General features: G+C 62.0%; 48 protein-coding genes, 1 tRNA gene and 4 pseudogenes (2 of these 53 running past the window's edge). 26 read left to right on the top strand and 27 right to left on the bottom strand.

Features of this window, described 5'->3' with window-relative positions; all coding sequences use genetic code 11:
• The 12 genes and pseudogenes from OKW27_RS29675 to OKW27_RS29730 form a co-directional block, all read right to left on the bottom strand.
• Window positions 1-1255, bottom strand: partial view of a DUF3857 domain-containing transglutaminase family protein gene (locus OKW27_RS29675; protein WP_429335589.1) — the 5' portion only. The gene continues 644 nt to the left of window position 1, outside the view; 1255 of the gene's 1899 nt are visible here — the first part of the coding sequence; it begins with the start codon at window positions 1253-1255; the stop codon falls past the left edge of the window.
• Window positions 1256-1264: 9 nt separating this feature from the next.
• Complete coding sequence (locus tag OKW27_RS29680) at window positions 1265-2287, bottom strand: XdhC family protein (RefSeq protein ID WP_429335590.1); 1023 nt, start codon at window positions 2285-2287, stop codon at window positions 1265-1267.
• Window positions 2260-2874, bottom strand: coding sequence for a CoxG family protein (locus OKW27_RS29685; protein WP_429335591.1), 615 nt, complete (start codon window positions 2872-2874; stop codon window positions 2260-2262). Before OKW27_RS29685 ends, OKW27_RS29680 begins: the two co-directional genes overlap by 28 nt.
• A complete protein-coding gene (locus tag OKW27_RS29690; RefSeq protein WP_429335592.1) occupies window positions 2865-4130 on the bottom strand; it encodes a vWA domain-containing protein in 1266 nt (421 codons plus the stop codon). The genes OKW27_RS29685 and OKW27_RS29690 overlap by 10 nt, the downstream gene beginning before the upstream one ends.
• 11 nt (window positions 4131-4141) lie before the next feature.
• Window positions 4142-5023 (bottom strand): AAA family ATPase, encoded by an 882-nt coding sequence (locus OKW27_RS29695; protein ID WP_429335593.1) that lies wholly within the window; start codon window positions 5021-5023, stop codon window positions 4142-4144.
• 168 nt (window positions 5024-5191) lie between these two features.
• A complete protein-coding gene (locus OKW27_RS29700) occupies window positions 5192-5989 on the bottom strand; it encodes an FAD binding domain-containing protein (RefSeq protein WP_429335594.1) in 798 nt (265 codons plus the stop codon).
• 28 nt (window positions 5990-6017) lie between these two features.
• The gene (locus tag OKW27_RS29705) at window positions 6018-8399 is read right to left on the bottom strand and encodes a xanthine dehydrogenase family protein molybdopterin-binding subunit (RefSeq protein ID WP_429335595.1); all 2382 of its coding nucleotides are present in this window, start codon (window positions 8397-8399) and stop codon (window positions 6018-6020) included.
• A gap of 10 nt (window positions 8400-8409) precedes the next feature.
• Window positions 8410-8931, bottom strand: a complete 522-nt coding sequence (locus tag OKW27_RS29710) for a (2Fe-2S)-binding protein (protein ID WP_184025999.1) — start codon at window positions 8929-8931, stop codon at window positions 8410-8412.
• 468 nt (window positions 8932-9399) lie between these two features.
• Window positions 9400-10804, bottom strand: a pseudogene (locus OKW27_RS29715) (amino acid permease).
• Between the two features lie 300 nt (window positions 10805-11104).
• On the bottom strand, window positions 11105-11761 hold the full coding sequence (gene rqpR / locus OKW27_RS29720; RefSeq protein ID WP_090802643.1) for a response regulator transcription factor RqpR: 657 nt from the start codon (window positions 11759-11761) through the stop codon (window positions 11105-11107).
• A gap of 10 nt (window positions 11762-11771) precedes the next feature.
• A complete protein-coding gene (locus OKW27_RS29725) occupies window positions 11772-12659 on the bottom strand; it encodes a sensor histidine kinase (RefSeq protein WP_429335596.1) in 888 nt (295 codons plus the stop codon).
• A 404-nt stretch (window positions 12660-13063) separates the two neighbouring features.
• A complete protein-coding gene (locus tag OKW27_RS29730; protein ID WP_018419136.1) occupies window positions 13064-13834 on the bottom strand; it encodes a ferredoxin--NADP reductase in 771 nt (256 codons plus the stop codon).
• A 685-nt stretch (window positions 13835-14519) separates the two neighbouring features.
• Here OKW27_RS29730 and OKW27_RS29735 point away from each other — a divergent pair.
• A pseudogene (locus tag OKW27_RS29735) lies at window positions 14520-14732 on the top strand (hypothetical protein); the annotation flags it as partial.
• 187 nt (window positions 14733-14919) lie between these two features.
• Here OKW27_RS29735 and OKW27_RS29740 read toward each other — a convergent pair.
• The 3 genes and pseudogenes from OKW27_RS29740 to OKW27_RS29750 all read right to left on the bottom strand — a co-directional run.
• Window positions 14920-15128: pseudogene (locus OKW27_RS29740) on the bottom strand (ABC transporter permease); the annotation flags it as partial.
• A 96-nt stretch (window positions 15129-15224) separates the two neighbouring features.
• Window positions 15225-15500, bottom strand: a pseudogene (locus OKW27_RS29745) (sugar ABC transporter ATP-binding protein); the annotation flags it as partial.
• A gap of 177 nt (window positions 15501-15677) precedes the next feature.
• A complete protein-coding gene (locus OKW27_RS29750; RefSeq protein WP_429335597.1) occupies window positions 15678-16730 on the bottom strand; it encodes a LacI family DNA-binding transcriptional regulator in 1053 nt (350 codons plus the stop codon).
• A gap of 340 nt (window positions 16731-17070) precedes the next feature.
• Here OKW27_RS29750 and OKW27_RS29755 point away from each other — a divergent pair, with 340 nt between their 5' ends.
• Window positions 17071-18075: an aldose 1-epimerase gene (locus tag OKW27_RS29755; protein WP_429335598.1), complete on the top strand. Its 1005-nt coding sequence runs from the start codon at window positions 17071-17073 to the stop codon at window positions 18073-18075.
• 46 nt (window positions 18076-18121) lie between these two features.
• Here OKW27_RS29755 and OKW27_RS29760 read toward each other — a convergent pair whose 3' ends face one another.
• Both OKW27_RS29760 and OKW27_RS29765 read right to left on the bottom strand, forming a co-directional pair.
• A complete protein-coding gene (locus tag OKW27_RS29760; protein ID WP_090802649.1) occupies window positions 18122-18919 on the bottom strand; it encodes an endonuclease/exonuclease/phosphatase family protein in 798 nt (265 codons plus the stop codon).
• A 54-nt stretch (window positions 18920-18973) separates the two neighbouring features.
• A complete protein-coding gene (locus tag OKW27_RS29765; protein WP_090802651.1) occupies window positions 18974-19534 on the bottom strand; it encodes a hypothetical protein in 561 nt (186 codons plus the stop codon).
• Window positions 19535-19804: 270 nt separating this feature from the next.
• Between OKW27_RS29765 and OKW27_RS29770 the strand changes: the two genes are divergently transcribed.
• The 3 genes from OKW27_RS29770 to OKW27_RS29780 all read left to right on the top strand — a co-directional run bounded on the left by OKW27_RS29770 (window position 19805) and on the right by OKW27_RS29780 (window position 22688).
• Window positions 19805-20782 (top strand): AAA family ATPase, encoded by a 978-nt coding sequence (locus tag OKW27_RS29770; protein WP_187612068.1) that lies wholly within the window; start codon window positions 19805-19807, stop codon window positions 20780-20782.
• Between the two features lie 355 nt (window positions 20783-21137).
• Window positions 21138-22244, top strand: coding sequence for an NAD(P)/FAD-dependent oxidoreductase (locus OKW27_RS29775; RefSeq protein WP_090802654.1), 1107 nt, complete (start codon window positions 21138-21140; stop codon window positions 22242-22244).
• Window positions 22245-22376: 132 nt separating this feature from the next.
• Window positions 22377-22688 carry a high-potential iron-sulfur protein gene (locus OKW27_RS29780; protein WP_090802655.1) on the top strand — a complete coding sequence of 104 codons (312 nt, stop codon included), beginning with the start codon at window positions 22377-22379 and terminating at the stop codon, window positions 22686-22688.
• 65 nt (window positions 22689-22753) lie between these two features.
• Here OKW27_RS29780 and OKW27_RS29785 read toward each other — a convergent pair whose 3' ends face one another.
• Window positions 22754-24310, bottom strand: coding sequence for an amidase (locus OKW27_RS29785; RefSeq protein WP_429335599.1), 1557 nt, complete (start codon window positions 24308-24310; stop codon window positions 22754-22756).
• 242 nt (window positions 24311-24552) lie between these two features.
• The gene (locus OKW27_RS29790; protein ID WP_090805544.1) at window positions 24553-25251 is read right to left on the bottom strand and encodes a dienelactone hydrolase family protein; all 699 of its coding nucleotides are present in this window, start codon (window positions 25249-25251) and stop codon (window positions 24553-24555) included.
• A 321-nt stretch (window positions 25252-25572) separates the two neighbouring features.
• Here OKW27_RS29790 and OKW27_RS29795 point away from each other — a divergent pair, with 321 nt between their 5' ends.
• Together OKW27_RS29795 and OKW27_RS29800 are read left to right on the top strand one after the other, a co-directional pair.
• Window positions 25573-26445: an NAD(P)H-dependent flavin oxidoreductase gene (locus tag OKW27_RS29795; RefSeq protein ID WP_429335600.1), complete on the top strand. Its 873-nt coding sequence runs from the start codon at window positions 25573-25575 to the stop codon at window positions 26443-26445.
• Between the two features lie 451 nt (window positions 26446-26896).
• Window positions 26897-28042 (top strand): branched-chain amino acid ABC transporter substrate-binding protein, encoded by a 1146-nt coding sequence (locus OKW27_RS29800; protein ID WP_090802659.1) that lies wholly within the window; start codon window positions 26897-26899, stop codon window positions 28040-28042.
• Between the two features lie 106 nt (window positions 28043-28148).
• Here the strand turns inward: OKW27_RS29800 and OKW27_RS29805 are convergent, their stop codons facing one another.
• On the bottom strand, window positions 28149-29363 hold the full coding sequence (locus tag OKW27_RS29805; RefSeq protein WP_429335601.1) for an MFS transporter: 1215 nt from the start codon (window positions 29361-29363) through the stop codon (window positions 28149-28151).
• A 250-nt stretch (window positions 29364-29613) separates the two neighbouring features.
• Between OKW27_RS29805 and OKW27_RS29810 the strand changes: the two genes are divergently transcribed.
• The 3 genes from OKW27_RS29810 to OKW27_RS29820 all read left to right on the top strand — a co-directional run bounded on the left by OKW27_RS29810 (window position 29614) and on the right by OKW27_RS29820 (window position 32546).
• Entirely contained in the window at window positions 29614-30276 is a 663-nt protein-coding gene (locus tag OKW27_RS29810) for a HugZ family protein (protein ID WP_429335602.1), read from the top strand.
• Window positions 30277-30673: 397 nt separating this feature from the next.
• Complete coding sequence (locus tag OKW27_RS29815; RefSeq protein ID WP_008921239.1) at window positions 30674-30976, top strand: H-NS family nucleoid-associated regulatory protein; 303 nt, start codon at window positions 30674-30676, stop codon at window positions 30974-30976.
• A gap of 286 nt (window positions 30977-31262) precedes the next feature.
• Window positions 31263-32546, top strand: a complete 1284-nt coding sequence (locus tag OKW27_RS29820) for a cation diffusion facilitator family transporter (protein ID WP_429335603.1) — start codon at window positions 31263-31265, stop codon at window positions 32544-32546.
• 63 nt (window positions 32547-32609) lie between these two features.
• Here OKW27_RS29820 and OKW27_RS29825 read toward each other — a convergent pair whose 3' ends face one another.
• The 3 genes from OKW27_RS29825 to OKW27_RS29835 all read right to left on the bottom strand — a co-directional run bounded on the left by OKW27_RS29825 (window position 32610) and on the right by OKW27_RS29835 (window position 34432).
• Window positions 32610-33068: an Lrp/AsnC family transcriptional regulator gene (locus OKW27_RS29825; RefSeq protein WP_012431468.1), complete on the bottom strand. Its 459-nt coding sequence runs from the start codon at window positions 33066-33068 to the stop codon at window positions 32610-32612.
• 90 nt (window positions 33069-33158) lie between these two features.
• Entirely contained in the window at window positions 33159-33791 is a 633-nt protein-coding gene (locus OKW27_RS29830; protein WP_090802665.1) for an exonuclease, read from the bottom strand.
• Window positions 33788-34432, bottom strand: a complete 645-nt coding sequence (locus tag OKW27_RS29835; protein ID WP_429335604.1) for an MBL fold metallo-hydrolase — start codon at window positions 34430-34432, stop codon at window positions 33788-33790. The genes OKW27_RS29830 and OKW27_RS29835 overlap by 4 nt, the downstream gene beginning before the upstream one ends.
• Before the next feature lie 646 nt (window positions 34433-35078).
• On the opposite strand from OKW27_RS29835, the gene OKW27_RS29840 reads away from it, so the two are divergent.
• Window positions 35079-35684, top strand: coding sequence for a septal ring lytic transglycosylase RlpA family protein (locus OKW27_RS29840; protein ID WP_184060825.1), 606 nt, complete (start codon window positions 35079-35081; stop codon window positions 35682-35684).
• Window positions 35685-35803: 119 nt separating this feature from the next.
• Here the strand turns inward: OKW27_RS29840 and rsmI are convergent, their stop codons facing one another.
• Entirely contained in the window at window positions 35804-36688 is an 885-nt protein-coding gene (rsmI, locus tag OKW27_RS29845) for a 16S rRNA (cytidine(1402)-2'-O)-methyltransferase (protein WP_429335605.1), read from the bottom strand.
• 88 nt (window positions 36689-36776) lie between these two features.
• Here rsmI and OKW27_RS29850 point away from each other — a divergent pair, with 88 nt between their 5' ends.
• From OKW27_RS29850 to OKW27_RS29875, 6 genes are all read left to right on the top strand, one after another.
• Complete coding sequence (locus OKW27_RS29850) at window positions 36777-37199, top strand: YraN family protein (RefSeq protein ID WP_429335606.1); 423 nt, start codon at window positions 36777-36779, stop codon at window positions 37197-37199.
• 142 nt (window positions 37200-37341) lie between these two features.
• Entirely contained in the window at window positions 37342-37929 is a 588-nt protein-coding gene (locus OKW27_RS29855) for a phosphoheptose isomerase (protein WP_429335607.1), read from the top strand.
• Window positions 37930-37955: 26 nt separating this feature from the next.
• Window positions 37956-38747 carry a BON domain-containing protein gene (locus OKW27_RS29860; protein WP_090802672.1) on the top strand — a complete coding sequence of 264 codons (792 nt, stop codon included), beginning with the start codon at window positions 37956-37958 and terminating at the stop codon, window positions 38745-38747.
• Entirely contained in the window at window positions 38747-39100 is a 354-nt protein-coding gene (locus tag OKW27_RS29865) for a c-type cytochrome (protein ID WP_429335608.1), read from the top strand. Before OKW27_RS29860 ends, OKW27_RS29865 begins: the two co-directional genes overlap by 1 nt.
• A gap of 62 nt (window positions 39101-39162) precedes the next feature.
• Window positions 39163-39238: transfer RNA gene (locus tag OKW27_RS29870), tRNA-Ala, on the top strand.
• Between the two features lie 190 nt (window positions 39239-39428).
• Window positions 39429-40643, top strand: coding sequence for a tyrosine-type recombinase/integrase (locus OKW27_RS29875; RefSeq protein ID WP_429335609.1), 1215 nt, complete (start codon window positions 39429-39431; stop codon window positions 40641-40643).
• Window positions 40644-40861: 218 nt separating this feature from the next.
• Here the strand turns inward: OKW27_RS29875 and OKW27_RS29880 are convergent, their stop codons facing one another.
• Window positions 40862-41320, bottom strand: a complete 459-nt coding sequence (locus tag OKW27_RS29880; RefSeq protein ID WP_429335610.1) for a hypothetical protein — start codon at window positions 41318-41320, stop codon at window positions 40862-40864.
• 39 nt (window positions 41321-41359) lie between these two features.
• Between OKW27_RS29880 and OKW27_RS29885 the strand changes: the two genes are divergently transcribed.
• Window positions 41360-41605 (top strand): hypothetical protein, encoded by a 246-nt coding sequence (locus OKW27_RS29885; RefSeq protein WP_429335611.1) that lies wholly within the window; start codon window positions 41360-41362, stop codon window positions 41603-41605.
• A 659-nt stretch (window positions 41606-42264) separates the two neighbouring features.
• Window positions 42265-42489, top strand: a complete 225-nt coding sequence (locus OKW27_RS29890) for a YgjP-like metallopeptidase domain-containing protein (RefSeq protein ID WP_429335612.1) — start codon at window positions 42265-42267, stop codon at window positions 42487-42489.
• 255 nt (window positions 42490-42744) lie between these two features.
• Here the strand turns inward: OKW27_RS29890 and OKW27_RS29895 are convergent, their stop codons facing one another.
• Window positions 42745-43836, bottom strand: a complete 1092-nt coding sequence (locus OKW27_RS29895) for a HigA family addiction module antitoxin (protein ID WP_429335613.1) — start codon at window positions 43834-43836, stop codon at window positions 42745-42747.
• Window positions 43829-44173 (bottom strand): type II toxin-antitoxin system RelE/ParE family toxin, encoded by a 345-nt coding sequence (locus OKW27_RS29900; protein WP_429335614.1) that lies wholly within the window; start codon window positions 44171-44173, stop codon window positions 43829-43831. The genes OKW27_RS29895 and OKW27_RS29900 overlap by 8 nt, the downstream gene beginning before the upstream one ends.
• A 1109-nt stretch (window positions 44174-45282) precedes the next feature.
• Between OKW27_RS29900 and OKW27_RS29905 the strand changes: the two genes are divergently transcribed.
• The 7 genes from OKW27_RS29905 to OKW27_RS29935 all read left to right on the top strand — a co-directional run.
• The gene (locus tag OKW27_RS29905) at window positions 45283-47520 is read left to right on the top strand and encodes a type I restriction-modification system subunit M (RefSeq protein WP_429335615.1); all 2238 of its coding nucleotides are present in this window, start codon (window positions 45283-45285) and stop codon (window positions 47518-47520) included.
• The gene (locus tag OKW27_RS29910) at window positions 47520-48851 is read left to right on the top strand and encodes a hypothetical protein (RefSeq protein WP_429335616.1); all 1332 of its coding nucleotides are present in this window, start codon (window positions 47520-47522) and stop codon (window positions 48849-48851) included. Before OKW27_RS29905 ends, OKW27_RS29910 begins: the two co-directional genes overlap by 1 nt.
• Window positions 48852-48867: 16 nt before the next feature.
• Window positions 48868-49461, top strand: a complete 594-nt coding sequence (locus tag OKW27_RS29915; RefSeq protein ID WP_429335617.1) for a hypothetical protein — start codon at window positions 48868-48870, stop codon at window positions 49459-49461.
• Window positions 49462-49496: 35 nt separating this feature from the next.
• The gene (locus OKW27_RS29920) at window positions 49497-52529 is read left to right on the top strand and encodes a type I restriction endonuclease subunit R (protein ID WP_429335618.1); all 3033 of its coding nucleotides are present in this window, start codon (window positions 49497-49499) and stop codon (window positions 52527-52529) included.
• A 1-nt stretch (window position 52530) separates the two neighbouring features.
• Entirely contained in the window at window positions 52531-53478 is a 948-nt protein-coding gene (locus tag OKW27_RS29925; RefSeq protein WP_429335619.1) for a COG2958 family protein, read from the top strand.
• Window positions 53479-53923: 445 nt separating this feature from the next.
• On the top strand, window positions 53924-56674 hold the full coding sequence (locus OKW27_RS29930) for an McrB family protein (protein WP_429335620.1): 2751 nt from the start codon (window positions 53924-53926) through the stop codon (window positions 56672-56674).
• Between the two features lie 135 nt (window positions 56675-56809).
• A protein-coding gene (locus OKW27_RS29935) for a DUF2357 domain-containing protein (protein WP_429335621.1) crosses the window boundary here: on the top strand, window positions 56810-57671 show its 5' end (the start). It continues 1289 nt past the right edge of the window; 862 of the gene's 2151 nt are visible here — the first part of the coding sequence; the start codon lies at window positions 56810-56812; its stop codon lies beyond the right edge, outside the window.

A 57671-nucleotide genomic window follows, 5' to 3' on the forward strand; every position in this document is an offset into this window, starting at 1 on the left:
CATCCGGTTCGATCTTGATCGCGAGATCGGTGCTGCGCGACATCTGCGCGGTGGCCGGCGTTTGCGCGAGCACGCCGTCGCCGATCAGCACGGTAGGACGGTCCATGTCGGACGAAGGCAGAAAACCGAATTCGACGTTCGACGCGGTCGAATCCGCGTACATCTGCAAATCGGGCAGCCACGTGATCGCATGATTGATGACGCCGTAGCCCGGGACGCTCGGCAGCGTGTAGATCGTGCCGCTGCTGATCAACGCCGGCTCGTTGCGCACGCCGAGCGCGTCGAGCAGCGCGCCGTAGAGCGCGACGTGGTCCTTGCAGTCGCCATAGCGGTTCGCGAGAATCGCGCTCGCGCTGTGCGGCACGACGGCGCCACGTCCGACGTAGATCGCGACATAGCGGATATTGCGGCGAACCCAGTCGTACAGCGTTTTGGCTTTGTCGTGTGGGGTGTGATCGTGTGCGGTCAGCTGCTGCGCGAGCTGGGTGATCGCGACGTCGTGCGCGCCCGGGTCGGCCGCGGAACTGCGATAGGAGGCGGCGAACGCGGCATAGCTTGGGAAGGTCGACACCATCAGCCGATCACCGTACGACACGTACGCGACCGAGCCGCGTTCGAGCCGGTCGAAGTGTGCCTTGTCATAGCGGAATTCGTAACGCGTGCGGCCGTCGCGCGTGACCGGTGTCACTGCGCTGAAGCCGCGCGCGTCCGCATACAGCGGCTTGTCGGCGGGCAGGTCGTAGATCAGGCGGAAGTTGCGGGTCGGCGCGAGATCGGGTGGCGTGAAGTCGCTGAATTCGCCCGGCACTATCGGCTGACGCTGCGTCTTGCGGTACGTCAGATGCACGCGCGCGCCGGGTTCGACCGCGGGGAACACGATCACCTTTTCCTGGATGTCCTGGAACATCGGCGCGTCGAACGAGCGGACTTCCTGCACGTCGCGGATCTGCTCGGGCGCAACGTCGTGACGCTTGCCGTCGGCGGTGACCGTGTAGGCCTCGAGGATCTGCACGTCGGCCATGTTGCGGTTGAACCAGACGTATTGCTGAGCGACCCGCTCGACGCCGGCTTCGTTGTTCACGCGCAGCGTCATCGAATCGAGCTTCGCATACGAGCCGTCAGCGTTGACGGTGAAGGTCTGCGTCTCGCCTTCGTTGGTGTAGGGATCGTCCAGGTTGAGCGGCGCGCTCGCGCTCGCGGCGTGAACGCCGGCCAGCCAGCCGGCGGAGGCAAGGACCACGAGGCAGAGTCGCATGACGGCGGGCTACACGCTGTAAGCGGCGCCACCCGACGCCGCAATCTCCCGCGCGGCCTTCGCGCCTTCGACCTGCAACAGCGTCGGCAGCGACACGCCATTTTTCGCCGCCGTCACCTCCGCCAGAATCGACACCGCGATCTCGGGCGGCGTCCTGCTGCCGATATAAATGCCGACAGGTCCATGCAAGCGGGCCAGTTCGGCTTCGTTCAGATCGAACTCCTTCAGGCGCTCGCGTCGCGCGTGATTGTTCCTGCGCGAGCCGAGCGCGCCGACATAAAACGCCGGCGTCTTCAATGCTTCCATCAGCGCGAGATCGTCGAGCTTCGGATCGTGCGTGAGCGCGATTACCGCGCAGCGCTCGTCGAGCTTCATGTCGATCACGGTATCGTCCGGCATCGTGCGTACGATCTTCGTGCCCGGCACGTCCCATTCCTCGGTGTATTCCTCGCGCGGATCGCAGACCGTCACCTGATAATCGAGCCCCACCGCGATATGGCACAGGTAGCGAGACAACTGCCCGGCGCCGATCACTAGCATCCGGTAGCGCGGGCCGTGGATCGTCGACAGACGCTCACCGTCGAAATGCACGCCGTCGGTCGCCTGTGCGTCGTCGAGCCGCACCGCGCCCGTCGTCATGTCGAGTTCGCGCGCGACGAGCCGGCCATTTTCGACCGCGTGACACAGCTCGGCGATGCCGCTTTGCCGCGTCAACGGTTCGAGCACGAGCTGGATCGTGCCGCCGCACGGCAGGCCGAAGCGATGCGCTTCCTCGGCCGTGATGCCGTACTTCACCGCCTCCGGATGTGTCTGCTCGATGCCCCGTTGCCGCACGCGATCGATCAGATCGTCTTCGATGCAGCCGCCCGACACCGAGCCCACCACGAGGCCGTCGTCGCGCACCGCGAGCATCGCGCCCTCGGGACGCGGCGACGAGCCCCACGTCTTCACGACCGTCACGAGGAGCGCGCGATGTCCGTCCGCCAGCCAGCGGGCGCAGGTTTTCAGAACTTCGAGATCCACGCTGTCCATGATTTCTTCCCTTTCTTTGCTTCGCCGCCGGACTCGCCGTCCGCGGCCTCGTTCGATTCCGTTTGCTCGGAGGCGGATGCGGCTTCGGCTTCGGCTTCGGTATCCACCGAGGCGTCGCCTTCCGCTGTTTCATGAGCGCTATTGTCTCCCGAGAGCTGGGCGCCGAGGCGCTTGAAAAACTCCCCCGCAATCTTGCGCGCCGCACCGTCGACGAGCCGCGAGCCGATCTGCGCGAGCTTGCCGCCGACCTGCGCATTGGCGGTGTAGGAGAGCTTTGTCGCGGCATCGCCGTCGGCTTCGAGCGTGACGTGCGTGTTGCCCTTGGCAAAACCCGCGGCGCCGCCCTGGCCTTCGAACACAATGGTGTAGGTGTTCGGCGCGTCGATATCGGTCAGTTGCATGCGCCCCTTGAAGCGCGCCTTGACCGGGCCGACCGCCGCGCTCAGCGTGACCAGGTACGCGTTTTCGCCGTCCGGGTCGATGCTTTCGCAGCCGGGAATGCAAGCGCGCAGAATCTCGGTGTCGTTCAACGCGTCCCAGGTTTGCTGCTGCGCGACCGGCAGCGTATGAATTTCGCTCAATTCCATGACGTTGCTCCTGCGAATGTCGTCGCGACGACGGCGCGGCGAGGCGCGCGTGTCAGTTGCGCGAGATCGTGGCCGAACGCTGCGAGACTGTCTAGATTATGAACCGGACGATGCGCGTCGACATACGGCAGGATCGCCTGCACGCCGCGCGCCTTCGGAGTAAAGCCGCTGAACCGCAGCAGCGGATTGAGCCACACGATGCGATGCGCGAAGCGTGCGAGGCGCGCCATTTCGGTATCGAGCACGTCGATCGCTTCGTGATCGAGACCGTCGGTGACGAGCAGCACCGTCGCACGACCTGTGAGCACGCGGCGCGCCCAGCGTCGGTTGAATTCGGCGAGCGCCGCGCCGATGCGCGTGCCGCCCGACCAGTCGACCACCTGATCGCTGAGCGTCGCGATCGCGACGTCCGGATCGCGTTCGCGCAATGCGCGCGTCGCGTTCGTGAGCCGCGTGCCGAACAGAAACACCTGCAGACGTTCGCGCGACTGCAACAACGCGTGGCAAAAGTAGAGCACCGCGCGCGAGTAGTTGCTCATCGAGCCGGAAATGTCGAGCAGCAGCACGAGCGGCGGCTTGCGCTCGACCCTCGCGCGATACTTCCACACGGTCCAGTCGCCACCGGCGCGCACCGCATGCCGCGCGCTCGCGCGCAAGTCCGCATGCGTGCCGTGCGATGCCGCCTTCAGGCGCCGCGTCGATTCGGTTGCGAGCGGCAGCCGCTGGCCGCGAATCAGATGACGCAGCGTGCGCCATTCGTCGGCGTTCAGCGTGTCGAAATCGCGATGACGCAGCCGCTCTTCTGCGCTGAACGTCAACTGCGCATGCAACTCGCGCTGTTCGGTTTCCTGCGGCGCATTCAGATGCGGCGACGGTGGCATGCGCACCGCGAGCGCGTCGGCGAGACGGTTGTTGCGCTTCGGCGGTGGCAGCCCGTCGCGCACTTTCGGCAGCAGCAGCGCGCGCAGCTTGCCTTCCCAATCGGGGTCGCGCCAGAACAGATCGAACGCGGCATTGAAGAGTTCGCGTTCGTCGGGCGCGGTGACGAGCAGCGCGGCAAGCGCGGCGTGCACGTCGTCGCGGCGGCCGAGGTCGATCCACTGCAACGCGGCGAGTGCGTCGACTGCCTGTGCGGGCGACATCGGCAAGCCGGCGCCGCGCAGCACGCGCACGAAATGGACGACGTTGCGCGCGAGCGTGGGCGCAGTGTGCTGGTTCGTGTCGTCGAGCCTGCCCGAGCCGGTTCCGTTCGTCATGCCAACGACCCTCACCCGGACAGACACTGCGCGATCTGCGCGGCATCCACACGCGCGAGATCGTCCTGATACTTGAGCAGCACGCCGAGCGTGTTCTGCACCGATTGCGGATCGAGCTCCGTGACCGACAGCGCTTCGAGCGCGCGGCACCAGTCGATCGTCTCGGCGATGCCGGGCGCCTTGAACAGATCCATGCCGCGCAGCCGATGCACGAAGTCGACCGCGCGCCGCTGCAACTGCGCCGACGTTTGCGGCGCGCGCGCGGCGACGATCTCCAGTTCGCGATCGCGGTCCGGATAGCCGATCCATTGATACAGACAGCGGCGCTTCAACGCGTCGTGAACTTCGCGCGTGCGGTTCGACGTCGTGATGACGAGCGGCGGCTGCGTCGCGCGCACGGTGCCGTATTCGGGAATCGATACCTGGAAATCCGAAAGGAGTTCGAGCAGGAATGCCTCGAACGGTTCGTCGGCGCGGTCGATTTCGTCGATCAGCAGCACGCGCCGCGCGCCGGGATGGTTTTCGTCGGGCATCAACGCCTGCAGAAGCGGACGCTTCAGCAGGAATTCGCCACGATATAGCGTGTCGTTGTCGGGGCGCTCGCCGCTCGCTTCGGCAAGCCGCAGCGCCATGATCTGGCGCGGGTAGTCCCATTCGTAAAGCGCGCTCGCGGTGTCGAGGCCTTCATAGCATTGCAGGCGCAGCAGCGTGGTGCCGAGCATGCCCGCCGCCGCTTTCGCGAGCTCGGTTTTGCCGACACCCGGCTCGCCTTCGACGAACAACGGCCGCTCCATGCGCAGCGCGAGATACAGTGCGGTCGCGAGCTCGCGGCTCGCGAAATAGCGTTGGGCGGCGAGTTGGGCGAGGGTGTCGTCGATCGAAGCCGGCTGCATGGTGATCCTGAATCTGCGCGACAGGCCATGGCAAAGCGTGGCGCGAGTGAAGAACGCAATGGCCGCGAGCCCGGCGTCGAACTGTCGCGCCGGCTCGCGAAGTGAACGAAGCCGGCTTGCGCGCACCGTGGTGAAGGCGCGGCAAGCCGGGGCGCCTAGCGAGGATCGCTAGGCATTGGCCTTCGTGACCGCGCGCGCGGCGAGCACCGGAATCAGATGAGCGCGATACGCGGCGCTCGCGTGCATGTCGTCGCTCAGCTCGTCGGGCGACACGCTCACTGCACGTGCCGCCTCGGGCGTGAAGTTCGTCGACAGCGCGCTTTCGAGCTCGGCCACGCGAAACACCGATGACGCCGCCCCCGTTACCGCGACGCGCACGCCGCTCGCGACCTTCGCGACGAACACGCCGACCAGCGCAAAGTGCGAGGCCGGATTGCGGAATTTCTCGTATGCGGCACGCTCGGGCACCGGAAACTCGACGGCGACGATCAGCTCGTCGGGCGCGAGCGCGGTCTCGTACATGCCGACGAAGAAATCGCCCGAAGCGATGCGCCGCCGGTCCGTGACGATCGTCGCATCGAGGCCCATCGCCGCCGCCGGGTAGCACGCGGCCGGGTCGTTGTTCGCGAGCGAGCCGCCGATCGTGCCGAGCGCGCGCACCTGGCGATCGCCGATATTCGCGGCCAGCTCCGCGAGCGCCGGCAACACGCGCCGCACGTCCGCGTGTTCGGCGACGTCCGCGTGACAGACGGCTGCGCCGATCGTCACCGTGCTGGCGTCGACGGTGATCGTCCTGAGCGCGGGAATGCGCGTCACGTCGATCAGTTGCGACGGCTGCGCGAGACGCAGGCGCATCGTCGGCAGAAGGCTCTGGCCGCCGGCGAGGAACTTCGCGTCGCTGTCGGCGGTGAGGGCTGCGGCGGCCGCCTGCGGATCCGTCGCGCGTTGATACTCGAATGAATACATGTCGAATGCTCCGCTCAGGATCGTTGGGTCAGGCTTGCTTCGCCGCTTGAATCGCGGACCAGACGCGATGCGGCGTGGCCGGCATCTGCAGATTGGTCACGCCAAGCGGCGCGAGCGCGTCGATGATCGCGTTGATCACGGCCGGGGGTGAGCCGATCGCGCCCGCTTCGCCGCAGCCTTTGACGCCGAGCGGATTGTGCGTGCACGGCGTGCCCTTCGACGTTTCGACCGTGAAGTCGGGCAGGTCGGACGCATGCGGCATCGCGTAGTCCATGTAAGAGCCGGACAGCAACTGGCCGCTGTCGTTGTCGTACACGCAGCGCTCGAGCATCGCCTGACCGATGCCTTGCCCGAGCCCGCCATGCACCTGACCTTCGACGATCATCGGATTGATCACGTTGCCAAAATCGTCGACCGCGGTGAACTGCTGGATGCGGGAGACGCCGGTGTCCGGATCGACTTCGATCTCGCAGATATACGCACCCGACGGATACGTGAAGTTGGTCGGATCGTAGAACGCGCTTTCTTCGAGCCCCGGTTCGAGCACGTCGAGCGGATAGTTGTGCGGCACGTACGCGGCGAGCGAGATCTCCGCGAACGCCTTGGTGCGGTCGGTGCCGGCGACGCGGAACACACCGTTCCTGAACTCGATGTCTTCAGCCGACGCTTCGAGCAGATGCGCGGCGATCTTCTTCGCCTTTGCTTCGATCTTGTCGAGCGCCTTCGAGATGGCCGAGCCGCCGACCGCGATCGAACGCGAACCATACGTGCCCATGCCGAACGCGATGCGGCCGGTGTCGCCGTGCACGATCTCGACGCTTTCGAGGGCAATGCCGAGGCGGTCCGCGACGACTTGCGCGAAGGTCGTCTCATGCCCCTGGCCGTGACTGTGCGAGCCCGTGAACACGGTGACCGAGCCGGTCGGATGTACGCGAATCTGGCCGACTTCGAACAGGCCCGCGCGCGCGCCGAGCGCGCCCGCGATGTTCGACGGCGCGAGACCGCATGCCTCGATGTAGCACGAGTAGCCGAGGCCGCGGCGCTTGCCGTTCTTTTCGGATTCCTGCCGGCGTGCCGCGAAGCCCTCGACGTCCGCGAGTGTGAGCGCGCGCGCGAGGATCGCGTTGTAGTCGCCGGTGTCGTAGGTGAGGCCGACCGGCGTCGCGTACGGGAATTGCGTGATGAAATTGCGGCGGCGGATTTCCGCGGGGTCGATTTTCATCTCGCGCGCCGCGGCTTCCACCAGGCGCTCGACCACGAACGTCGCTTCCGGCCGGCCCGCGCCGCGATACGCATCGACGGGAACGGTGTTGGTGAAGACCGCCTTCACTTCGGCGTAGATCGCGGGCGTTGCGTATTGCCCGGCGAGCAGCGTCGCGTACAGGATCGTCGGCACGCTCGACGCGAACGTCGACAGATACGCGCCCATGTTCGCGATCGTATGCACGCGCATCGCGAGGAACTTGCCGTCGGCGTCCAGCGCAAGCTCGGCTTTGGTCACGTGATCGCGGCCGTGCGCATCGGAAAGGAACGCCTCGGAGCGCTCGGCGGTCCATTTGACCGGCCGGCCGATCTTCTTCGACGCCCAGGTGAGCGCGACGTCTTCGGCGTATAGAAAGATCTTCGAGCCGAAGCCGCCGCCGACGTCCGGCGCGATCACGCGCAGCTTCGATTCCGGCAGCGACAGCACGAACGCGGCCATCAGCAGCCGCTCGACGTGCGGGTTCTGATTCGCGACGTACAGCGTGTAGCTCTCGTCCTGCGCCGAATAGTTCGCGTTGACCGCGCGCGGTTCGATCGCGTTCGGCACGAGGCGGTTGTTGACGATGTCGAGGGTGGTCACGTGTGCGGCTTTCGCGAACGCGGCGTCGGTCGCGGCCTTGTCGCCGTGGCCCCAGTTGTAGCAGACGTTGTCGGGCACTTCGTCGTGCACGGCCGCTTGACCAGGGTCGGCCGCATGCGCGGTATCGACGACGGCCGGCAGTTCTTCGTAATCGACGTCGATCAGTTCGGCCGCATCTTTCGCCGCCTTGATCGATTCAGCGATCACGAGCGCGACCTGATCGCCCACGTGCCGCGCTTTCGTATGCGCGATCACCGGATGCGGCGGCTCGTTCATCGGCTTGCCGTCGGTGCTATGGATCAGCCAGCCGCACGGCAGTCCGCCGACGTTGTCGGCGGCGAGATCCGCGCCGGTGAAGATCGCGATCACGCCCGGCGACTGTTTGGCCGCGCTCGTGTCGATGCTTCTGATCTTCGCGTGCGCGTGCGGTGAGCGCAGGAACACCGCGTAGGTTTGCTGCGGCAGCACGATGTCGTCGGTGTACTGGCCTTTGCCGGTCAGGAAGCGATAGTCTTCCTTGCGTTCGACGGCGGCGCCAATCAGGCTCTGTGTATCGGGTGCGTTCATCGTCGGCTCCTCAGGCGGCGGTGGCGCCGGCGGCATTCGCGCCGGCAGATGCGCTCGATGCGGCGGACTTCATACCCGCGGCGCCCTCGAGCACGGCCTTGACGATGTTGTGATAGCCCGTACAGCGGCATAGGTTGCCGTCGAGCTGCTCGCGCACCTCGTCGCCGGTCAGATCGGGTTGACGCTGCACCAGCGACACCGCGTTCATCACCATGCCCGGCGTGCAGAAGCCGCATTGCAGACCGTGGCAGTGTTTGAACGCGGCCTGCATCGGATGCAGCGCGCCGTTGTGCGCGAGCCCTTCGATGGTCGTGACTTCGGCGCCATCGGCTTGCACGGCGAGGATGTTGCAGGACTTGATCGCGCGGCCGTTCAGATGCACGGTGCAGGCGCCGCATTGCGCCGTATCGCAGCCGACATGGGTGCCGGTCAGACGGAGTTGATCGCGCAGGAACTGGACAAGCAGGGTGCCAGGGTCGACTGAGGCGCTCACGGGCGCGCCATTGACCGTCAGACTGATGCTGATCGCCATGAAGCTGTCTCCTTTGTCGACCGCAGTTAGCGCTTCAGCGCTTACTGCGATCCCATGCGTTTATCGCGGTCGATCGGAGCGAGCGCGTTGGCGTATCGATCCCTGCCTCGGCGCAGACCACGATCCCATGCAAGATAGTTGCTGTGGGTGAGACCGGACCTGTGATTGTTATTGCTCCCTGCTTTGCTTCGACTGCGTGCTGACTTCGATTCGCCAGGTCCGATGAGGTACTACGGGTTTTACAAATCTGCCGAAAAGTAAAGCACAAATCGCGCGGGCGCGCTATGAGGGGAAGTGTGTTCGGCGCGCGCGAGCGCACGACGAGAACACGGCGGCCACGCAATGGGACGCCGCAAAGACAAGCGCCCCGTCTGCGGAGCATGACGGGGCGCATCGATAGATCAGCGGAAAGCGAGGCCGCGCTCGCGAGCATTCAGCTCATTGGCGTGGCTTCATCGAAACGGCGCTTTACTTTGCCAGTTTCGAATGACGGCGCGAGTAGCCGAAATAGATAACCATGCCGATCAGCAGCCAGATCACGAACGCGCCCCACGTGATGCCTTGCAGATTCAGCATCAGGAACAGGCACGATGCGACCGCGAGCACCGGCACGACCGGCACGCCAGGGCAACGGAACGCGCGCGGCAGCTGTGGGTGCGTCTTGCGCAGCACGAGCACCGCGATCGACACCATCGAGAACGCCGCGAGCGTGCCGATATTGATCAGCTCAGCCAACACATTGAGCGGCACCAGCGCGCCGATCAGGCCGAAGAAGATGCCGACGAGCCACGTCGTGAAGAACGGCGTTGCGAAACGCGGATGCACTTTCGACAGCTTCGCGGGCAGCAGGCCGTCGCGCGACATCGCGAAGATCACCCGCGTCTGACCGTAGGCCATCACGAGAATCACGGTCAGCATGCCCAGCACGGCGCCGAGGTCGATGAAGCCGGCGACCCAGTTCTGCCCCGCGAGTTGCAGCGCGTACGACACCGGGTGCGAAATGCCCATGAACTTCCCGGACGGCACGATGCCGGTGACAACCGCGGCCACGGCCACATACAGCACCGCGCACACGCCGAGCGACGCGATGATGCCGATCGGGAGGTCGCGCTTCGGATTCTTCACTTCTTCGGCCGCCGACGACACCGAGTCGAAGCCGATGAACGCGAAGAACATCACCGCGGCCGCGCCGAACACGCCGCTCCAGCCGTGAGGCATGAACGGGTGCCAGTTGGCCGGCGTGACGTGAAACACGCCGACGCCGATCACGAGCAGCACGACGACGACCTTGATCGCAACCATGATGTTGTTGATTCGCGCGGATTCGCGCACGCCGAGCGACAGCAGCGTGGTGATCGCCATCATCACGAGGAAGGCGGGCAGGTTGAACAGCGTTTCGTGTCCGGGCACGGCGCCCGGGGCTGCGCTCAGCGCCATCGGCAGCGATACGCCGAAGCCCGACAGCAACGACTGCAGATAGCCGGACCAGCCGACCGACACCGCCGAGGTCGCGAGCCCGTACTCGAGCATCAGGTCCCAGCCGATGATCCACGCGGCCAGCTCGCCGAGCGTCGCATACGAGTACGTGTAGATCGAACCGGCGACCGGAATCGTCGATGCGAATTCAGCGTAGGCGAGCGCGGCGAAGCCGCAGGCGATCGCCGCAGGCGATCGCCGCGATCAGGAACGAGATCATCAGCGCGGGACCGGCCTGTAAGGCGCCCGTGCCGGTCAGCACGAAGATGCCGGTGCCGATGATGGCGCCGACGCCGAGGAAAGTCAGGTCGAGCGCGCCCAGCGCCTTTTTCAGGCCGGCGGTCTGGGCGTTCGCCGCAAGCATGTGCTCGACGCTCTTTTTGCGAAACAGGGACATTGGCGTGGGTCTCCAGTGGTGCACGCGTGTTGCGCGCCGAATGTCGGGAAAACCCGCGATTCTAGCGGATGCGTGTCGCCGGGCTGGTTCGCGCGCGGCGCTTTCTGGGCCAAGGCGATGGGCGGAAACTCCCGCCAGGAGGTGATTTCGAGGAGGTCTTGCGGTGCCGGAAGCGGGGCGGCGGTGAAGCCATTTACTGAATAGTCAATTGATGAGGATGGAATCTCTCCGATTGCGCCGGCGCCACGATCGGACGACAGCGGCGCAACGCCGCGGGCACGGCTGGCGGCGCCTGCTGGGCTAGCCCGCCATCGCGGGATTCAGATCGACGAGGCGGTTGCTCATTACATAGAAGGTCAGCTCGGCGTTGTTGCGCAGCTTCATTTTGTCGAGCAGCCGCGTGCGGTACACGCTGACCGTCTTCACCGACAGCGACAGCGCGGCCGCGATATCGGTGAGACGTTTGCCGGACGCGAGCATGCACAGCGTCTGGTACTCCCGATCGGACAGCTTTTCGTGCGGCAACTGCTCGCCGTCGAACGACACGTAGTCGGCGAGCGCCTCGGCCATCTCAGGGCTCACGTACTTGCGGCCCGCCGCGACCTGCTGGATCGCGCCGATCATCTGCGCGGCATCGACCGTCTTCGACAGATAGCCGGACGCGCCGGCTTTGAGCGCGCGCACCGCGTACTGGTCCTCGCGGTACATCGAGAACATCAGCACCGCGACGCGCGGCGCCTTGCGCTTCAGACGCTTGAGCACCTCGACGCCATTCATGTCGGGCAGCGAAATGTCGAGCAGCACGACGTCGAAGCTCTGATGGACGACCAGGTCGAGCGCTTCGGAGCCACTTTGCGCCTCGGCGACCTCGCGCGCGACGCCGCGATCGAGCAGCAGATGGCGAACGCCCTGGCGGACCACCGCGTGATCTTCGACGATCAGGATGCGCAGGCTCATGGTCGCGGGCTCACGATTGCAGCGCGCGCCGGGCGGAGCGCGGCGTTGGGGCGGCCGCGAGCAGCGCGTGCCACGCGAAGCGGGCCTGGATCAGGGTGCCGCGCGGGGTGATGGCGCCGTTGCTGCCAGTGCCGCTGTCCTCGCCACGACCGACGCTCGTGCGCCTCGCGCTGATTCGCAGCGTGCCGTCGAATGCGGCGCAGCGCGCCTGCATGCCGGCGAGGCCGAAATGACCGCCGGTTTTTTTCTGGGCACCGCGTTCGCGCGCGCCGCGCGGCAGGCCGATGCCATCGTCGCTGACGAGGAGCCTCAGATGACGCGCACCGGTTTCGACGCGCAGGTCGGCGCAGGTCGCGCGCGCGTGCTTCGCGACGTTGTTCAGCGCTTCCTGCGCGACGCGGAACACGGCGAGCGCGGCATCGGCGGGCAGGCGCGCGAGCCGCGCGTCGCCGCTGCAGGTGAAGGTGGTGCGCAAGCCGGTGCGCATGGAGAAGTCGCGGGCCCAGCACTGCAGCGCGCCGGCGAGGCCTGTCTCGAACGACGGCGCGTGCAGTTGAGCGATGGCGTCGCGATTTGCCGCCTGCACGGCGTCGAGCGAACGATTCGCGACCGCGAGCGCGGCCGCGCATTGCGGCGGCGCGTCTGCGGGCAGCCAGGTTTCGATGCCGGCGAGCGCGAAGCGCGTCGCAGTCAGCTCGGCGCCGACGTCGTCGTGCAGCTCGCGCGCGACGTGACGGCGCACGCTTTCCTGCGCGTCGACCAATTCGGCCGACAGCTCGCGTACCCGCGCGCGCAGCCGCTCGATCTCGCGCGCGGCGAGCGATGGCATGTCGAAGCCATCACGCTGCGCGGACGAAGCCAGCGCAGCGTTGAACGGGACGGCAGTCGACGTATCCATGAATTTCCCTCTCAGGAGGCGGAGTGGACGGCGAAGCGGGCACGCGCAGACGGAATCAAAGCCCGCGAATCACGAGGTTTCGCGTCGGACGAAACACGATGGCCCAACGTAACGAAATTTACATTCAGTAACAACTCTGGTGGACGACGATCGGTGCATGAATTCGTCTGATCTCGCGGCGCGATGATATCTCAAAAACATTAAAAAAGCAGTCGCACCAAGGCTTAGCGCAGAGTCTTCAGAGATTACATGATGTTTACTGCGGACTCCCGCTGTCAGAGGAATTCTGACAGCGAAGGTGACGCCACGCGCTCCAATTTGTAACGGAGCAACAAAAAAAGAGCCCGGAGGCTCCTTTTTGGGAATTCGCGGCGCGCGGGCCGCGAAGAAGAATGCCGGCCGGCTTAGCCGACGAAGGCCTTTTCGACCACGTAATGGCCCGGCTCGTTGTTGCTGCCTTCCTTGAAGCCCGCGTCTTCGAGCAGCTTGCGCGTGTCGCGCAGCATGTGCGGGCTTCCGCACAGCATGACGCGGTCGTCCTCGAGCGAGAAACCCGGCACGCCGAGGTCGGCGAACAGCTTTTCGGTTTCGATCAGCTCGGTGATGCGGCCGCGGTTCTGGAACGCTTCGCGCGTGACGGTCGGGTAGTACAGCAGCTTTTCCTGTACGAACTCGCCGAGGTGTTCATGCGCCGGCAGGTGCTCGGTGATGTATTCCTTGTACGCGAGTTCGTCGACGAAACGGCAGGTATGCGTGAGGACCACGCGCTCGTAGCGGTCGTAAATGTCCGGATCCTTGATGATCGACATGAACGGCGCGAGGCCCGTGCCGGTGGACAACAGCCACAGCGTCTTGCCCGGCAGCAGGTTGTCGGCCACCAGCGTGCCGACCGGCTTCTTGCCGATCAGCACTTCGTCGCCGACCTTCAGGTGCTGCAGACGCGATGTGAGCGGGCCGTCCTGCACCTTGATGCTGAGGAATTCGAGATGTTCTTCGTAGTTCGCACTGGCGAGGCTGTATGCGCGCAGCAGCGGCTTGCCCTCGACCTGCAGGCCCACCATCGTGAACTGGCCGTTTTCGAAACGGAACGACGGATCGCGCGTGCAGGTGAAGCTGAAAAGCGTATCGGTCCAGTGATGGACGCTCAGGACGGTTTGTGAATTCAGGTTGCTCATGGCTTCTTGGATAGTGCGAAAACAAAGGCGGCCAGTCGTCTGAGCCGGCCGGCACGGCAAGGGCGATGCTGCGCTGACCCGTGGTCGGGACTCCCGCGCAATCCGTCATTTTACCGTGCCCGCCGGGGCGGGGCCGCGGCGCGGCGCTCGAGCGTGGTAAAGCGGGTTGCCAAACCGGGAAGCGGCGGCGCCGGCTTGCTGGCGCCGCGAAGTACGTTGGCGTGAGTGCGGCCGTGCTTCAGCGGGGTACGGCGATTCGGCGAACGCCGCGAAGGGCGGCTGCCATTGGTTGCCCGGCAGGCGCGAAAGCGACGCGCCGCAAGGGCAACATTTTCAGGATGATACCGAAAGGCGGCGTGCGCTGCAGCATTGACCCTGCTGATAAAACTGGCTAATGGGGAGGAACCCTGCCGGCGCCATCGAGATCGCCTCGCTTTCGACTATCGTTTGCGCGCCGCGATTTTTTGGGGAGTACGCCCGAGGTTGCCTCGTTTACGCAGGACGCGAGTCGCGCGAAGCCAGGCAGTGCGGTGGGTGCGCGACACTCGTCCTGGCGGCTGCGGCCGCCCATGCGAGTAGGAGGTGTCAAATGGAGGCTTCTCGTGCGATATCTGCATCCGGTTCATACACTGGCTTCGACGGGTTGGTGATACGCGCACGCGCATCGCGCCGCGTGTGTCGCGCGCCCGACCCGAAACGTCCCAGCGAAATCGTCGAGTTCACCGTCGACGGACAATTCGTCGCTCAAATGTCGGTCGACCCTGCGCCAGGCTCCGCGTTCGGCCTTGCATTCGGCCTCGCGTTCGGCCTCGATAGCAAGCGCCACTTGCAGTTCACCGCGGCAGACGACGCCACGAATACGGCGACCGTCTGGACGTTGCGCACCGACAGTCAATAAGGAAACCGGGGACGACGAGCGGGGACGTCGTGACGCGTCGGGGACGCGTCACGGTCACACGGTTTCGCGGCGAGTCTATCGGTACACAGAGATGGGTCGGGGGCGGCGATTGTGGCGGCAAGCCTCGGCCAAGTAAGGAAATTCTGTCCGATGGAATTGATGACGCCAATTCGCGGGTGCCGCTTGCTCACGCCGCCGCCACCCGCTTTTTTCCGCGCTGTTTCCACACGCGCGCCTGCAGCACGATCACGAGTAGCAGGAACACGCCGCGAAGCACGGATTGCCAGTACGCGGACAGACTGATGAACCCGAGCCCGTTCTCGAAGTTCAGCAGTTGAACACGAGCCCGAGCAGCAGCACGCCGGCAATCGTCATCGCGACGGAACCCTCGCGCCCGCGGCGACGCTCAGATTCGCGGAACGGCGCCAGGTTGATCTCCTGGTAGATCGTGCTGATGCCCGCTTCGCGCGCCTGCTTGGGCGTGCGGAAATCGAGCATCGTCGTGACGAGCTGCAGCTTGTCCATCTCGGCCATCGTGCTTTGCACGACCGTCTGGCCGTCGCGCATCACGGTCACGCGATCGCACAGCGCGTACAGCTCGTCGAGCCGGTGCGAGACGAAAATCACCGCGCGGCCGTCGTCGCGCAGCTTGCGCACGACGGTGAACAGCAGTTCGACTTCGCGCTCGTCGAGCGACGACGTCGATTCGTCCATGATCACCATCTTCGCGTCCGACGACACCGCGCGCGCAAGCGCCACCATTTGCCGCCATGTCTTCCTCCAGTAACCGGTGACGGTTTATTTGCTTTTCGTGCTGCTCGGGATTGCCTCTGTCCAGCCGGGGGGCCGACGTTGGTTCGCCGGCGAGCGCGCGATTGGCTATGACCCACCGGCGCTGTCTTCCCGACCCGACGTGCCGATTATTCCACTTGAAATTATTATCGATCAGTCACTAATAAGATTAGTTGTCGCCGCTTTTGCCTCGGTAATTACCCGGACCGAGGTGCGTTCCACCAGCGGTCCGTCGAGCTTGACCGTGCGATGGCGCACCGGCGCGCCGGCTGCGCGGTTGTGCTCCTCCTGCAGCAGCGTTTCGACGGCCCAGCGGCCGAGTTCGTAGTTGGGCAGCACCACCGTCGACAGCGGCGGATGCGTGTGGCGCGCGATTTCCTGGTCGTCGTAGCCGAGCACCGACACGTCCTCGGGCACGCGCAGGCCGAGTTGCTTGAGCGCCTCGATCGCGCCGATCGCGGTCAGGTCGTTGGCGCAGAAGATCGCAGTGGGCGGATTGGCCTCGCGCATCAGCGACAGCGTCAGCTCGAAGCCGAGGCCGGGGCTCCAGTCGCCGTCGCGCACGAGTTCGGCCGCGAAAGGCAGATCGGCGGTCGCGAGCGCGGTGCGGTAGCCCTTCAGGCGGTCTTTCGCGGCGTCCTGCCACGGCTCGCCGTTGATGTAGCCGATGCGCCGGTGGCCGGCCTGCAGCAGGTACTCGGTCGCCAGATGGCCGCCCGCGACCTCGGCCGGCACCACGGACGAGAACGTGCTGTCGCCGGTGTAGCAGTTCAGCAGCACGGTCGGCACCTGCGACAGCGCGCTCGGCGGCGCGACCTTGCGCGTGTAGACGGTCGCATAGATCACACCGAACACGTGCGGATTGGTGAGGACCGTGTCGAGTACCTGTTTTTCGATGTCGGCGTTGCCGTGCGTCGAGTAGACCGCGAGCATCTTGCCGCTCGCGTACGCGGCGTCGCGCGCGCCGTCGATGTTGACGACCGGGTGCGGGCTCGTCGAGATTTCGTCAGCCAGATAGACGATCAGGTTGCGCTCGTCGCTCGATGCCGCTACGGGCGCGCGCAGCGACTGCCGGTAGCCGAGGTCGTGCGCGGCCTTCAGCACCTTGTTGCGGGTCGCATCGGAGAATTTCGCGCCGGCCGCGTTGTTGAGCACGAGCGAAACGGTGGATTGCGACACGCCGGTGAGCTTGGCGATGTCGGTCATGGTGGGACGGCGTTGAGTCGATTTTTTCATTGTGCGGGCCGCGCCGAGGCGGCGCTGAAGCGGGGCAATGCCAGCGGCATCATGCTGCTGACGGTACCACTAATAATATGCGCGCGGCAACGCGCGCTAACCCGCCATTTGGGAATGGAGCGTACGGTCCGTTACCGGCCCTTTTTGAACGAATTTATTACTAATAATATTGATCAATGGCGCGGTGTCGTGCGATTCTCGCTCGGGGCGGACTGAGGTGGTCCGCCGGCCGCGGGGTGCGCGGCACGTCAAAGGAGATATGAATGCACGTTGATGCCGCTTTCCGCTCGCGGTTTCGCCTCGTCTGACCATGCGCGACGTTTCCCTGAATCCTGCCCGGCCGCGCGAGGCACATGACGTGACTCGATCGGCGACTCAACGCTCATGGCTCGACGATCCCGTGATCGCCGCGCGCCTCGTCACGTTGTCGGCCGGTGCGTTGCGAGCGGTGCTCGCGCCGGACGTTGGCGGCGCGCTCGCGGCGTTCTACGAAGTCACGCCGGAAGGTCCGTTGCACTGGCTGCGGCCGGCGCTGCCGGAAGCGTTCGAGGCGCGCGATCCGCTGCGCATGGCGAGCTTTCCGTTGTTCCCATACTGCAACCGGATTCGCGATGCGCGCTTCGCGTTCGACGGCGCGACGATCGATCTCGCCGGCAACGATCCGCGTTTCGCCCACGCGCTGCATGGCAACGCGTGGCGGCATCCGTGGCGCGTCGGCGCGCGCAGCGAAAGCGCGGTGGACTTGCACTTCGAGCACGAACCGGATGCGAGCGGGACTGGCGACTGGCCGTTTCGCTATCGCGCGCGGCAGCGTATCGAGTTGCGCGCTGGCGCGCTCCACATCACGATGTCCGGGCGGAATCTCGCCGGCCGGCCGATGCCGTTCGGCATGGGCCATCATCCGTACTATCCGCGCACCGCGTCGACGCGCATCCATGCCGACGTGCAGGCGATGTGGCACGCGGACACCGACGTGCTGCCGACGCATCTCGGCCCGCATCCCGCCGTCGACGCCTTGCGCGCGGGCATGTCGCCCGATGCGTTCGATCTCGACAACAACTTTTCAAAGTGGTCGCGCGTGGCGACGATCGCGTGGCCCGACGAGCGCCGCAATCTGACGATGCGTGCCGACGCGCCGTTCGATCACCTGGTCGTGTTCGCGCCGGCCAACGATCCGCAGCTATGCGTGGAACCGGTCACGAATACGACCGATTGCTTCAACGCGGTTGGTACACAAGAACACGTCGGTGGCTGCGTATTGCAGCCGGGGGAGGAGATCGAAGCGGCGTTCAGCTGGACGCCGCTTCGCGAGTGAGGGTGGACGCGCTTTCCGTTGGCGAAAGCTCAACCAGCAGAAGCGCTCACTCCAGCCGCAACTTCGCCATATACGGCAAATGATCGGACAGCCACGCGGTCTCCTGCGTCGGCTGGATCCATTCGACCGGCTGCATGTCGCGCACGAACATCTTGTCGAGCGACAGCGCCGGCGAGAACGCCGGGAACGTGCGCGCCGGTTCGCCGAGCAGCGTCGCGACTTCCTGCAAGCCATGCTCGCGAAAGAGCGGCACCGAGTCGTTGCGCCAATCGTTGAAATCGCCGGCCAGCACGAGCGGACCGTCGGGGGCTTCCTTCGCGATCCAGTGCGCGATCCAGTCCATCTGCCGCAACCGCGCCGGACGCGTCAGCGCGAGATGCGCACAGAGCAACGTGACGAGTCGTCCGCCGAACGTCGCACGCGCGACCAGCAGGCCGCGCTTTTCGAAGCGGTGCGCGGAGATGTCCCAGCGGCCGCCGAGATCGAGCGGATGCGGCGACAGGATCGCATTGCCGTGCCGCCACGACGGCTTGAACACGTTCGGGCCGAGCGCGACTTCGAGTTCGAGCGCGCGCGCGATTTCGGTTGCCTGACAGTGCCATACGTCGGTCAGTGGATCGCCCATCGGCGTGCCGAAACTGCTCGCCAATACCGGCGACGGCATACGCCGCGCCATCGCTTCCTGCAGGAAGTATGCGTCCGCGTGGGTCGATTGAACCCAGCGCTGCATCGCCTGCCAGGCCTGAAAACCGAGCGGTGTGCGGCCCTTGTGCAGGTTCCAGCTCACCGCGACGAAATCGTTCGGCGCGAGGTTCTCGCGGATCAGTTCTTCTGGGTTTCGCATGCCGCGTTGTCCACGTGTTCTGTTTGAGCGCGTCGGTAAGGCGCGCGGTTCCTGTCAGTTCGGATTGCTGCTGCCGGTCGCGGCGCCATTGCCGCTCATGCCGCCGTTCGTGCCGTTGCCGTTCGCACCGTTGCTCACGACGTTCGCATGCACGCGGTACACGAGGTTCGGATTGTGATCGACGATCGTCCAGCTCGCCCATTGATCCGGCGGCACCACGAGACCCGGGTGGCTCGCGCTCACCTGGCGCGGCTGCGGCGGCAGCTTGCAGCCGATGTCGGTGCGCCGCGCATTGTCGTCCTCGAGCGTTTCCTGCGTGTCGATCGAAAACATCACGCCCTCGGGATCGACGCGCAGCGGCGACACCGTGATCGTGCGTGACAGATCGATGCTGCCGGCCGGCTGGTCCTTGCAGCCGACCTCGTGTTGCACGACCTGGTGATGTGTATCCGTGCGCGCCTGGCCGACGGTCGTGGTGCCGTCGAACGAATCGATCTGCTGGCCATCTTTCACCACCTGCAACTGCCATTGCACGACCTGCTGCGCTGGCTGTTGTTGCGCGTGGGCGAGCAACGAAGCGCCAAGCAGCATGGCCACGATACTGGTTTTCCACATAAAAAGGATCTCCGCTTACGCGTCGCTTGCGTGGGTGCCTCGTAGCAATTAGAGAGCCATCTTACCCCCGATGGCCGCAACGATTTCTGACACGGTCGACGAGGGCCGGTTCAGCAACACTCCATTCCAGATGAGGATGGGATGCCAGCGATCGTTAGCAGCAGAGCCACATGACTGCTGGCTTGCACGCGTTTGTGTCCTCGCTACACTGGACTCGAACCGGCGCTCACAAGGCGCCGCCGCTGCAGAATCAGCCAGACGGGGTGAGCGATGACGACAGCAATGGTCAAACAGGAAATCGCCGTGGCCTCGTTCAGCCGGGTGTATGACCTCGACGAGGTCGAAAGCGCGCTGAACGGTCTCGGCGAGGGCGCGAACGAGGCGCTGCGCGCGACCTACGAAAAGATGCTGAAAACCGGCAATCTGCGATTCTGCGTGAAGCCGAACCGGATGCCGTCGATCGACGATCTGATCGGCGCGCTGCCCAATTTTTCCGCCCCGCTCGACGACATCCGCAAGCAGGTCGCGCTGTGCCTCGAAACCGAGGACCGGCTCGAACTGATGCCGATCCTGTTGCTCGGCGAGCCAGGCATCGGCAAGACGCATTTCGCGAAGCACCTCGCGCGCCTGCTCGGCACCGCGTACCAATACGTCGCGATGAGTTCGCTGACGGCGGGCTGGATTCTGTCGGGCGCCTCGTCGCAATGGAAGAACGCGAAGCCGGGCAAGGTGTTCGATGCACTCGTGAACGGCAGCTACGCGAACCCGGTGATCGCCGTCGACGAAATCGACAAGGCGAGCGGCGATTCGCAATACGATCCGCTTGGCGCGTTGTACGCGCTACTCGAACACGACACCGCCCAGAGCTTCATCGACGAGTTCGCCGAGATACCGATCAACGCGGGCAACGTGATCTGGATCGCGACCGCCAACGACGAACGCGCGATCCCCGAGCCGATCCTGAACCGCATGAACGTCTACGAGATCTCGCCGCCGGACCACGCCGGCGCGCGACGCATCGCGCAGTCGATCTACGACGAGATCCGCGGCGCGCACAACTGGGGCCTGCGCTTTCCGGGGACGCTTGGCGAAGCGACGCTCGATGTGCTCAAGCGGGCGTCGCCGCGCGAGATGCGCCGCGCGATCCTGAACGGCTTCGGCGCGGCGCGCATCGCGGGACGCGACCAGATCGAGCCCGCCGATATCCGCCTCGATTACGGAAACCGGCGAAAACCGATCGGTTTTTGAGGTTTTCGGTCGGTTTTTTGCACCCAAACCCCGCTTCTCCGGAATTTGGGGAGCCGTCTCGGTAAATTCATACAGCCTGCGTGGTGAATGCTGCGGCAATTATTGCTATTTTCGATGTGGAGCGCGGAATCGAGCCAGCTTGCGCCGCCATCGCCTGGTCGGCGCGCACGAACGTTTGTCGCTTCTGTCTGTACCGAGTCGTACAATTTTCCTTGGCGGTGATAAAAAGACATAAGCAGACCAGCGGACAGATGCGTTCGACAACAAACGGAACGCGGCGGCGAGGTGCCGTACTTGTCTTCCTTCCATCGGCTGAACGAGGCAGCGCGCGGCCCAATGCGCCGCGTCAACGGATATGGATCAGATCGAATGTGTAGTGATCGGCGCCGGCGTGATCGGCCTCGCGACGGCGCGCGCGCTGGCGGCGCGCGGGCGCGAGGTGATCGTGCTGGAGGCCGCCGACGCCATCGGCGTGGGCACGAGTTCACGCAACAGCGAAGTGATTCACGCGGGCATCTACTATCCGCGCGGATCGCTGAAGGCCACGCTGTGCGTGCGCGGCCGCGAAATGCTGTATGACTATTGCGCCGAGCGCAACGTGCCGCATTCGCGCTGCGGCAAGCTGCTCGTCGCCACGTCGCGCAACCAGATTCCGCAGCTCGAAAGCATCATGGCCAAAGGGCGCGACAACGGCGTGCTCGACCTGATGCGCGTCACCGGCGATCAGGCGCAGGCGCTCGAACCGGCGCTCGAATGCGTGGAGGCGGTGTTTTCGCCGCAGACGGGGATCGTCGATAGTCATCAGTACATGCTCGCGCTGCAAGGCGATGCCGAGCGCGACGGCGCCGTGTACGCGTTCCATGCGCCGGTCGAGGCGATCGAGGCTCACAACGGCCGTTTCACCATCGCGGTCGGCGGTGCGGCGCCCGCCACGATCAGCGCTGCCTGCGTGATCAACAGCGCGGGTCTGCATGCGAACGCACTCGCGCGCAAGATTCGCGGACTCGACTCGCGCCACGTGCCGCCGCTCTACTTCGCGCGCGGCAATTACTTCAGCATCTCGGGGCGCGCGCCGTTCAGCCGCCTGATCTATCCGATGCCGAACGAAGCCGGCCTCGGCGTGCATCTGACGCTCGACCTGGGCGGCCAGGTGCGCTTCGGCCCCGACGTCGAATGGGTCGATGCGATCAATTACGACGTCGATCCGCGTCGCGCGGAGTCGTTTTATGCGGCGATTCGCGCGTACTGGCCGGCCTTGCCCGATGGCGCGTTGCAGCCGGCGTACGCCGGTATTCGTCCGAAGTTGTCCGGCCCGGGCGAGCCCGCCGCGGACTTCATGATCCAGGGGCCGGCCGCGCATGGCGTGCGCGGGCTCGTCAATCTGTTCGGCATCGAGTCACCGGGGTTGACGGCATCGCTTGCGATTGCGCAGCGGGTCTGCGAGCTGAGCGGGCGTCCTTGAGGCCGCGTTTGCACCGTACCGATCCGCTTATCTTTAGCATTTGGAATATCACGGGCGACGGCTACGTTGCTATGCTTGGCGAACGCTGTCATCAGAACGGCGTTGATTCCCATATAAATGGAGTGAGTCCCCATGAGTTCTTCCCGTCGTACGTTTTTGATCGCCAGCATCGGTGTGGCATCGACGCTCGCGCTGTCGCGCCAGGCGTTCGCCGACGCGCCGAAAGTCTCCGAAACCGATCCGACCGCGCAGGCGCTTGGCTACAAGGCGGACGCGAGCAAGGTCGACAAGGCGAAATTCGCCAAATACACGCCTGGCGAGCAATGCAGCAACTGCAGCTTCTTCCAGGGCAAGGCGGGCGACGCCTACGGCGGCTGCCCGATGTTCGCGGGCAAGCAGGTCGCGGCCACGGGATGGTGCAGCGCCTATAACAAGAAGGCCTGATCAAGCCTGCGCGGCGCAAGCCGGGCCGGTTTTTCAAAGCTTCATTGCAGCGGGCCGCTGGACTATTAGCGGCGCGCATTCATCAATGGCGGCCGCCTGTCGAACCACGGCCGTGCCGCCTCGAGTTGCGCGGCGAGTCTGAACAGAGTCGCCTCGCCGCCGGTACGCGCCGCGAACTGCACGCCGATCGGCAGCCCGCGCGCATTCCAGTACAAAGGCACCGACATCGCCGGCTGGCCGCTCAGGTTGAACAACTCCGTGCATCCGGCCCACGCGAACGCCTTGTTCGACGCTTCGAACAGCAGTTTCTTCATCAATCGTTCTAGCGGTATCGTGGTGACCGCGCGCATCTGCATGCGCTCGACCGAGCTTGGTCGCATCTCGCCGATCTTGATCGGCGCGGACGCGAGCGTTGCGCACAACAGCACGTCGTAGCGGTTCAGCAGGTCGGTCAGACGCGCGGTGATGCGGCGCTGTTCGTCGAGCGCGGCCGGCAAGCCCTGCTCGCCGAGCTTGCGGCCGACGTGCGCCATCGCCCATGTCGAAATTTCGAACTCGCCGCGCGTTGGCTTGTGGCCGGTGATGCGCTCCGCGTTCAGCACGAGGTCCTCGGCGGTCACCGACCACAGCGTCAGGAACGCATGACGGACCGCCGCGAAATCGACGCCGAGCGACACCGGCTCCAGACGATGGCCGAGTGAGCTCGCGAGTTGCGCGGCGTCGTCGAGCGCGGCGCGCGCATCGGCCGATAACGACGGCGCGAGCATCGGCTCGGTCACGTAGGCGATCGTCAGCGGTTTGCACGGCTCGCGCGTCGCGCCGAGAAAGGTGCCGGGCGCGCCGCTCGGCCGCTCGGCGTTGCCGGCCAGCAGATCGAGCAGCAACGCGCTGTCGCGCACGCTGCGCGACACGGCGTGATCGATGCCGAGTTCGCCGGCGCTGGCCTGCGCCGCGCGCGGCACGCGACCGCGCGAGGGTTTCAGGCCGAACAGTCCGCAGCACGACGCCGGAATCCGGATCGAGCCGCCGCCGTCCGACGCATGCGCGAGCGGTACGATGCCGGCAGCGACCGCCGCCGCCGCGCCGCCGCTCGAACCGCCCGGCGTGTGATCGATATTCCACGGATTACGGCACGCGCCAAATAGTTCGGGCTCCGTATAAGGCATCTGGCCCAGCTCGGACGTGCTGGTCTTCGCGAAGATATTCAAGCCCGCCGCTTTCGCGAGCGCGACGACCGGCGCATCCTGAGTCGGAATGAAGTGCCGGTAGTGTCGGCTGCCCATTGCCATGGGCAGTCCCGCAACGGGCGCGCCGAGATCCTTGATCAGGAACGGCACGCCGGCGAGCGCGGCGTGGGCGGCGCAGTTGTCCGTTCCGTTCGCGCCGTCGACGGTATTCGCGCGATTCTCGTCTTCGCGCGACGCACGTTGGCGGGCCGCATCGTAGTCCTTCAGAACGACCGCGTTGATCGCGGGATTGACGGCCTCGGTGCGCGAGATCGCGACGTCGATCAATTCGCGCGCGCTGACCTGGCGCGTGCGCACGAGTTCGGCGAGGCCGATGGCGTCATGAGCGAGATAGTCTGATTGCACGTCGGTTGAGCCCTCGCGGTCGGTTGGCATGCTGCGTCGAATTCGTGGCCGGCCATGCACGCGCGACTGGGGCGTTTCGCTCGGCATCGCGTTGCCCCGCCCGGGCGTCGCACATGTGAAAAGACGGCGTGTCGGCCGACACGCCGTCTTGCACAGAGTACCCGAGTTGAGCGCCGACGTGACTCGTGTGAATTCGAGTGCGCACTTCAAATGCGCGAGCGTGCGATCACATGCGCAAGGCGGCGGGGCCGGCTGAATACCGGAACCACGGATTACATCCGCTCGCCGAGGAACGTCAGCGTGCGGCCATGCGCCAATGCCGACGCGTGCTGGTTGTACGACGCACGCTCCGAGCAGTTGAAACCGTGGTCGGCGTTCGGGTAGATGTTGAATTGCACGTCGCCGCGACCCGCGAAGCGCTCCTGAATCTGGCCGATGTCCGACGGCAGAATATGCGCGTCGAGCTCGCCGTAGTGGAACTGCATCGGCACCTTGATGTTCGCGGCTTTGTCGAGATGGTTATGGATGCCGCCGCCGTAGTAGGCGACAGCGGCGTCGACCGAACCGGCCGCCGCGGCCAGATAGGCGAGACGGCCGCCGAAGCAGTAGCCGATCGCCGCGATCTTGCCGGTCACTTCCGGCAGCGCGCGCAAGGCGGCCGCAGCGGCGCCGAGATCGGCGACCGCGTCGTCGACCTTGGTTTTCTGCATCAGCTCGATGCCCTTTTCGCGATCCTTGCCGTCATACGTCAATTCGACGCGCGGCTGCACGCGCCAGAACACGTCCGGGGCGAGCGCGACATAGCCGTCCTGCGCGTACTGATCCGCGACCGAGCGGATATGGCCGTTCACGCCGAAGATTTCCTGAATGATGATGACGGCCGGTCCCTTGCCGCCCTTCGGCAGCGCGAGGTAGCCGCCGAAACTGTCGTTGCCGGCGGGGATGTCGATCCATCGGGAAGTCGTGCTCATGCTGTTCTCCATTGACTCGCGCGACCGCCGCGCGAGGTCGGTGTGTACGAAACGCTCAAGGCCATGAGGCCCTGCAACGGGCGGTTAGTTTGCCATCAAAAGAATCGCCTTGCAGGGGGGCGGGACGGGGCCTCGCGGGTGATGCGGCGTGCTTCGATTCTCGTCAGGCGATTGAAACGATCTCGATAATTCATTTCTCCGCGATGGCGCGTGTCGGTAAAGTCAGCGCGTGATGGCTCGCGCGTGTCAGCGCATCTCGCGAACATGTTGGCGAGCGCATGAATCAGCACGTCGACGGCTTTGCCCCGCAAGGAAACGAACATGAATGAAGGCAGTTTCGTGACGCGGTTCGCCGAGCACTTCCAGATGCGGGTACCCGTCGTGCAGGCGCCGATGGCCGGCGGCGCGACGACGCCGGCGCTCGCACGCTATGCGCCTGACTTTCGCGCGCAACTGGAAACGCTGATCGAATTGCGGGTGCCGGTCGCCGGCTTTACGTTCGGACTGCTAGCAGCGGACGACGTCGAGCGTTTGCACGCGAGCGGCAGCTATGTAGTTGGGACTGCGACGCATGTTGCCGAAGGCATCGCGTGGCGCGATGCGGGCGCCGATGCCGTCGCCGCGCAAGGCGCGGAGGCGGGCGCGCATCGCGGCACGTTCATCGGCGCATTCGAAGATGCGCTGGTCGGCACGATGGCGCTCGTGCCGCAACTGGTCGACGCGACCGGGCTGCCGGTGCTCGCGGCCGGCGGCATCATGGACGGTCGCGGCATCGTCGCGGCACTCGCGCTCGGTGCGCAAGCCGCGGTGATGGGCACCGCGTTTCTGACCACCCGCGAGAGCGCGATCCCCGAGGTATGGAAAACCCGCGTGCGCGGCATGGCAGATACCTCGACCACGGTGACGCGCGCGATCACGGGCCGCCACGCGCGCGGCATCCGCAATCCGTTGATACAACGTTTGCGCGAATCGGCGGACAGCATCGCGCCGTATCCGGTGCAAAACGCGTTGACGCAGGAGCTGCGGCAAAACGCGGCGCGTGCGCAGAACGGCGATTACCTGTCGTTGTGGGCGGGGCAGGGTGCGCCGCTTGGCCACACGCGCGCCGAAGCAATCGGCGCGATCGAACTGATGGCGCAGCTCGAGCAGGAATGGCAGGCGGCCTCCGTGCGAATCGCCGCGTTCTTGCGTTGATTGCATGGCCGATTTAAGGCTGATTTAAGTTTTTTACCGCACTCACAATCCTGTGCGGCACGCCACATTTTTGAGTTGAAAAACCCTTCGAATCATATGTGACAGAAGCCGGAAAATGGCTAAATCCGCGCCCGCGGAGAAACTTCCTAATTAGCGGAAACCCGCATGGGCTGGGGCTTTCCGGTTTGCTCGCCCAAGCCACGAGCGGTTCGCCCGGGAACTGCGCTATTAGTGTAGTTCCCACTTTCTCAAAAAATTCCCGCAAATTAATTTGATGGCCTACACTTGCGCGCAAGTACGGTTTGCCAACTGTCACAAACAGTCCGGTAAACGTACTGGCCAAGTGCATGAACGATGCAACCGGCGTGGTCGTCCACGGGACTGAGCGACACGTGTAGGGGAAGCGGGGCACAGGGCGATTACGTTGTTTTGACCGAAACTGGAGACTTACATGAACATCAAGATTCAAAAGCTGTTGCCGATCAGCGCTGCGGCGGTGCTGTTCGCGACGTTGGCAACATCGGCCGCGGCCGACACGGTCGTGAAGATCGGTCACGTCGCGCCGTTGACTGGCGGTATCGCTCACCTGGGTAAAGACAACGAAAACGGCGCGCGCCTCGCCATTGAGGAAATCAACGCGAAGGGTCTGACGATCGGTGGCCAGAAGATCACGCTGCAACTCGACGCGCAGGACGACGCGGCCGACCCCCGCACGGCCACGCAGGTTGCGCAGAAGCTCGTCGACGACAAGGTCGTCGCCGTGGTCGGCCACCTGAACTCGGGCACCTCGATCCCGGCATCGAAGATCTATAGCGATGCGGGCATCGTGCAGATCTCGCCGTCGGCAACGAACCCGGCCTACACGCAGCAAGGCTTCAAGACGACCTACCGCGTCGTCGCGACCGATGCTCAGCAAGGCCCGGCTCTCGCGAACTACGCGGCGAAGGGCATGAAGGTGAAGAGCGTCGCGATCGTCGACGACTCGACCGCTTACGGCCAGGGTCTCGCGAACGAATTCGAGAAGACGGCGAAGTCGCTCGGTATGAAGGTCGTGTCGCACGACGCGACGAACGACAAGGCCGTCGACTTCCGCGCGATTCTGACGAAGATCAAGGGTGAAAATCCCGACGCGATCATGTACGGCGGCATGGACGCGACCGGCGGCCCGTTCGCCAAGCAGGCGAAGCAGCTCGGCCTGCGCGCGAAGGTGCTGGCAGGTGACGGCGTGTGTACCGACAAGCTGTCGGACCTGGCCGGCGACGCAACCGACAACATCGTCTGCTCGGAAGCCGGCATGGCGCTCGAAAAGATGGCGGGCGGCAAGGCGTTCGAAACGAAGTACGAGAAGCGCTTCGGCCAGCCGATCCAGATTTACGCGCCGTTCACGTATGACGCGGTGTACATCATCGTCGACGCGATGAAGCGCGCTAACTCGACCGATCCGGCGAAGATCCTGGCAGCGATGCCGACGACCGACTACAAGGGCGTGATCGGCGAAACGACGTTCGACTCGAAGGGCGACCTGCAGCACGGCGTGATCTCGCTGTACGACTACAAGCAAGGCAAGAAGACGCTGCTCGACGTCGTGAAGATGTAAATTCGGTGTGGTCGAAGGCGGCGTCGGGCCGCACTTCGATTTGCCGCCAAAGAGGCACGTGGGCCGTCAGGCTTGCGTGCCTCTTCTTTTTGGCGTTGCGTTTGCGTCAGATCTTCAAACGCCGCAGCACCTTCGGCCCGACGAGCGCGATCATCGCGGCGCACACGGCGACGACCGACAGCCCGATCGTCAGATTGGTCACCTGCGCGACCGCACCGATGATCACCGGTCCGAGCAGCAACCCGAAATAGGCCAGCCCCGCGACGTGCGCGAGCCCCTCGGCCGCGTGGATGCCCTTCACGCTCGCGGCCGCCGCGAACAGCACCGGCATCATGTTCGCGAGGCCCAGGCCGATCAGCGCAAAGCCGGCGAGCGCGGCCACCGGATTCGGCAGCAGCAGCGCGTCGACCATCCCGGCGCAGGCGAGCGCCGCACTGATCATCACGAGTTGCGGCGCGCCGAAGCGGGCGCGCACCGCGTCGCCGGCAAAACGCGCTGCCGCCATGCCGCCGGAAAACGCCGCGTAGGCGGCGCTGGCGAGCGCGGGCGTCGAGAGCACGACATCGCGCATGTAGACCGTGGCCCAGTCGTACATCGCGCCTTCGGCGATCAGCGCGACCAGCGCCATCGTGCCGAGCGCCCACAACGCCGGCGAGCGCCAGCGGCTCGCGCGCGGCGTCGCGGCGTCGGGATGCTCGGCGTGCGGCACGTGAGGCAGCACCGACGGGCACGCGAGCACCAGCACGAGCGCGCTGGCCGCCGCGGCGAGCGCGAGATGCACAGCCGGCGCCATGCCGCGCGACAGCAGCGCCCCGCCCACCGCCGCGCCGAACATGCCGCCAAGGCTGAACATCCCATGCAGTGACGACATGATCGGCTTGCCGAGCGCCTTTTCGACGGCGCTCGCTTCGGCGTTCATCGCGACGTCGAGCGTGGCCATGCCCGCGCCGAAGACGGCCAGCACGATCAGCACGATCCAGTACGCCGGCACGACGAGGATCAGCGCGGCGCAGGCGGCCATCGCGAGGCCGCCGGTCAGGCAGGCGCGGCGCGTGCCGACCCGCACGATCCACGACGCATTGGTCACCATCGCGCCGATCGATCCGCCCGCCACCGCGAACAACGCGAACGACAGCATCGCCGGATTCAGATGGAAGCGGTCGCGCACCGTCGGCACGTGCACGCCCCACGAGGCGTACATCATGCCGGCGATGAAAAATACCGCCATCGTGGCAATGCGTGCGCGTTGCCGTGCGGTGACGGACAGATTGCGATGCGCGGCGGGCAGGACGGCGAATTCGGAGGCTTGGTGATCGGGCACGGAGGTCTCGAAGCGAAGTGCGCGAGAAAGCGCATTGAAAGCGGATCTTCGATTCTATCGAAGCGTGGTGGCGAATGCTTGGAGCCGTGGGATCGGGCGCATACGATTGATAGGCTGGGGATGCAACCTGGCGGTATTGCCGGCTGTCATGCCATGGCACGCCGCAGTTGGTTTTTGCATTGCCGTGCACGGCGGCTTTTCTGCCGCTCGCCGCTTTCCGTTCATTCCTAATTCACCGAGGAACGCTCAGTTGAACATTCCGGCTCACGCTCCGCTGCACCTGCTGCACACGGCCACGGTCGGCACGCTCGCCACGCACGCTCGCCAGCCCGAGGGCTTTCCGTATCCGTCGGTGCTGCCGTTCGCGCCGGACGCGCGGCATCGTCCGACGATCCTCGTGAGCCGGCTCGCGGAGCACACGCACAACCTGCACACCGATCCGCGCGCCGGTTTTTTGGCCGTCGACGCACCCGACGGCGACGTGCTGGGCGGCCAGCGCGTCACGCTGCTTGGCCGCTTCGAGCCGGTCGGCTCGAGCCCGGAACTGGCGCGGCGCTACCTGCGCTATCACCCGGACGCGGAGCGCTACCTGATGCTGGGCGATTTCACGTTCTGGATCATGGAGGTCGAGCGGCTGCGCTACATCGGCGGCTTTGGCGCGATGGGCTGGCTCGATGGCGCCGAACTCGATCCGCTGCCGCCGCTTGCAGTCAGCGAGGAGGACGCGCTGATCGCGGAATTCGGTCACCGGCTGAGTGGCGCGGGCGGCGTCGAATTGCTGGGTGTCGACCGTTATGGCGCCGATCTGAAACGCAACGGCGTGCGCCACCGTTTCGCATTCGATGGCGCCCGGTCCGATACCGGGACATTGCACGCCGCGCTCGAAGTCTGCATCGAGCGGCATGCGGATTAAAGTATTTATCATTTATCGAGAAAACGCGCATGCGCCGCGACGAACGGGGTCTTTGTCTCAATAGTGCGCGGCTTATCCAAGCCAAAGCTTTCATGCCGTGAAATGTTCGATGTGCAATGGACCGCTCAAGTCTCATTTCTTGATAGTCAAATCGTGTAAATATGCAGATGAGTGGACTTTTTTAGCGACATGCGAAATCAGCGATTAGAAAGGCCGTAGTCCGACCCAAAAGCAGCGCAGGAAACTTTTTGAAACGAATTTAAATTAATTTTTTCCGGTTGCTTATCCAGCCTTTCTATTTTGTGTTAATCTCGCCGTCAAATTCCGAGGCATGAAACCTTCAAAGGCGAGTCGGCAAAAGACCGGCGGTCATTTATCCATACCACAAGGGAAACCTATGTCTTCTTACAAGGAACTGCTCGCGCAGCGCGAGAAGCTCGAAAAGCAGATTGAAGAAGCGAAGTCGCGCGAATACGCGGAAGTCTTGAATGAAATCAAGCAGAAGATGGCGGATTACGGCATTTCGCTGAGCGAACTCGGCGGCGGCCGCGCACCGAAAGGCGCTAAAGCGAGCCGGCCGCGCGCAGGCGTCGCGCCTAAATATCGCGATCCGGAAAGCGGCAGCACGTGGTCGGGTCGCGGCAAGCCGCCGCGCTGGATTGCGGGTCTTGATCGCGAAAAGTTTCTGATCCAGAAGTAATCACGATCAGGCGGGCAGTGAGGGTTGGCCGCACGTAGTACGAATAGCGGCAATCCACCGCGTTTATAGCCTACTGCAGAATCTGAAAAAGCCGCGCACCGTTCAGGGCGCGGTTTTCGTCATTTGCGGCGCCGAGTTTTTTGTCGCATGCGCTTCAGGCAACTGGAACGCGAATGCTTTTCGTTTAGATAAGCGATTGATTTAAAAAGGTTTTTCCCCGATTTTCCCTGCGTGCGCGATTCGCGGCGGGTACAATAACAATAATTGACCTTTCCGCCTCTTCAGCATGCAGTCCGCCGCGATCGCCCAAACCACCGAGAAACAACGCGTTGCGCGCAAAAGTACTTTTGCGAGTATTGCGCTCAATAGCGTGTTGATGACGCTGCAAATCGCCATCGGCACGATCGCGCACTCGCAGGCGCTAGTTGCCGACGGTATCCATTCCCTTGCCGATCTTATTTCCGATTTTGTCGTGCTGATTGCCAATCGGCACAGCGGGGCCAAGCCCGACGCGGATCACAATTACGGGCATAGCCGTTATGAGACGGTGGCGTCGTTATTTCTCGGCGCGCTGCTGATCTCGGTCGGCGTCGGCATGTTGTGGCGCGCCGGTACGCGGCTCGCCGACCTGCAAAATATTCCCGCCGTGCACATGAGCGCGCTCGCGGTCGCGGCGCTCGTGCTGGTCTGCAAGGAGGCGCTGTTTCGCTACATGCTGCGCGAGGCGAAGCGCGTGCGTTCCGCGATGCTGATCGCGAACGCATGGCACGCGCGCTCGGACGCGGCATCGTCGCTGGTGGTGGGAATCGGCGTGATCGGCAGTCTCGCCGGCTTGCGGTTGCTCGACCCGATCGCGGCGGCCATCGTCGGTTTCATGGTCGCGCGCATGGGCTGGACCTTCGGTTGGGACGCGCTGCAGGATCTGTCGGACCGCGCGCTCGACGAAACCGCCGCGGCCGACATGCGCGCATTGCTGATGTCCACCCCCGGCGTGCGTGACGTGCACGAAATGCGTACGCGCAAGATGGGCGATTTCGCGCTCGTCGACGCGCACATTCTGGTCGATCCGATGATTTCGGTATCGGAAGGGCATTACATCGCGGAGTCGGCGCGGCTGCGTGTGCTGACCGACAAGCGCGTGCTCGACGCGCTGATCCACGTCGATCCGGAAAACGATGCGCTCGCGCATCCACCGGTCGATCTGCCGCCGCGGGAGCGCGTGACCGCCGAGGTCGACGCGGCGCTGGCGGCCTGGGGCTTGCAGGCCGCTGGGATAAATCTGCACTACCTGAGCACCGGGCTCGACGTGGAGGTGGTGTTACCGGCGGTCGCGTCCGTTGAAGGGCGCGCTGCGGACGGCCCCGAGGCCGCGCGTCTGCTGGAAAGCGAGGCGCAGTCGCTTGGGCGCGTCGATCTGGAGGCGCTCAAGCGTCGTCTCGGCGCGCGCAAGCTAGACGTGCTGCTGCAACGGGATATCTCGGCCGCGCAAGGCGGTCCGGCGGCGGAACTCCAGACCGGCGTCGCCCCCGGCGCTCGGTCAACTGCCACGGAGCCTCACAACGCCGCCTGAGTCCGACGAGTTTCGGGCATCCGATGCCGCGAACCTTCATGCCGCCCGCGGCGGCGGCATCCGTCACAACGGCAACTGCGTATCGAACTTGATTTCGCGCAGCACGACGCTCGTCCGCACCTGCGCGACGGCTGGAATCTTGAAAATGCGTTCGTGCAGGAAGCTGTCGTACGCCTTGATGTCCGGCGCGACGATCTTCAGGATGTAATCGGATTCACCGGTCGTGCTGTAGCACTCGGTCACTTCGGGGCAGGTGGCGATTTCCCGCTCGAACTGCTCGACGCCGCCTTCGGTGTGGCGCGTCAGATGGATATGCGCGAGCGCGCACACGTGCAAGCCGAGTTTTTCGCGATCGAGCAGCGCCGTGTAGCGCTGGATCACGCCCGACTGTTCCATGTCCTTGATGCGCCGCCAGCACGGCGTGCTCGACAGCCCGACCTGGTCGGAGATTTCCTGCACGGAACGACGTGCGTCGAGCTGCAGTAGGCGCAGGATCTTCTGTGAGAACGTATCGAGTGTCAACTGCGCCTCCGTTAGCGTCGCCGTATCAACGCATGGTAGAGGGCGCGAAAACGAAACGCAATGTAAAACGGCTCTCGCGAGCGAGATTGCCTAATTTACCGGGTCGGGAGCGGCGTTTTGCCCTGAGCCGTCCCCATCATCCTTGCCGTCCCCCGGCAGCTCGGGCTGACGCGCGCGCAAGTCCTTCAGCATGTTGCAAAAGAGGGCACCCTGCTCGATCGCGTCGTCGAGCGCGACGTGCGTGTGCGGATGCTCGTCGAACCAGTGCTTCGGAAAGCGCGGCTTGATGTTCTTGCGGTACGGCAGGCCGGTCATCGCGAACGCGAGCGTCTTGATGTCGAGCGCCGACCACGAAAACGGGCAGCGGCCGACGAAGCGCATCATGTACCAGAACATATAGGTGAAGTCGAAGCCGGCGGGCATCGCGACGAACACCGGCTTGCCCGGCAGCGCCTCGACCCATTCGACGTAGGCGGTCAGGGCGGCCTCGGGTTTCTGCAAGTCCTGGCGGCAGGCCGCCCATGCTTCCGGCTGGGTCTTCCACCACGCTTCCTGAACCGGATGCGGCGCTGCGCCTTCGAGCAGTTCGAGATTCGCCGAGAACGTCGCGATCAGCTGCTTGTCTTCGGTGTATGCGGCGGATGCGAAGCTCAGCATCGAGTGCGGGCCGGGGATCGGGCCGTCCGCTTCGACGTCGGTACTCACATAGATTTCGCTGCTCATGCGCCCACTCCGTCGGCGACGTAGGGATTCGTGCGGCGCTCGGCGCCGAACGTCGAGGTCGGGCCGTGGCCGGGCACGAACGTGACGTCGTCGCCGAGCGGCCAGAGTTTGTCGCGGATCGAGCGGATCAGATCCGCATGATTGCCACGCGGGAAATCCGTGCGGCCGATCGAGCCGGCGAACAGCACGTCGCCAACTAGTGCAAGCCGGTGCGCGCGGCTGAAGAAGACCACATGGCCCGGCGTGTGGCCGGGGCAGTGGTAGACCTCGAGGGTTTCGTCGCCGAATTGCACGGTGTCGCCGTCTTGTAGCCAGCGGTCCGGCTCGAAGGCGTCGGCGGCCGGGAAGCCGAAGCGCGTGCTCTGGTCCGGCAGCATGTCGAGCCAGAAACGTTCGTCGGGATGCGGACCTTCAATCGGCACGCCGTAGTGGCTGGCGAGTGTCTTCGCGCCGGCGCAATGATCGATGTGGCCGTGGGTCAGCAAGACTTTCTCGACGGTCACGTTCTGCCGCGCGATCTCGCGCTGGATCATGTCGAGGTCGCCGCCCGGATCGACGACGGCAGCGCGCCCGGTGGCCTCGCAAACGAGCAGCGAGCAGTTCTGCTGGAACGGCGTGACGGGGATCAGGGTGACTTTCATGGCTGGACGACGCGCTGGAAAAACGTTGATTGTACCGGGCCTCGCGACAGCCTCCACCGCCCATGCGACGGGGCCGGCTCACGGCCCGTCTCGGTCTTTCGTATGTCCATTTTTGCGATAAATGTGAAGATTGATCAAGTTTTTGAGCAGCTCACCATCCCAAAAAAAAGTTTTGGGTATAATGGACTCCATGCACTAGGAATTGTGCTGCCACAAGGCGATGCGTTCCCACAAAAAGGGAATGCCGCTCGCCGTTCAAGTAAGGGCTGTCGGAATGCCGACGGCCATCAGTATCGATGCGTTCGATGCACACGTCTTGCCCAGCCAGGCGCCGCGCCTGCTACGGAATTAATCTCCGTGACGCTGGGTGGGGCCTACGCCGCCGTTCCTGCGCGCTGAGTTGCGCGCGCAAGAACGTGTCATTGCCACGTTCAGTTGGCGGCATGTGGGGTCTGGTCAGGCTGCCGGGGACAGGTTGCGCCAGACGTGAAAATTAACCGTGCGGTAGCGGCTGAGTGAGCCGTATCCGGGCTTTGACGTACTGCGCATTTTCGCGCGGCGCGTTGTCGTCCCTACCGCCGGAGCCGCAAGCAACATACCCAGCAGTTTGCGGGTGACGCGGCTCGACAATGTGATTGCACGTCTTATGAAAACTCGGCTAACCCGTGGTGTAGGGACTCTTTTTGCCTTTTTTGTACTGGCCGGCTGTGCCACGCCTCCGGGCGCGCCCGATACGTCCGCGAACGACACGCCGCAAAGTACAAAGAACATGCACCTGAGCTCTTTCGGACCGCAATCGTTCGGTAGCGCGCCGGCCTCGAGCCCGAGCGCGTCGAACGCGCCCGCGTCGCCGCTGGCTGACGCGCAGCCGCTCACCGACGACGGCGTCGACGTCGCGGACTTCCATCAGATCGGACGCGCGTCGTGGTACGGACGCTTCTTCCACGGCCGCCGCACCGCCAATGGCGAGCGTTACGACATGCATGCCATGACGGCCGCGCATCGCACGCTGCCGCTCGGCTCGTACGTGCGCGTGACCAATCCGGCGAATTCGCGCTCGGTGATCGTACGGATCAACGACCGCGGCCCGTACGCCCGCGGCCGCGTGATCGACCTGTCGATGGCGGCCGCCGCCATGCTCGACATGCGCCACACCGGCACCGCGCGGGTCAAGATCGAAGGGCTCACGCAGCAGGAAGCGCGCGCCGAGCTGAACGAGACGCTCGCGTCGAACTCGGATTCGAACAAGTGATGTGACGTTACGTGGCGATGATGCCGCGTCGGCTGAACCAACCGTCTGCAGAAAATCGAAGGGCCGCGACATGCGGCCCTTTTCTGTTGCCGTCAGCCTTTACCCGCCGGGGTCGACCCTTACGTTTCGGGCTTGTCTTCCTTCAGCGCCAGCGCGCGCGCGTACAACACGTTGCGCGATGCGCCCGTGAGCGCCGCCGCGACCTTCGCCGCGCTGCTCACCGTCAATTCTTCCAGCAGGATGCCGAGAAGCGCGTCGTGATCGTGCTCGCCGGCCGCTTCGGGCGCCGCGCCTTCGACCACTAGCACGAATTCGCCACGCTGCCGGTTCGCGTCGGCAGCGAGCCACGTTGGCCCTTCGGCCAGGGTGCCCTGGTGTAGGGCTTCGTGTAACTTCGTCAGTTCCCGCGCGATCAGCAGACGGCGTGTGCCGCCGAACGCATCGGCGAGCGCCTGGACCGTCTCGACGATCCGGTGCGGCGCTTCGTAGAACACCATCGCGTGAGGATGTTGCGCGAGCGCTTGCAAAGCGGCGGCGCGCGCCTTCGCCTTCGGCGGGAGGAAGCCGAGGAACGAGAACGTCGCGACCCAGTCGCCGGTCGCGCTGAGCGCGGTGGCGAGCGCACTCGCGCCGGGCAGCGGGACCACCACGAAGCCGGCCTCGCGCACGGCATCGACGAGCTTGGCGCCGGGGTCCGAGATGCCCGGCGTGCCCGCGTCGGACACGTAGGCCACGCGCTCGCCGGCCTGCAGATACTCGATCACGCGCTGCGCGGCGGTGCGCTCGTTGTGCTGATGCACGGCGACGAGCGGCTTCGAGATGCCGTAGCGCGCGAGCAGCTGACCGGTGTTGCGGGTGTCCTCGGCGGCGATGCGATCCGCGAGTCCGAGCACGTGCAGCGCGCGCAGCGTGATGTCGGCGATGTTGCCGATCGGCGTGGCCACCACATACAGCGCGGCGGCGGGGTACTGCTGCCCTTGCGCGAGTTCGGAGAGAGGAGTCATGACACGGAAGACACAAACAGACGGAACGAGGCCGACATTGTGCCATGTGGGCTTGCGCGAGCAGGCCGCGCCGAACACTGCGCAAAAGATGCCCATAAACGCCGGTCCAAAAACCGCCCACAACTTTTCCTGCGCTCACCAGTCCAAATCCGTCGGCGCGGCTTTCGAAGCACGCGCGCGAGAATTTTTGCAGCGCCAGCGTCTGCGCTTCGTGGCGCGCAACGTCACATGTCGGGGCGGCGAGATCGATCTCGTGATGAGTGATCCTGACGGCGCGCTGGTGTTCGTCGAAGTTCGCGCGCGTGCGCAGCGGCATTATGGCGGTGCGGCCGCGAGCATCGGTTGGCAGAAGAGACAGCGCATCGTGCGAGCGGCGCGGCACTATCTCGCGACGCGCGCCACGACGAACCGCGGCCCGCGCGACGAACCCGCGTGCCGTTTCGACGTCGTCGCGTTCGAGAGCGGCAGGCTGGTGTGGTTGCGCGATGCGTTTCGCGCCGATGAAGTCTGACCGACAGCGCAGACAACGCGCGTGAGTGCGATAAACTTGCGCTCGCGTGCCGCGCGAACTCATCGGCGGCCACAGCTTGGCAGTATGACTTCACAACACGGCCGCGCAGTGCGGTCCATTCGCGGTACAAGATAGAGACTCGATGTCAGTCGAACGCATCCAACAACACTTCCGCGACAGCGCGGCAGTCAAACTCGAAGCCCTCGAAACCCTGTCGATGCCGATCGCCGTCGCGATCGACACGATGTTCGCCGCGCTCGCCAACGGCAATCGCATCCTCGCGTGCGGCAACGGCGGTTCGGCCGCCGACGCGCAGCATTTCGCGGCCGAGCTGATCGGCCGCTTCGAGCGCGAGCGGCCAGGTCTGCCGGCCATTGCGCTCAGCACCGACACCTCCGTGCTCACCGCGATCGCCAATGACTATTCGTTCGAACAGATCTACGCGAAACAGGTCTGGGCGCTCGGTCAACCCGGCGACGTGTTGCTCGCGATCACCACATCCGGCAATTCCGCGAACGTGCTCGCCGCGATCGAAGCCGCGCATGAGCGCGAAATGATCGTCGTTGCGCTGACCGGCAAGGGCGGCGGACGCGCGCAGCAAGTGCTGAGCGACACCGACATCCACGTGTGCGTGCCGTCCGACCGCACGGCGCGCATCCAGGAAGTGCACCTGCTGACCATCCATTGCCTATGCGACGGCATCGATGCCATGTTGCTCGGCGAAGACTGAGACTGATTTCGAAGGAGAGCTAGTTGATGAGCGTTTTCCGCATCAAGAAGACACTGGTGAGAACCGTGCTCGTGGTCGGGGTCGCGGCGGGCCTGTCGGCCACGCTGCAAGGCTGCTTTCTCGCTGTCGGGGCCGCGGCGGGCGGCGGCGCGCTGATGGCGACCGACCGCCGCACGCTCGGCGCGCAGACCGAGGATCGCGAGATTCAGGTGAAGGCGCTGTCGCAGATCAGCCAGAATCTGCCGGACTCCGCGCACGTCAACGTCACGGTGTTCAACCGCCGCGTGCTGCTGACCGGCGAGGTCGCGGGCGAGGCGTCGAAGCAGCGTGCCGAGAGCATCGTGCGGAACATGAACAACGTGAATACGATCGTCAATGAACTGGCGATCGCGCCGGCGAGCTCGTTCTCGTCGCGCACCAACGACACCTACCTCGAAACGCGCGTGAAGACCGCTCTGATCGCCGAGAAGAACATTTCGGCGAACAATTTCAAGGTCGTGGCCGAGCGCGGGAACGTCTATCTGATGGGCCTCGTCACGATGAATGAGGGCAATATCGGCGCCGACGTCACGAGCCGCGTGCCGGGCGTCGTGGAGGTGGTCAAGGTGTTCCAGTACATCCAGCCGCAGGAAGCCGAAGCTGCTGCGGCCGCCGGTGCGACGGCGCCGGTGGCCGCCTCGCAGCCCGAGGTCAGCGAGCCGACGGTCGGCGCGATTCCCGATTCGTCGGTGAGCGCGCGGCCGCTCGATCAGCAGGCGCCTGCGCCGGTCAACTCGTCGACGTCGGTGCGACCGGGTAATCCGAAGGCGGTGCCTTGATGCGCGGTATGACGCGTGCGGGTGTCGTGTTCGCGTTGGTGGTGGGCGCGCTCGCCGGCACGATGACGTCGGGTGCTCGCGCGGCCGAGGCGGCGCGCGGCCAGCAGGTCGCCGCCGCGAATGCATGCATGGGCTGTCACGCCGTCGATCGCAAGCTGGTTGGTCCGTCGTTCCAGCAAATCGCCGCGAAGTACAAGGGCGACGCGCAGGCGCTGACCAAACTCGCGCGCAAGGTGAAGGACGGCGGCTCCGGCGTATGGGGCATGATTCCAATGCCGGCCCATCAATCGATGAGCGATGGGGATATCCGCGCGGTCGTCGACTGGGTGCTCGCGGGCGCGCCGTCCAGATGAGGTTTTCCCGGGGCTGGAGGCTTGGCAAAAGGGAAAATGGCTGTGCTAGAATTATTTTTGTTGGGGGGGTAGCTCAGCTGGGAGAGCGTCGCGTTCGCAATGCGAAGGTCGGGAGTTCGATCCTCCTCCTCTCCACCATCACGTGTTCCATGCAGTTCCGTAGAATTCCGCAAACCCCGCGTCCCGTAAGGCTTGCGGGGTTTTTGTTTCCATTCCGGGATTGGGGTTTCCGTTGACAGCCGGGGGCCTTTCAGAGCAGCTTTAGGGGCATCAGGCTCATTTTTGAGCCCGGCGGAAATTTAGGCCCCCACGCTGCTGGAGGTGTCCCATGCCTCTTACCGATCTGGAAGTTCGCCGCGCTGCGGCTCGCGAGAAGACCTACCGGGTCTCCGATGGTCGCGGGATGTATCTCGAGATTTCTCCGTCCGGCGGCAAGTACTGGCGCCTCAAATACCGGTTCAATGACCGGGAGCGGAAGCTGGCGCTGGGCGTCTATCCCGATGTCACGCTTGCCCACGCCCGGAGGAAGCGCGACGAGGCGCGTGCGATGCTCGCCGATGGCATTGATCCCGGTCAGGCGAAGAAGGACAAGAAACGCCTGGCACGGCTGAACGCGGCCACTACCTTCGAGGCCGTCGCACTCGAGTGGTTCGAGCAGCAGGCGCCCGGTTGGGCACCGAGCCACTCCGAGAAGATCATGGGGCGCCTGAAGAAGGACCTGTTTCCCTGGCTTGGGTCGCGTCCCATCGCCGACATCACCCCACCTGAAGTCCTTGAAGTGCTGCGCCGTGCCGAGAAGCGCGGTGCTCACGACACCGCACACCGGCTTCAGCAGAACTGCGGTCAGATCTTTCGCTACGCTGTGGTGACCGGGCGTGCCATTCGCGACGTAAGCGCCGACCTGCGCGGCGCGCTGCGGCCCAACCGACATACCCACTTCGCCTCGATTACGGATCCCGAGAAGGTCGGAGAGATGCTGCGCGCATTCGATGGCTTTTCAGGGACGCTGGTCGTGCGCGCGGCGCTGCAACTTGCGCCGTTGCTGTTCGTGCGACCCGGCGAGTTGAGGCAGGCCGAGTGGGCGCAGATTGATCTGGAACGGCGCGCATGGTCCTTTACTGTTTCGAAGACGAAGACCGAGCATCTGGTCCCGCTGGCCAACCAGGCTGTAGAGATCCTGAAGGAGTTGCAGGCGCAAACCGGCAAGTGGCGTTGTGTATTTCCGGGCCGTGATCGGAGGAAGCCCATGAGCGGCGCGGCGATCAATGCCGCGCTGCAGCGACTGGGCTTCGACACGAAAACCGAGATCACCGGCCACGGATTCCGGGCGATGGCTCGGACCATCCTGCATGAGCGGCTACGATTTCCCGCCGAAGTCATTGAGCACCAACTGGCGCACCGGGTGCCTGACTCGCTCGGCAGCGCCTACAACCGCACGCGGTTCATCGACGACCGGGTCGTCATGATGCAGGCATGGGCCGATTACCTGGATCGGCTGAAAGCGGGGGCGGAAGTGGGGCCGATCCGGCCGCGGTGTGTTTGAGGCGGAAGTCCTGGCGCATCGCGTTTGTTGCCGATGAGTGGAGAGTCGCTCGTCACTTGTGATGGAGAAGACTTGTTTTCGCGAGAATGTTGAAATTTTGCTGACAACCAGCCGTGGTGTTACTGCACGTTTCCGACGCGATCTTGCACGGTTGAAATCACGTTTAGATTCGTTGTGGTTACGTCCTGCGTACATCTCCGTTCATATCGCCTTCACGTTTATAGATTTTCCGTGTCCGGTCTGATCTGGAAACTGAACGCATCTTGAACGACCATGGAGCCGGGTTGATTATTTCCGCGCTCCGTCTTTATGTGAGATGTTGGACCGGTTTGCTGGCGGACTGAACCCTTTGCCGGGCGGTTGAGAGAAGTCTTTGTGGTGCCGGGCGCGTTGGAAGTGCCATCCGTACGACGAGCGTTGGCGCGTCGTTTCTTCGTCTCCTGCAGCGCGTATCGAAGCGCACTGGCGGTCACGTTGATGCCCGCCTGTTTTGCCTGATCGATCAGTTGTTCGACCGAATACCCTTTGGCGCGGGCCGCATCGATGTGGGCGCGCACGTCCGGCATCGCGTCGCGTACCGTAATGCGTCGCTCGGAGGGTGGTTTTTCCGGTAGCGCGTCGAGCAGCCGTGCGAACTCGTCCCATTGGGCTTTCGTGTAAGTCTTCGGTGCGGGCATGATGACCTTCCGTTTGCGGCTGGTGAGCAGTGTGTCGCAATGATCGTGCATGCCGCTTGTTGGCGCGTCAACGCCGCATTCGTGCGTGGTGTGGACGATGGCGGATTACCTTGGGCGGCAGTGGAACGCTGCGGAGTGACGTACTTTTTTCTGTTCGTGGCGGAGGCGCAACGACATCTGTCAAGGGAGTGCCGTGCCACAGAGATGCGCGTGAAGTTTGGCGGCATCGATCACCCGTCGAGCGTGCATGTCACTTTCGCTGCCGCTGAAGATATTTGCCCATGATCACCGCTTAGAATTCGTGCGCGGTGTGGGTTATTGTTGGGTGCGATCGGATTACGCGACGCATGGGACGCAGTTTCTTGTCTCTATCCGCCTTGCGTTTACAAATGGAGGTAGATAAAACGCGCATATTGGCGACGTTCTTGGTGACCCGGATTTGCGCCAGTTGGGTAGCGTTCAGGTCTCGTGTGAAGACGTTTGAAAATCCGCGCGTGCGATTACCGACTCCAGCTGCAGCCCTCGCAGACCTCCGACATTCAGGTCGCGGCAGTGGACCGGATCACTACACAGAAATCGGCCTGCCCAATATGCAGGCTCGATCAATCGACATTCCGCACCATGAGATACGGTGTGCGGTCGAACAAAGGAAGAACAGCGGATTCATGCGGTGCATCCCGCGGACGCATCTGGCCACCTTACGGAAATTTTCGGCCGACCTCGCTGAAAGTGCTTAGCCGGGAGACAAAAAACCGAGATTGAAACGAGTGATGGCAGGATAGGCTTGCGCCGGTTTTGGGCGCCATTTGGCCATTGATGGGCGGCGACTGGGCGACACCCACCATCTTGATCAACCGGTCGCTGGATCACACTCATAGTGCGCCGCGGCAGTACTGTGCAAAGACACGAAGAGCTTATACACGAATGGCATCTCGCCCTCATGCATGAAGTGTTGCCTGATCACAAAGTGGGAGGCAAAGCTGAGCGTGAAGGTTGCGGCCTACTACCTGCAGCGCATGAAGACCAAATGGGGTAGCTGCAATCACTGGGTAGGAAACATCCGCTTCATCACGGACCTGGTCAAGAAGGCGAAGGACTTGATAGAGTACGTCGTCGTGCTTGAGATGTTGTATCTTGTCGAGTCGACACACAACGACCGCGCGGTGTGAAGTTGTCGAAGCAGGACTTCCCGACGTGGCGGGAAGCTCGAAAGGAATTGAACGAGTTGCCGCTGGCCTCGGAATCGTGGGACGGGCGGTCGTTATACGCAAGGCGGTCAGCCCAACAGTCGTCAAGCGTCCGAACGTGCCCGCGCGAATTTTTCACGGTGACAGCCATTCCGGCGCGCAATGACTGGCTACTCGAGCGAGCCGAGCGCTCATACTCACTGTTTTGATGGTCTACCGCCTGGGCCGAAGGCGCGATCATTCATGTGCCCAGCGAAATGTTTGCTTCAGATCATTACAGTGCGTTCTCGGCAGCAATCCTCTGTGCTGTAGCTGACCAACAACTATGCCAGGAGCCACCCGAATCTCTTTTGCAAATGACGAAATGGCAACTTTGCTGAATTGATTCCGCCTTGTAAAGGCTGAAAACCGCATGCGTGGCAGCAATTCTTGTTCAGCAAAGTTGTTTGCTTCCGCCTCTTTTGCGGGGTCCAGTCCATTGGCGCCTTCGAGAAAGAGCTCCTTTTTTCCGTGCAATAAAATGTGTCCAGCTTCGTGAAAAAAGGTGAACCAGAGGTGGTCATCAGTCCGATATCTTAGACTGAGCTGAATAAGCGCCTTGTTCGAATTGAGCCACCGTGTCGCACCGCTGACGCCAGTCTTAGGCAGTGCGGGAACGAAGACAACCGCTACGCCTGCTCTGGCGCATAGATCCCGCATGCGAGGGACGAAAACGTCGGGTCCCTCAGTTGTCAGCAGTCGGATGTCGTCAAGTGCCGCGCGAAAAGCGGCCTTGTCAAATGTCTCGCACGCGATTTGTGCCGCCTCAATTTCACCACGACGAAGCCATGCCGACACGGATTCTGGAAAAATCTCTTGATGGTTATGCTGGCGGTAAGCGACATTTAAATTTGGCCACATGTCGTCCCATTGCTCAACACTGGCAATTCCGAAGAAGCGCAAAACCTCCACTAGCTGCGCTTTCGCGTCACTGGGCCTATCAATCCAATTAAGCTTGGCCATCATGGCCACTGGAATGCGTTTGAGCCACCCTAGATCGCGCTCCAGCTTAGCTTCCTCATGTAAGCGCGCAACAGCCTCTTGGTACTGGCTTTCAAGATTTAGCCAGTAGTCAGCAGGCATGCCTAACGCCCGCTCCAGCTTTATGGCTGTTTCGGGCGTAATCGATGACTTCGCTTGAGCGATAGACACAATATGCTTGGGAGTTAGGCCAGTTCTCTTGGCTAACTCTTGCTGGGTCATTCCGCGCACTTCCAGTTCGTCGCTGAGGACTTCGCCTGGAGAGACTGCGTAGTCGGGCTGGTATTCGTTAATAGCTTGCTTAGCCATGAGTATCCTCGATTCCGGTAATTTCAATGGCAGTCACCTGCTCCCAATCCAGCCCGCCTTCCGGCCGCTTGGGTAAAGGATCGTGATTGGGTTGGAACACCAATCGATACGGGTGATCCAGGTCAACGGTCAGCTGACCCTTTCGATTGCCCGTCAGCTCGTGGCAGCGATGCGGCGGGCTCATTGGCGGCGCGAATATTCCCAAGTTTGGTGCAGCGCGAAGCTGTGTCAAAGCGATCTTGAGTTTTTTAGTCCGTAGCGGACCGAACGCCTTAATCATTGCCTTCTCTTCGTTGAGCTGCTTCCGCAGCGCTTTACTGGCGAAGGAGATGTTCATTCACATTAGATGACGTATCATTAACCTAAGAGGTTACCACTTTTGGCGCGATCCGTGAATAAACACTATGGTTTGAGTTCCACAACTCGGGCGTTCACCCAAGTTCCTTCGGGATGGCTGCTTCAAGCTCCTCCCACCTTTCGGCCTGAGCGAGCCGTAACCCCTCCTGAACCTCTAGGTTCGGATACTTCCTAATCGTGTTGCGGGACATGCTTGTGAGACGCGCCATTTCGTGTGCCGACTGTTTCTGGCGACGGAACATCCGCTGCATCTTGCCGTTCGACATCATCGGGACTATCCCCACGCACCCTGCATGAGACTTGGCAGGATCGGCTATGTTGCTAAGCGTTCGCGCGCTGAGAGCTCGGATGGCGTCATGAGACGACCCTCAGGGGTAACCGATAGACCCTGTTTCGGATTGCGTCCGCGTGCGCGGGAGGCACGAGAGTATTCCGCAGACCCCGCGTGCCGTAAGACTCGCGGGGTTTTTGTTTCCGGAGCATCCCGTCTCATCCGTTGACTTCCTTCCCAGAAAGGGGAAGACTTTGCGGCCTGCTGACAATCCTGCGAAGGCAGTATTCCCCAAATGATGCCTACCGATACCACCGTCGATCGGGCCCAGCCCGCCGAGAAGCCGCAACAGCTCTTCGACTGCGGTTCTATACCTCTGTCACGCCCGAGAGCGGCAGATGCTGGCAGCTCAGGAGCAGGTTTGGCGGCAAGGCGAATCAACTGGCACTCGGCGTATACCCGGCAATCACGCTGGAGACTGCGCAGGTCTGCTGGATTAGGCCCGAGCCTTACTTGCTGAGGGAGTCGACCCGGGCGACATCCGGAGACAGCAATGCGCCATCGAACGGGGTGAGGCCGCGCGGCTAAAGGCGACTACGCGATTTGCCGTTGATAGCGACGGTGCGCTGTCCATACGGTTAGGCCGCTCGCCGCGTATCGCCCGATCACAGTCTTAAAGGGGCAGTACCGTCTTTGGCTACGCGAGCCGTTGGCCTTATACGGGGTAGAGAGCGCAAAGCTCGCGCCGGGGTATCAACCACCGGTACGTGCTGTGAAGAAATGGCAATCGACAAATTTAGACAGAATTTAAAAACCTCATGCAAAGCGCACACCACCAAAACCTAGTCGGGTTCATTTGGAATATCGCCAATAAGCTGCGCGGCCCCTACCGCCCACCGCAGTACCGCCGCGTCATGCTGCCGCTGATTGTTCTCCGCCGCTTCGATCTGGTCCTGGCCGAGAACAAGCAGAAAGTGCTGGACGAAAAAAAACGTCTGGAACACAAAGGCATCACTGGTCCCGCGCTGGAAAAGGCTCTTTCGCGTATCGCTGCTACCGACCGCAAGCAAGAGTTGTTCAACACTAGCGGTTTCACCTTTGAAAAGCTGCTGGGCGATGCGCCCAACATCGCGGGCAACCTCATCGCCTACATTCAGGGATTCTCGCCGCGGGCCCGCGACATCTTCGATAAGTTCGAATTTGAAACCGAGATCGCAAAGCTGGATGAAGCCAATCGCCTCTACCTGATCATCAAAGAGTTCTGCTCGGCAGATATCAACCTCTCGCCGAAGGTCATCAGCAATTTGCAGATGGGTTACCTGTTCGAAGAACTGGTGCGCAAGTTCAATGAGCAAGCCAACGAAGAGGCTGGGGATCACTTCACCCCGCGTGAAGTCATCCGTCTGATGGTGCAATTGGTGTTCACCGGCGAGGATGGCATTTATGAGAAAGGCATCTACCGCAGTGTGTATGACCCGACGGCCGGTACTGGCGGCATGTTGTCGGAGTCTGAAAAATTCATCTGTGGCGATGGCTTCACTACAGGGCTCAATCCGGACGCCAACATCGAACTGTTTGGCCAGGAATACAACCCGGAGTCCTATGCTATCTGCTGCTCTGACCTGCTGATCAAGGACGAGCCGATCAACAACCTGATCTACGGAGACACTCTGGGCATCAAGGAGGCCAAGAACAAGACCAATGGCTTCGTCCCGCACGACGGTCATCCGGACAAGAAGTTCCACTACATGCTGGCCAACCCGCCATTTGGTGTGGAGTGGAAGCCGGAAGAAGACTTCGTGCGCGAGGAGTACGCAGACCAAGGTTTCTCGGGCCGCTTCGGCGCGGGCCTGCCACGTATCAACGATGGCTCGCTACTGTTCCTGCAGCACATGATCTCCAAGATGCACCAGCCGCCGAAGCTAGTCGACGGCAAGAACCTGGGTGGTGAGGGTTCCAAAATCGCCATTGTGTTCAATGGCTCCCCCCTGTTCACTGGCGATGCTGGGTCAGGCGAATCCAATATCCGCCGTTGGATCATCGAGCGCGACATGCTCGATGCCATCGTCGCTCTGCCAGACCAGATGTTCTATAACACCGGCATCTACACCTACGTCTGGATCGTCACCAACAAAAAGCCGTCCCACCGTCGAGGCAAGGTGCAACTGATCGACGGCACCCGCCATTTCAAAAAGATGGACAAGAGCTTGGGCAACAAGCGCAACGAGCTCTCTGATGACCACATTAAAGAGCTGGTGCGCCTGTACGCCGAGCGCGACCACGATGCTGTGAGTGACGTGCTGGTGGACGGCAAGCCCGAATCGCGCGTTTGCAGCAAGATCTTCGAAAACCGCGAGTTCGGCTACCTCAAGATCACCGTGGAACGCCCGCTGCGTCTGAACTTTCAGGTCAGCGCAGAGCGAATCGCCAAGCTGGACGAGCAAAGCGCTTTCGTCAGCTTGGCCAGCAGCAAGAAGCGCAAGAGCGAAGCGGCCTATGCTGCTGAGGTCGCGGAAGGCAAAGAGACCCAAGCCGCCATCACAGCGGCTCTGCAAGGCATGGATAGTGAAACGCTGTACAGCAACCGCCCGACATTCGAAGCGGTGCTCGCAAATGCCTTGAACACGGCTGGCATCAAGGTGGGCGCACCGATGAGGAAAGCTTTACTGGCGGCGCTGTCCGAGCGTGACCCCAAAGCCGACATTTGCCTGGATGCCAAAGGCAAGCCCGAGCCCGATGTCGAGCTACGCGACACCGAAATCGTCGCCCTACCGCAAGGCATCAGCTTGCCGCTACCCCTGGGCTACGACAATGAAACCCACCACGACAAGCTGATGGCCCTGGTGCAGGACCACTGCGAGGACTACCTCAAGGCTGAAGTCCTGCCACACGTCGCGGATGCCTGGATCGATCACAGCAAGACCAAGGTCGGCTACGAAATCCCGCTCACCCGTCATTTCTACGTCTACCAGCCGCCGCGCCCGCTGGAAGTGATTGCGGGCGAAATTAGCCAACTGGAAAAAGAGATCATGGCCATGCTGAGTGAGGTGGTGTGATGGGATATTCTCAGTACAAGAAACTAGACAAGTCAGGGGTCGCGTGGCTGCAAGAAAAACCCCGTCATTGGCAAATTAAGAGGCTGAAATTCTCGACTGATCTCATTAAGACTAAAGTAAGCGCTGAAGAGGCGTCATTGCCCTACATCGGCTTAGAACACATCGAGTCTTGGACTGGAAAAAAAATCGACGGCGAAATCAGTAATAGCGAGGGCTTGGCGTCATCGTATTTGGCGGGTGACGTTCTGTTCGGGAAGTTGCGTCCGTATTTGGCGAAGGTGCATTTGGCGCAACAGCACGGATTGATATCAAGTGAAGCGTTGGTTGTGAGAAGCAAGGACGGTCTGTGCGCCGAGTTTCTGAAGTACTACATGCTTTCTCGTGATTTCATCAATATTGTTGACTCATCGACCTATGGCAGCAAAATGCCTCGAGCCAGCTGGGATTTCATTGGAAATCTTCCCGTATTGCTGCCTGAGGTCGAGGAGCAACAAGCTATCGCGCGCTTCCTCGATTTCAAAACAGCGCAAATCGATGCACTGATCGCCAAGCAGCTAGCTCTGCTCGACAAGCTGGCCGAAAAGCGCACTACCCTCATTACTGACGCCGTGACCAAAGGACTCGACCCATTGGCGCCGATGAAGGATTCGGGTGTGATGTGGTTGGGAAAGGTGCCGTCTCACTGGACAGTCAAGCGGGTTAGATATGCATCGTCATTCGTAACAAGTGGTTCAAGAGGCTGGGCAGAGTATTACTCGGATACAGGAAGTGTATTTCTTCGAATAACCAACGTTGCAAGAGATTCGGTTGATTTGTTGCTTCACGATATTCAGCGCGTTTTGCCCCCGGAAAGCTCGGAAGGTGAGAGAACGGCAACTCAATCTGAAGACGTAATTGTTTCTATCACTGCCGATCTTGGATCAGTAGCTGTTATTCCTGAAGGATTTGAGAGCGCCTATGTAAGTCAACATTTGGCGTTAATCAGGCCTCAGGTTGATCAAATCTCTGGTCGGTGGATGGCATACCAACTTTTCTCCACTCCCGGAAAAGCACAGCTGACTGGGTCAGGATATGGTGGAACAAAGATTCAACTTGGCCTTGGCGATGTCAAGGATGTCTGGATGGTGCTCCCACCCAAGAATGAACAAGATGCAATTTGCGCTTGGATCGGGACAGAGCTTCGGCGGTTACAGAATCAATCAGACTCGGTTAAAAATGTGGTCTCGCGTTTGGAAGAATACCGTTCTGCTCTAGTAACGAACGCCGTTACGGGAAAGATCGACGTGCGTGGCGCTCAGATTTCGCAGCCTGCCGAAGGGGCGAGCTCATGAATGGAGGCCGGTCTACATGACATTGAATGCGCAGGGGTACTTCAATTGTCTGAAGTCCTACGTTCACGAAAAGGACTATCAAATTCATCAGCCAACCGCGGGCGAAGTTGTTCTGAAGGAAAAGATTCACCAATCTCAAGGAGTCAAACCCAAAGAGTTCAAGTTAGCGTTGAAGTCTGAGGGGGAATTGCTCGTCATTAAGCTCGACGGCAAGGGGGATCGACTATTTCACTTCCTTGACGACACCGCCAAGCCGTGGTCAAAACGATGCGACTTCGTGATCTTCAATTTGAGGAAGAATAGATTGTTCGCGTACTGCATCGAATTCAAGTCTGCAACGATTCCTCCTGACGTGCCGGATCAACTAACTTCCAGTGTATCGTGGTGCAAGTCGCTGCACTCCACCATTGCTGCCTACACGGGTAAGAGGATGCAGTTGCATGTAACGAAGTATGTGTTCAGCAATCATGAGCCAGTAGGCAGCCCATACCTTGATGCGCATGGCAAGTACCTGCAGCGCGATCACACGGTACGCCATTATCGATATGCCGACCTCAACGGCATGGCGCTGGCGGATTTGGAAAACAGCAATATCGAGGTGATTCGCTAAGAGGCCGAATCTAACGCATTAAAAGGGTGAGAAAGATGCACAAAGAAATCGACTTTGAAAACGACATCGAGCACGCGCTGACCATTAACGGTGGATACAAGAAAGGTGACCCCAACGCCTACGACCCGGAAACCGCGCTGTTCCCGGCGGATGTCGTCGCCTTTGTGCAGAAAACGCAGCCCAAGATTTGGACGCGCTTGACCCAGCTCGACCCGGTCAAAGCGCCAGCAATGCTGCTGGACAGTTTGGTGAAGGAGCTCGCCGCCAAAGGAGTTCTGGCGATCCTGCGCGAGGGTTTCAAGTGCGTGGGCAAGACGGTACGGCTGGCCTACTTCGCGCCCAACACCGGGCTGGACCCCTCTAGCACCGAGCGTTACGACGACAATCGCTTGATCATCGTGCGACAGGTGAACACCAAGAGCGGGGCCGTCCCCGACGTTGTGTTGGCGGTGAATGGCTTGCCCGTGGCCACGTTGGAGCTGAAGAACCCGATGTCCGCCACGCGCTGGAACGTGGAGAACGCGAAGTATCAGTATCGGTTCGAGCGCGACCCCAAGGAGCTATTGTTTGCCTTTAAGCAGCGTTGCTTGGTGCATTTCGCGGTGGACACCGAGTTGGCCTTCATGACCACCAAGTTGGAAGGGAAGGACACCTTTTTTCTACCCTTCAACCTAGGGCTTGGTTACGGCGCGGGCAACCCGCCAGCGGCTGGGGATGTCCGTACGACTTACCTTTGGAACAAGGTGTTGATCCGTGACAGCCTGATGGACATCCTGGCCCGATTCATCCATTTGGATATCGAAGAAAAGACTGTCGTCACCGAGAAGGGCATCAAGCGCCACCGCAAGGAGACGATTATTTTCCCGCGCTACCACCAGTTGGATGCGGTGCGCAGCCTGACCGATCACGCCCGAACCCATGGCTCAGGTCGCAACTACCTGATCCAGCATTCCGCAGGCTCGGGAAAATCGAACTCGATTGCGTGGCTTGCACACCGACTCTCTAGCCTGCACGACGCCAACAACGATAAGATTTTTCATTCGGTGGTGGTGATCACTGACCGGCGTGTGCTCGACCAGCAACTGCAGGACACCATCTTCCAGTTCGAGCACAAGTTGGGCGTGGTACAGAAGATCGACGAAAATACTCAGCAGCTGGCCAAGGCTCTGGCGGATGGTGTGCCGATCATCATTTCCACCATCCAGAAGTTTCCGTTCATCACCCAAGCCATCCGGACGATGGAGGCCAATGGCAAGGGGGTTGCCATCTCGACAGCGGGCAAGCGCTTCGCGGTGATCGTGGACGAGGCACACAGTTCACAAAGTGGCGAAACCGCGATGGAGCTGCGCAAGATTTTGAACAAGGATGGCATTGAATCCGCCATCGCCGAGCAACTGCTCGACATGGACGACGATGCCTTGAGTGAGGAGGCAAAGAAGGAGCTGTTGCGCGAACAACTCAAACGCGCCAAACAGCCCAACTTGAGTTTCTTCGCCTTTACCGCAACACCAAAGTTCAAGACGCTGGCCGTTTTCGACGAACCGGGCCCCGATGGCAAAGCACCGTTCCACCACTACAGTATGCGCCAGGCCATCGAAGAAGGCTTCATTCATGACGTGTTGGCGCATTACACTTGCTACAAGCGCTACTACAAGTTGATCCAGAAGGTGGAGGCCAATCCCGAAGTGCCACGCCGCAAGGCGGCACGTGCGCTAGCACGGTTCGTTGCGTTTCACGACTACGAGATCGCGCAGAAGGTCGAGGTGATCGTTGAGCACTTCCGCACGCATACCCGCCACAAAATTGGTGGCCGAGCCAAAGCGATGGTGGTGACGGGGTCGCGCGAGCATGCCGTGCGCTACAAGCTGGGATTCGACAAGTACATCAAGGACAAGGGTTACACCGACGTGAAATCGTTGGTGGCGTTCTCGGGCGAAATCACGCTCAAGGAGTTTGCTGACAAGAAATTTACCGAAGTAAGCATGAACAACGGTATTAAAGAATCCGAGCTGCCGGAAAAGTTCAACACCGAGGAATACCAAGTTTTGTTGGTGGCCGAGAAATATCAGACGGGCTTTGACCAGCCGCTGTTGCACAGCATGTACGTCGACAAGCGCTTATCTGGAATTCAGGCGGTGCAAACCCTGTCACGTCTAAACCGCACCACGCGCGGCAAAACCGACACCTTCGTACTCGACTTTGTCAACGAGCCTGCAGACATCTATACCGCCTTCAAGCCATATTACGAAGCAACGGACAAGGGGGACGATACCGATCCGCAGCAACTCAATACGCTGGAGCACTCGCTGGCAGCCTGGAAGATATACACCGAAGCGGAAGTCAGCGCTTGGTGCGAAATCTGGTTCCGCAATCGGCTGAATCCCACCGGCGGCGAACACAAGAAGTTGAACGGCCTGCTTGATCTGGCGATTGAGCGCTTCAAGCAGCTCGGGGAAGAAGATCAGAACCTGTTCAAGGGGCAACTGGTCAGCTTTCGCAATCTGTACAGTTTTATCTCTCAAATCGTGCCGTACCAGGACTCTGATCACGAGAAGCTGTACACCTACGCCCGCTTCCTGCTGACCAAGCTGCCCCGCACGACGGACAACCGGACAGTCCAGGTCGACGATGAAGTGGAGCTTAAGTATTACCGCCTGCAAAAGATCAGCGAGGGGGCGATTGACTTGATGGCCGGTGAAGCTGACGCGTTGGAGGGGCCGACAGATGTGGGCACAGGTCAAGCAGACGAGGAGGTGCAGCTTTCGACTTTGGTGGAAAAGCTTAATGAGCGCTTCGGCACAGAATTCACCCCTGCTGACCAGCTCTTCTTTGATCAAGTGCGCGAAACAGCTGTAGCCAATGAGCAGTTGCGACAAGCGGTCATTGCCAACAGCATCGAAAACTTCGAGCCCGTGTTCAACAAGCAGCTCGAAAACCTGTTCATTGAGCGCATGGACGGCAACGAAGAAATATTCGTGCGGCTGATGAACGACGAGGCTTTTAGGAATGTTGCTGCTAGTCACCTGATGCGGGCGGTGTACAGCCAAGTCAAGTCAGCAGGAGACTGATATGGGTTTGAATCTGGCGAAGGTCGTACTGGACTGTCTGAAAGAGCGATCCGACGAGAAGCTAACCGCGCGGCAAATCGCCGAGTGGATTATTGAAACCTATCCTGCCGAATGTCAGGAGAAAAAAGCCAACAGCCGGGGTGGCTACATCAAGACAACTGCTGACTTGGTTCAACAGCTGGTCGCAGAAATTGGCAGTCGACGTCCCGATTTGCAGAAACGCGACTCCAGCCTCAAAACAACCGAGGGGCGACCACGCAAGTACTACTACTCGACGATGTCCGACATCGCCGAGGTGGCGGCCGCGGAAGGCCTAGTTGTCTTGCCAACGGTAGATCCGTGTGAAGCAAAGCTGGACGAGCACGCGCTGTATCCGCTGCTCTCGCTGTATCTGTGGGAGGAGTTTGGAGTTCATTCGAAGCGCATCGACGAGAAGCGCTCATCGAACAAGCGCGGGCCGAACGGCAACCGCTGGCTGTATCCGGACGTGGTCGGAATGAAAGACTTGGGCGCGGAGTGGCACCAGGAGGTGCGGGACTGCGTGAACCAATATGCGGACAAGCGAACCAAGCTATGGTCGTTCGAGGCCAAGTTGCTGATCAACCGGTCGAACGTCCGTGAGTGCTTCTTCCAAGCAGTGTCCAACTCGTCGTGGGCGAATTTCGGCTATCTGGTCGCGGCGGAGATCGAGGGACAGGACACGCTGAAGGAACTGCGGATGCTGTTCGCAGCGCACGGCATTGGCCTGATCAAGCTGGATGCCGATAACCCGGCGGAAAGTCAGGTCTTGATTCCGGCTCGCGAAAGAGATGAGATTGATTGGGATATGGCCAACCGGCTGGCGACCGAGAACCGGGATTTTCTGCAGTATGTGAAGCTGGTGAAACAGTTCTACCAGACCGGTGAGGCCCGCCCGGCGGATTGGGACGTTCCCGAGACGGAGGACTGAGGTGCTATTCCAGATGTCCGAGGACTTCGAGGCATTCGTCACTACGCTGAAACGCGCCGAACCGGCTATCGCGGGAGTCTGTGCTGGCTCGGCAGCTTAGATATGGAGGCACCTTTTTCTTTTCCAGCCTTGTGAGCCTTGTCAAAGGGGCCGTCGACAGATTAGTTCCATCCTCCTCCTCATCAGGTATTGCGAGAAGTTCGCGACATTGCGAAAGCCCCGGATTCCGCAAGGCCCGCGGGGTTGGCGTTTCCATTGTCGAATCGGGGATTCCGCTGACAACCGGAGACATTTCGGGGCACAAGATTTACTTTTAAAGGTGAACTTGAGACGATGGATGAACCGGATGAGCTGATCGAATTTAAAGTATTCTCCAGCTAGCTATTGCGAATGTGGCGGCAGTCTGCCGATTGAGCGGGAGTTTCTAATAGACCGAGGGCGATGTATGAGCAGGTACTGTGGGGACGACGATCCAAAACCCATTCTGGAGGCGGCCGCTCATTGGCGTGGCGCAGCGCTATTAGAAAATGGCTCTGTCCTCACAAGCAAGGCGATTTGGACATCATCTGCGCTGGAATTGCTCGACGAGTACTTTGTAAGAAGACCCGACCTCGGCGACAGTAAGTTTCTAGTAAAGCTGAAGCATCAACTTGAGCCAGTTGAAGGTGCCGCTAAGCAGCTGGTAGCCGAGATGATGTGGCTGATGTACCTCTGTCCGAGCAGCCTGACCATAGCCCACAAGCGGAAGACTGTCCAAACCATTTGGAGCTGGTCAGGCGAGCCAACACCGACCGAATCACGTTGGTTAGATGATGACGTTCTTGCTGGCGTCGGTAGCGCCGGCCCAGGCTTCAATCAGAACCAGTGGCGGGAGCTCGTCTTCCTCATCAACTTTCTCCGTCTCTTCCGGGAGCTGAGTGCTGACGATCAACTTGCGCTGATGGACGACGGCTGGAAGTTCGATGAATGGCTGCGTCAAGTCCCGGATTGGGACGCGCGGCAGTTTCGTCACATGCTTCTCTTCCTGCTATTCCCGGATGACTTTGAGCGCGTCTTCGGGCAGAACGACAGGAAGACAATCGTTCGACACTACACGAAGCGCGAGCGGCGCGAGGTCAATCGGATGGATGCTGTCCAGCTAGATCGGGAACTGCAAGCTATCCGCAAACGCCTTGAAGTGGAGCGAGGGACAACACAACTCGACTACTACGTGCCTCCATTGAAGGGTGAGTGGCGAAGCGAAACGTTTGCAGCTGCAACCGAAGGGATAACAGAGAGTCATGTCCGGCACGCATTGAACGAAATCGATCAAGAGGGCGTGCCCCCGGACGCTGAGTCCACCGGCTACGATCTCTTCTACGAGGGCAGGCGGTATCCACCGAAATTGGCTTTGTCGCTAGCAGTAAAGTACGCCACTGGGGAGCCACTTGATCGCGCTACTTTCTCCGGAGGGGAAGCCTCTTCGGCTTTCCGTTTGCTGCGACGTCTCGGTTTTATTGTCAAATCGAAGGAAGGCTCCGAGGGAGGCTTGCCTGGGCTTTTGGATCGGTTTATCAATCAGGCAAGCGAAGGCAAGGAGCTTGGCACCCAGGGTTATCTGAATGAGTATCGTGGCCTTAAAGTTCGTGTGAGCTTTGGCAAGGGCGATTTCGCTCGCATCCCCTGGATCGCATTTCTTGGTGACGGGCAATCGGTCTCCGAAGGTATCAATCCCGTGCTGCTACTTTTCCAAGCGCAGCAACAGCTGCTGTTGTGCTACGGGGTGAGCGAGAAAGCAGCACATCGTCTAACTTGGGGCGAGCTCGATGGCGCACAGACTGTAGGAGATTGGTTTAAAGCGCAGTATGGTACGGCGCCGGTGCGCTACGGCAACTCCTTCGTCCGTGCCGCGTATGACCTCTCGCAGCCATTGCCGATGGCGGAACTGCAACAAGACTTGGACGATGTAATCGATATCTATAACCGTGTGCTCGCCGGTAGCGGCGAGGATGCATTGCCAGAGGCCGTTGAGCCCGATCAACCGGATGCGGATGTATCTCTACCGGTCAGGGCCGATCTCGCCGAAGCGGTTGAGGCCTTCAGTGATGCTCTGCGGGCCAGCGGTGTCCGGTTTGGCGAGCAGCACGACGACCTTGTCTCCACCTTCGTCTCTAGTCTGGTCGCCAAGCCACTAGCAATCCTGACAGGCTTGTCAGGCTCTGGGAAAACGCAAATTGCCATTCGCTTCGGGGAGTGGCTGGGCAAAGACCGGCTACACGTTGCTGCAGTGCGTCCGGATTGGACCGGCGCAGAAGCATTGTTTGGCTACGAAGATGCGCTCAAGCGGGAGCTAGACGGGCGCCCTGCGTGGACTGTTCCTGCTCCGCTGGAGTTCATTTTGAAGGCCGTGGCAGACTCGCAGCATCCCTATCTACTGCTGCTGGATGAAATGAATCTAGCACACGTCGAGCGGTACTTCGCAGATGTGCTATCAGGTATGGAGTCTGGGCAGCCCTCTATCCCGAATCTCCACAGAGGCATAGACGGTTGTTGGCGAGTACAGGACGGCGCAGAACAGCGAGTTCCATTTCCGAAAAATCTGTGGATTGTGGGCACCGTTAATATCGACGAGACAACTTATATGTTTTCTCCAAAGGTACTTGATCGAGCCAACACCTTTGAATTTCGCGTGCGTTCAAGCGATCTGTCGATCGAAGCGATGAAGCCTCAACCATGTGAACCCGGAGACCAAGAGCTGGTGAGAGGGCTGCTGAGCATTTCACGGGATGATAACTGGCATAGGAATCGTCAAGGCACGGTGGGTGCCGAGCTAACCAGCCGCTTACGTCAATTGCATGAACTACTAAGCCGATACAACCTCGAGTTCGGTCACCGCGTGTTCTATGAGGCATTGCGATTTGCAGCCCTCGCGGAGGAAGCGGGGATTACGGAGCTAAGAGCGATCATGGACCGGATTGTCATGCAAAAGGTACTGCCAAGACTTCATGGCTCGCGCAGACGCTTGGAGTTGCCACTGCTCGCGCTCGCGCAGTTTTGCAAAGAGTTGCCTGATACGGTTGCAAGCGACGATGTTCTACCAGCAACGGCGACCGAAGAGGCGACGGGGCAAGGCGTAGCGCTACCGATCGCCTACGCCAAGGTCACCCGCATGCTTCGCACCCTGCGTGCAAATCAGTTCGCTAGCTTTACGGAATAGCCCGTGCGCGCTGTCTCGGAAGCTTCTATTCCTCTCTGCTGCCCGACAGGCAAGATCACCGCGCGGCTATGTATTGCGGTTCTGCCGAGTAGGAGCGCATCTCTGAGTCCCGCGCTTTGGTTCTCGAGCAGTATCATGGCCTCGAATAACTCCGTGGATGCTGTCGAGCTGTTGGAGGGCATGGAGTATCGATATGCCTGGGAGGACGTGCAAGCGGACGTTGGCAACCTAATCGCAGATCCCGAGGAAGTTTTTCAACCAGATACGGCCGAGGGCAAGTCTGGCCGCCTACGCCCTGGATTGGCGACAGGCACAGTGCGCGTCGCGCTACGCGCCGGGACCAACACCCTCGGTCATCTAGAGCTTGAAGTCCGGTCTCGCAAGCTTTCCTACCTATCAGAATACCGCTGGATGCTACGTGACATCGCGGAACGCATGACGGAGCTTGTGATGGACCGTTTTGCGGTTAGCGACGCGCATTTTAAACTCGATGATACTCGCGATGCGGTTACGCTCTATCAGCGTTTCACGTTTCTGAGGGCCATGTTGGAAAGCGAGAACTTTCAAGGTGCGCTTAGCGAAGTCATCGGCCGCCCACACACTGCATGGGAAACGACGAGTGAGACGGTGCGACCCGGCGCAGGAATACGAGCGGACTCATGTGTACTTCGACAGTTCGCAAAATGTGGGGCGCGGTCGGCTTGGCCGGGAGGCGTGATCGCATCCGTCCCGTCTCACTTGGAGCGCAAGCGGACCGAGGCAACACACGATACAGTCCCGAATCGCTTCGTCAAGTTTGCCCTGGAACACTGGCGCCAAATGCTGGGCGATATTGACCGAGGTCTCGTCGAGGCCCGGACAACACCCGCTACGACTCGTGGACGCCGCGAAATCGCAGCTGTAGCGTCGCAGCTGGAGGAAGTACTTCACCACGACGTGTTTGCTGAAGTTGGTGCGCTTACAAGATTCCCTGCCGATGACCAAGTGCTTCAAAAGC

Origin of the sequence: Paraburkholderia sp. 35.1, from assembly GCF_050436525.1 — a bacterium.
GTDB classification, from domain to species: domain Bacteria; phylum Pseudomonadota; class Gammaproteobacteria; order Burkholderiales; family Burkholderiaceae; genus Paraburkholderia; species Paraburkholderia tuberum.

Excerpts from the sequence above, each read along its gene's own strand:
- OKW27_RS29680 (WP_429335590.1), bottom strand. The coding sequence starts at position 2,287 with ATGGACAGCGTGGATCTCGAAGTTCTGAAAACCTGCGCCCGCTGGCTG.
- OKW27_RS29685 (WP_429335591.1), bottom strand. The coding sequence starts at position 2,874 with ATGGAATTGAGCGAAATTCATACGCTGCCGGTCGCGCAGCAGCAAACC.
- OKW27_RS29690 (WP_429335592.1), bottom strand. The coding sequence starts at position 4,130 with ATGACGAACGGAACCGGCTCGGGCAGGCTCGACGACACGAACCAGCAC.
- OKW27_RS29695 (WP_429335593.1), bottom strand. The coding sequence starts at position 5,023 with ATGCAGCCGGCTTCGATCGACGACACCCTCGCCCAACTCGCCGCCCAA.
- OKW27_RS29700 (WP_429335594.1), bottom strand. The coding sequence starts at position 5,989 with ATGTATTCATTCGAGTATCAACGCGCGACGGATCCGCAGGCGGCCGCC.
- OKW27_RS29705 (WP_429335595.1), bottom strand. The coding sequence starts at position 8,399 with ATGAACGCACCCGATACACAGAGCCTGATTGGCGCCGCCGTCGAACGC.
- OKW27_RS29710 (WP_184025999.1), bottom strand. The coding sequence starts at position 8,931 with ATGGCGATCAGCATCAGTCTGACGGTCAATGGCGCGCCCGTGAGCGCC.
- rqpR (WP_090802643.1), bottom strand. The coding sequence starts at position 11,761 with ATGAGCCTGCGCATCCTGATCGTCGAAGATCACGCGGTGGTCCGCCAG.
- OKW27_RS29725 (WP_429335596.1), bottom strand. The coding sequence starts at position 12,659 with ATGGATACGTCGACTGCCGTCCCGTTCAACGCTGCGCTGGCTTCGTCC.
- OKW27_RS29730 (WP_018419136.1), bottom strand. The coding sequence starts at position 13,834 with ATGAGCAACCTGAATTCACAAACCGTCCTGAGCGTCCATCACTGGACC.
- OKW27_RS29750 (WP_429335597.1), bottom strand. The coding sequence starts at position 16,730 with ATGACCGACATCGCCAAGCTCACCGGCGTGTCGCAATCCACCGTTTCG.
- OKW27_RS29755 (WP_429335598.1), top strand. The coding sequence starts at position 17,071 with ATGCGCGACGTTTCCCTGAATCCTGCCCGGCCGCGCGAGGCACATGAC.
- OKW27_RS29760 (WP_090802649.1), bottom strand. The coding sequence starts at position 18,919 with ATGCGAAACCCAGAAGAACTGATCCGCGAGAACCTCGCGCCGAACGAT.
- OKW27_RS29765 (WP_090802651.1), bottom strand. The coding sequence starts at position 19,534 with ATGTGGAAAACCAGTATCGTGGCCATGCTGCTTGGCGCTTCGTTGCTC.
- OKW27_RS29770 (WP_187612068.1), top strand. The coding sequence starts at position 19,805 with ATGACGACAGCAATGGTCAAACAGGAAATCGCCGTGGCCTCGTTCAGC.
- OKW27_RS29775 (WP_090802654.1), top strand. The coding sequence starts at position 21,138 with ATGGATCAGATCGAATGTGTAGTGATCGGCGCCGGCGTGATCGGCCTC.
- OKW27_RS29780 (WP_090802655.1), top strand. The coding sequence starts at position 22,377 with ATGAGTTCTTCCCGTCGTACGTTTTTGATCGCCAGCATCGGTGTGGCA.
- OKW27_RS29785 (WP_429335599.1), bottom strand. The coding sequence starts at position 24,310 with ATGCCAACCGACCGCGAGGGCTCAACCGACGTGCAATCAGACTATCTC.
- OKW27_RS29790 (WP_090805544.1), bottom strand. The coding sequence starts at position 25,251 with ATGAGCACGACTTCCCGATGGATCGACATCCCCGCCGGCAACGACAGT.
- OKW27_RS29795 (WP_429335600.1), top strand. The coding sequence starts at position 25,573 with ATGAATGAAGGCAGTTTCGTGACGCGGTTCGCCGAGCACTTCCAGATG.
- OKW27_RS29800 (WP_090802659.1), top strand. The coding sequence starts at position 26,897 with ATGAACATCAAGATTCAAAAGCTGTTGCCGATCAGCGCTGCGGCGGTG.
- OKW27_RS29815 (WP_008921239.1), top strand. The coding sequence starts at position 30,674 with ATGTCTTCTTACAAGGAACTGCTCGCGCAGCGCGAGAAGCTCGAAAAG.
- OKW27_RS29820 (WP_429335603.1), top strand. The coding sequence starts at position 31,263 with ATGCAGTCCGCCGCGATCGCCCAAACCACCGAGAAACAACGCGTTGCG.
- OKW27_RS29830 (WP_090802665.1), bottom strand. The coding sequence starts at position 33,791 with ATGAGCAGCGAAATCTATGTGAGTACCGACGTCGAAGCGGACGGCCCG.
- OKW27_RS29835 (WP_429335604.1), bottom strand. The coding sequence starts at position 34,432 with ATGAAAGTCACCCTGATCCCCGTCACGCCGTTCCAGCAGAACTGCTCG.
- OKW27_RS29840 (WP_184060825.1), top strand. The coding sequence starts at position 35,079 with ATGAAAACTCGGCTAACCCGTGGTGTAGGGACTCTTTTTGCCTTTTTT.
- rsmI (WP_429335605.1), bottom strand. The coding sequence starts at position 36,688 with ATGACTCCTCTCTCCGAACTCGCGCAAGGGCAGCAGTACCCCGCCGCC.
- OKW27_RS29850 (WP_429335606.1), top strand. The coding sequence starts at position 36,777 with ATGCCCATAAACGCCGGTCCAAAAACCGCCCACAACTTTTCCTGCGCT.
- OKW27_RS29855 (WP_429335607.1), top strand. The coding sequence starts at position 37,342 with ATGTCAGTCGAACGCATCCAACAACACTTCCGCGACAGCGCGGCAGTC.
- OKW27_RS29860 (WP_090802672.1), top strand. The coding sequence starts at position 37,956 with ATGAGCGTTTTCCGCATCAAGAAGACACTGGTGAGAACCGTGCTCGTG.
- OKW27_RS29865 (WP_429335608.1), top strand. The coding sequence starts at position 38,747 with ATGCGCGGTATGACGCGTGCGGGTGTCGTGTTCGCGTTGGTGGTGGGC.
- OKW27_RS29875 (WP_429335609.1), top strand. The coding sequence starts at position 39,429 with ATGCCTCTTACCGATCTGGAAGTTCGCCGCGCTGCGGCTCGCGAGAAG.
- OKW27_RS29880 (WP_429335610.1), bottom strand. The coding sequence starts at position 41,320 with ATGCCCGCACCGAAGACTTACACGAAAGCCCAATGGGACGAGTTCGCA.
- OKW27_RS29885 (WP_429335611.1), top strand. The coding sequence starts at position 41,360 with ATGATCGTGCATGCCGCTTGTTGGCGCGTCAACGCCGCATTCGTGCGT.
- OKW27_RS29890 (WP_429335612.1), top strand. The coding sequence starts at position 42,265 with ATGAAGTGTTGCCTGATCACAAAGTGGGAGGCAAAGCTGAGCGTGAAG.
- OKW27_RS29895 (WP_429335613.1), bottom strand. The coding sequence starts at position 43,836 with ATGGCTAAGCAAGCTATTAACGAATACCAGCCCGACTACGCAGTCTCT.
- OKW27_RS29900 (WP_429335614.1), bottom strand. The coding sequence starts at position 44,173 with ATGAACATCTCCTTCGCCAGTAAAGCGCTGCGGAAGCAGCTCAACGAA.
- OKW27_RS29905 (WP_429335615.1), top strand. The coding sequence starts at position 45,283 with ATGCAAAGCGCACACCACCAAAACCTAGTCGGGTTCATTTGGAATATC.
- OKW27_RS29910 (WP_429335616.1), top strand. The coding sequence starts at position 47,520 with ATGGGATATTCTCAGTACAAGAAACTAGACAAGTCAGGGGTCGCGTGG.
- OKW27_RS29915 (WP_429335617.1), top strand. The coding sequence starts at position 48,868 with ATGACATTGAATGCGCAGGGGTACTTCAATTGTCTGAAGTCCTACGTT.
- OKW27_RS29920 (WP_429335618.1), top strand. The coding sequence starts at position 49,497 with ATGCACAAAGAAATCGACTTTGAAAACGACATCGAGCACGCGCTGACC.
- OKW27_RS29925 (WP_429335619.1), top strand. The coding sequence starts at position 52,531 with ATGGGTTTGAATCTGGCGAAGGTCGTACTGGACTGTCTGAAAGAGCGA.
- OKW27_RS29930 (WP_429335620.1), top strand. The coding sequence starts at position 53,924 with ATGAGCAGGTACTGTGGGGACGACGATCCAAAACCCATTCTGGAGGCG.